General features: G+C 58.6%; 53 protein-coding genes (1 of these 53 running past the window's edge). 5 read left to right on the forward strand and 48 right to left on the reverse strand.

From position 1 onward, the window contains the following. Positions 1–297: 297 nt before the first annotated feature. From CO667_RS29095 to CO667_RS29140, 10 genes are all read right to left on the reverse strand, one after another. The gene (locus CO667_RS29095) at positions 298–2,814 is read right to left on the reverse strand and encodes a HAMP domain-containing methyl-accepting chemotaxis protein (RefSeq protein WP_096771276.1); all 2,517 of its coding nucleotides are present in this window, start codon (positions 2,812–2,814) and stop codon (positions 298–300) included. A 183-nt stretch (positions 2,815–2,997) separates the two neighbouring features. After that, a complete protein-coding gene (locus tag CO667_RS29100) occupies positions 2,998–3,759 on the reverse strand; it encodes an SDR family oxidoreductase (RefSeq protein WP_013984709.1) in 762 nt (253 codons plus the stop codon). Positions 3,760–4,030: 271 nt separating this feature from the next. Further along, on the reverse strand, positions 4,031–4,216 hold the full coding sequence (locus CO667_RS29105) for a hypothetical protein (protein WP_013984708.1): 186 nt from the start codon (positions 4,214–4,216) through the stop codon (positions 4,031–4,033). 95 nt (positions 4,217–4,311) lie between these two features. Further along, the gene (locus CO667_RS29110; protein ID WP_040140070.1) at positions 4,312–5,574 is read right to left on the reverse strand and encodes an NAD(P)/FAD-dependent oxidoreductase; all 1,263 of its coding nucleotides are present in this window, start codon (positions 5,572–5,574) and stop codon (positions 4,312–4,314) included. 77 nt (positions 5,575–5,651) lie between these two features. Next, the gene (locus CO667_RS29115; protein ID WP_013984706.1) at positions 5,652–5,963 is read right to left on the reverse strand and encodes a putative quinol monooxygenase; all 312 of its coding nucleotides are present in this window, start codon (positions 5,961–5,963) and stop codon (positions 5,652–5,654) included. Further along, on the reverse strand, positions 5,923–7,074 hold the full coding sequence (locus tag CO667_RS29120) for an NAD(P)-dependent alcohol dehydrogenase (protein WP_064843743.1): 1,152 nt from the start codon (positions 7,072–7,074) through the stop codon (positions 5,923–5,925). The genes CO667_RS29115 and CO667_RS29120 overlap by 41 nt, the downstream gene beginning before the upstream one ends. Positions 7,075–7,136: 62 nt before the next feature. Beyond that, entirely contained in the window at positions 7,137–8,135 is a 999-nt protein-coding gene (locus CO667_RS29125; RefSeq protein ID WP_013984704.1) for an ABC transporter permease, read from the reverse strand. A gap of 5 nt (positions 8,136–8,140) precedes the next feature. Continuing rightward, positions 8,141–9,082, reverse strand: a complete 942-nt coding sequence (locus CO667_RS29130) for an ABC transporter permease (protein WP_013984703.1) — start codon at positions 9,080–9,082, stop codon at positions 8,141–8,143. A 9-nt stretch (positions 9,083–9,091) separates the two neighbouring features. Then, the gene (locus CO667_RS29135; RefSeq protein WP_170961474.1) at positions 9,092–10,618 is read right to left on the reverse strand and encodes a sugar ABC transporter ATP-binding protein; all 1,527 of its coding nucleotides are present in this window, start codon (positions 10,616–10,618) and stop codon (positions 9,092–9,094) included. A 56-nt stretch (positions 10,619–10,674) separates the two neighbouring features. Next, positions 10,675–11,763 carry a substrate-binding domain-containing protein gene (locus CO667_RS29140; protein WP_013984701.1) on the reverse strand — a complete coding sequence of 363 codons (1,089 nt, stop codon included), beginning with the start codon at positions 11,761–11,763 and terminating at the stop codon, positions 10,675–10,677. A 666-nt stretch (positions 11,764–12,429) separates the two neighbouring features. On the opposite strand from CO667_RS29140, the gene CO667_RS29145 reads away from it, so the two are divergent. Next, positions 12,430–13,536: an NAD(P)-dependent alcohol dehydrogenase gene (locus tag CO667_RS29145; protein ID WP_064843739.1), complete on the forward strand. Its 1,107-nt coding sequence runs from the start codon at positions 12,430–12,432 to the stop codon at positions 13,534–13,536. Between the two features lie 739 nt (positions 13,537–14,275). Here the strand turns inward: CO667_RS29145 and CO667_RS29160 are convergent. From CO667_RS29160 to CO667_RS29265, 22 genes are all read right to left on the reverse strand, one after another. Further along, complete coding sequence (locus CO667_RS29160) at positions 14,276–15,763, reverse strand: NAD-dependent succinate-semialdehyde dehydrogenase (protein WP_013984698.1); 1,488 nt, start codon at positions 15,761–15,763, stop codon at positions 14,276–14,278. A gap of 23 nt (positions 15,764–15,786) precedes the next feature. Beyond that, positions 15,787–16,806 (reverse strand): ABC transporter permease, encoded by a 1,020-nt coding sequence (locus CO667_RS29165; protein WP_013984697.1) that lies wholly within the window; start codon positions 16,804–16,806, stop codon positions 15,787–15,789. A gap of 11 nt (positions 16,807–16,817) precedes the next feature. Beyond that, positions 16,818–17,792, reverse strand: coding sequence for an ABC transporter permease (locus CO667_RS29170; protein ID WP_050577727.1), 975 nt, complete (start codon positions 17,790–17,792; stop codon positions 16,818–16,820). Continuing rightward, positions 17,789–19,342, reverse strand: a complete 1,554-nt coding sequence (locus CO667_RS29175; protein ID WP_064843738.1) for a sugar ABC transporter ATP-binding protein — start codon at positions 19,340–19,342, stop codon at positions 17,789–17,791. Before CO667_RS29175 ends, CO667_RS29170 begins: the two co-directional genes overlap by 4 nt. Positions 19,343–19,431: 89 nt before the next feature. Continuing rightward, positions 19,432–20,574, reverse strand: coding sequence for an ABC transporter substrate-binding protein (locus tag CO667_RS29180; protein WP_237359383.1), 1,143 nt, complete (start codon positions 20,572–20,574; stop codon positions 19,432–19,434). Positions 20,575–20,623: 49 nt separating this feature from the next. Further along, positions 20,624–21,520, reverse strand: coding sequence for an alpha/beta hydrolase (locus CO667_RS29185; protein WP_064843734.1), 897 nt, complete (start codon positions 21,518–21,520; stop codon positions 20,624–20,626). Further along, positions 21,517–21,900 (reverse strand): hypothetical protein, encoded by a 384-nt coding sequence (locus tag CO667_RS29190; RefSeq protein ID WP_064843732.1) that lies wholly within the window; start codon positions 21,898–21,900, stop codon positions 21,517–21,519. Before CO667_RS29190 ends, CO667_RS29185 begins: the two co-directional genes overlap by 4 nt. A gap of 79 nt (positions 21,901–21,979) precedes the next feature. Continuing rightward, positions 21,980–22,408, reverse strand: a complete 429-nt coding sequence (locus CO667_RS29195) for a carboxymuconolactone decarboxylase family protein (protein ID WP_170961475.1) — start codon at positions 22,406–22,408, stop codon at positions 21,980–21,982. A gap of 91 nt (positions 22,409–22,499) precedes the next feature. Next, on the reverse strand, positions 22,500–23,387 hold the full coding sequence (locus CO667_RS29200; protein ID WP_064843728.1) for an NAD(P)-dependent oxidoreductase: 888 nt from the start codon (positions 23,385–23,387) through the stop codon (positions 22,500–22,502). A gap of 88 nt (positions 23,388–23,475) precedes the next feature. Continuing rightward, positions 23,476–24,159 (reverse strand): GntR family transcriptional regulator, encoded by a 684-nt coding sequence (locus CO667_RS29205; RefSeq protein ID WP_040140051.1) that lies wholly within the window; start codon positions 24,157–24,159, stop codon positions 23,476–23,478. A 423-nt stretch (positions 24,160–24,582) separates the two neighbouring features. Next, positions 24,583–25,500 carry a LysR substrate-binding domain-containing protein gene (locus tag CO667_RS29210; RefSeq protein WP_040140048.1) on the reverse strand — a complete coding sequence of 306 codons (918 nt, stop codon included), beginning with the start codon at positions 25,498–25,500 and terminating at the stop codon, positions 24,583–24,585. Positions 25,501–25,543: 43 nt separating this feature from the next. Continuing rightward, positions 25,544–27,160, reverse strand: coding sequence for a ribulokinase (locus CO667_RS29215; protein ID WP_064843727.1), 1,617 nt, complete (start codon positions 27,158–27,160; stop codon positions 25,544–25,546). Positions 27,161–27,167: 7 nt separating this feature from the next. Beyond that, positions 27,168–27,872: an L-ribulose-5-phosphate 4-epimerase AraD gene (gene araD / locus CO667_RS29220; protein ID WP_081284277.1), complete on the reverse strand. Its 705-nt coding sequence runs from the start codon at positions 27,870–27,872 to the stop codon at positions 27,168–27,170. A 10-nt stretch (positions 27,873–27,882) separates the two neighbouring features. Further along, a complete protein-coding gene (gene rbsC, locus CO667_RS29225) occupies positions 27,883–28,857 on the reverse strand; it encodes a hypothetical protein (protein WP_081284272.1) in 975 nt (324 codons plus the stop codon). After that, entirely contained in the window at positions 28,850–30,385 is a 1,536-nt protein-coding gene (locus tag CO667_RS29230) for a sugar ABC transporter ATP-binding protein (protein WP_064843723.1), read from the reverse strand. Before CO667_RS29230 ends, rbsC begins: the two co-directional genes overlap by 8 nt. A 59-nt stretch (positions 30,386–30,444) precedes the next feature. Next, positions 30,445–31,395 (reverse strand): sugar ABC transporter substrate-binding protein, encoded by a 951-nt coding sequence (locus CO667_RS29235; RefSeq protein ID WP_234705230.1) that lies wholly within the window; start codon positions 31,393–31,395, stop codon positions 30,445–30,447. Positions 31,396–31,607: 212 nt separating this feature from the next. Next, positions 31,608–32,012, reverse strand: a complete 405-nt coding sequence (locus CO667_RS29240; RefSeq protein WP_064843721.1) for a cupin domain-containing protein — start codon at positions 32,010–32,012, stop codon at positions 31,608–31,610. Further along, positions 32,012–32,479: a cupin domain-containing protein gene (locus CO667_RS29245; protein WP_004129736.1), complete on the reverse strand. Its 468-nt coding sequence runs from the start codon at positions 32,477–32,479 to the stop codon at positions 32,012–32,014. The genes CO667_RS29240 and CO667_RS29245 overlap by 1 nt, the downstream gene beginning before the upstream one ends. Before the next feature lie 9 nt (positions 32,480–32,488). Continuing rightward, positions 32,489–33,991: an aminoacyl-histidine dipeptidase gene (locus CO667_RS29250; protein WP_064843719.1), complete on the reverse strand. Its 1,503-nt coding sequence runs from the start codon at positions 33,989–33,991 to the stop codon at positions 32,489–32,491. Between the two features lie 315 nt (positions 33,992–34,306). Then, a complete protein-coding gene (locus CO667_RS29255; RefSeq protein ID WP_004129742.1) occupies positions 34,307–35,212 on the reverse strand; it encodes a LysR family transcriptional regulator in 906 nt (301 codons plus the stop codon). A gap of 349 nt (positions 35,213–35,561) precedes the next feature. Next, positions 35,562–36,305, reverse strand: a complete 744-nt coding sequence (locus CO667_RS29260) for an SDR family oxidoreductase (RefSeq protein WP_064843717.1) — start codon at positions 36,303–36,305, stop codon at positions 35,562–35,564. 11 nt (positions 36,306–36,316) lie between these two features. Next, entirely contained in the window at positions 36,317–37,099 is a 783-nt protein-coding gene (locus tag CO667_RS29265; RefSeq protein WP_028753504.1) for an SDR family NAD(P)-dependent oxidoreductase, read from the reverse strand. Positions 37,100–37,547: 448 nt separating this feature from the next. Here CO667_RS29265 and CO667_RS29270 point away from each other — a divergent pair, with 448 nt between their 5' ends. Then, positions 37,548–38,399 (forward strand): SDR family NAD(P)-dependent oxidoreductase, encoded by an 852-nt coding sequence (locus tag CO667_RS29270; protein ID WP_040140034.1) that lies wholly within the window; start codon positions 37,548–37,550, stop codon positions 38,397–38,399. A gap of 29 nt (positions 38,400–38,428) precedes the next feature. Continuing rightward, positions 38,429–39,130: a RibD family protein gene (locus CO667_RS29275; protein ID WP_064843716.1), complete on the forward strand. Its 702-nt coding sequence runs from the start codon at positions 38,429–38,431 to the stop codon at positions 39,128–39,130. 114 nt (positions 39,131–39,244) lie between these two features. Here the strand turns inward: CO667_RS29275 and CO667_RS29280 are convergent, their stop codons facing one another. The 13 genes from CO667_RS29280 to CO667_RS29340 form a co-directional block, all read right to left on the reverse strand. Beyond that, entirely contained in the window at positions 39,245–40,018 is a 774-nt protein-coding gene (locus CO667_RS29280; RefSeq protein WP_040140030.1) for a DeoR/GlpR family DNA-binding transcription regulator, read from the reverse strand. A 503-nt stretch (positions 40,019–40,521) separates the two neighbouring features. Next, positions 40,522–41,388: an N-acyl homoserine lactonase family protein gene (locus CO667_RS29285; RefSeq protein ID WP_040140026.1), complete on the reverse strand. Its 867-nt coding sequence runs from the start codon at positions 41,386–41,388 to the stop codon at positions 40,522–40,524. Further along, on the reverse strand, positions 41,360–41,863 hold the full coding sequence (locus CO667_RS29290; protein ID WP_237359381.1) for a hypothetical protein: 504 nt from the start codon (positions 41,861–41,863) through the stop codon (positions 41,360–41,362). The genes CO667_RS29285 and CO667_RS29290 overlap by 29 nt, the downstream gene beginning before the upstream one ends. Further along, the gene (locus CO667_RS29295; RefSeq protein WP_096771277.1) at positions 41,860–42,903 is read right to left on the reverse strand and encodes an aldo/keto reductase; all 1,044 of its coding nucleotides are present in this window, start codon (positions 42,901–42,903) and stop codon (positions 41,860–41,862) included. Before CO667_RS29295 ends, CO667_RS29290 begins: the two co-directional genes overlap by 4 nt. A gap of 249 nt (positions 42,904–43,152) precedes the next feature. Continuing rightward, positions 43,153–44,109: an L-threonylcarbamoyladenylate synthase gene (locus CO667_RS29300; RefSeq protein WP_064843713.1), complete on the reverse strand. Its 957-nt coding sequence runs from the start codon at positions 44,107–44,109 to the stop codon at positions 43,153–43,155. A 119-nt stretch (positions 44,110–44,228) separates the two neighbouring features. Further along, entirely contained in the window at positions 44,229–45,209 is a 981-nt protein-coding gene (locus tag CO667_RS29305) for an aldo/keto reductase (RefSeq protein ID WP_064843712.1), read from the reverse strand. Between the two features lie 3 nt (positions 45,210–45,212). After that, complete coding sequence (gene oiaX / locus CO667_RS29310; protein WP_096771285.1) at positions 45,213–46,496, reverse strand: 3-oxo-isoapionate-4-phosphate decarboxylase OiaX; 1,284 nt, start codon at positions 46,494–46,496, stop codon at positions 45,213–45,215. Between the two features lie 5 nt (positions 46,497–46,501). Further along, entirely contained in the window at positions 46,502–47,536 is a 1,035-nt protein-coding gene (locus tag CO667_RS29315; RefSeq protein ID WP_064843711.1) for an aldo/keto reductase, read from the reverse strand. A gap of 64 nt (positions 47,537–47,600) precedes the next feature. Further along, positions 47,601–48,599 (reverse strand): substrate-binding domain-containing protein, encoded by a 999-nt coding sequence (locus CO667_RS29320; RefSeq protein WP_004129775.1) that lies wholly within the window; start codon positions 48,597–48,599, stop codon positions 47,601–47,603. Between the two features lie 95 nt (positions 48,600–48,694). Next, positions 48,695–49,657 carry a ribose ABC transporter permease gene (locus CO667_RS29325; RefSeq protein WP_004129777.1) on the reverse strand — a complete coding sequence of 321 codons (963 nt, stop codon included), beginning with the start codon at positions 49,655–49,657 and terminating at the stop codon, positions 48,695–48,697. Positions 49,658–49,695: 38 nt separating this feature from the next. Further along, the gene (locus CO667_RS29330; protein ID WP_040140011.1) at positions 49,696–51,228 is read right to left on the reverse strand and encodes a sugar ABC transporter ATP-binding protein; all 1,533 of its coding nucleotides are present in this window, start codon (positions 51,226–51,228) and stop codon (positions 49,696–49,698) included. A gap of 70 nt (positions 51,229–51,298) precedes the next feature. Then, a complete protein-coding gene (locus tag CO667_RS29335) occupies positions 51,299–52,186 on the reverse strand; it encodes a 3-keto-5-aminohexanoate cleavage protein (RefSeq protein ID WP_028753509.1) in 888 nt (295 codons plus the stop codon). A 10-nt stretch (positions 52,187–52,196) separates the two neighbouring features. After that, positions 52,197–53,549, reverse strand: a complete 1,353-nt coding sequence (locus CO667_RS29340) for a four-carbon acid sugar kinase family protein (protein ID WP_064843710.1) — start codon at positions 53,547–53,549, stop codon at positions 52,197–52,199. A 151-nt stretch (positions 53,550–53,700) separates the two neighbouring features. Between CO667_RS29340 and CO667_RS29345 the strand changes: the two genes are divergently transcribed. Then, entirely contained in the window at positions 53,701–54,495 is a 795-nt protein-coding gene (locus CO667_RS29345) for a 3-oxoacyl-ACP reductase family protein (RefSeq protein WP_004129782.1), read from the forward strand. Between the two features lie 100 nt (positions 54,496–54,595). Then, on the forward strand, positions 54,596–55,297 hold the full coding sequence (locus tag CO667_RS29350) for a GntR family transcriptional regulator (RefSeq protein WP_004129783.1): 702 nt from the start codon (positions 54,596–54,598) through the stop codon (positions 55,295–55,297). Positions 55,298–55,513: 216 nt separating this feature from the next. Here CO667_RS29350 and CO667_RS29355 read toward each other — a convergent pair whose 3' ends face one another. The 3 genes in view from CO667_RS29355 to fba are tightly spaced (at most 42 nt apart) and all read right to left on the reverse strand, a layout consistent with a single transcriptional unit that may run on beyond the window. After that, complete coding sequence (locus CO667_RS29355; RefSeq protein WP_040140203.1) at positions 55,514–55,969, reverse strand: RpiB/LacA/LacB family sugar-phosphate isomerase; 456 nt, start codon at positions 55,967–55,969, stop codon at positions 55,514–55,516. 12 nt (positions 55,970–55,981) lie between these two features. Then, positions 55,982–56,752, reverse strand: a complete 771-nt coding sequence (locus tag CO667_RS29360) for a triose-phosphate isomerase (RefSeq protein ID WP_064843709.1) — start codon at positions 56,750–56,752, stop codon at positions 55,982–55,984. A 42-nt stretch (positions 56,753–56,794) separates the two neighbouring features. Further along, a protein-coding gene (gene fba, locus CO667_RS29365) for a class II fructose-bisphosphate aldolase (RefSeq protein ID WP_064843708.1) crosses the window boundary here: on the reverse strand, positions 56,795–57,671 show its 3' portion. It continues 173 nt past the right edge of the window; 877 of the gene's 1,050 nt are visible here — the last part of the coding sequence; its start codon lies off the right edge, out of view; the stop codon is at positions 56,795–56,797.

The following is a 57,671-nucleotide window of genomic DNA, read 5'->3' on the forward strand; positions in this document are numbered from 1 at the left end:
GGATGAAATCCAAGGGGGGTCAAAATTGGATAAGTATCACCCCGCCAGAGGGGTCAACATTCCATGCTTAAACACACGGATAGGCACCTTTCAAAGTCTGAGCACTGGATGATAGTTTCGTTGTCTTAAGGTTGGCCCGGGCCGTGCTGAATCCTGCGCGACGGAGAGCGACAAAGAGCTACCAGGAGAGAGACCGGCGCATCGAAGCGAAATCGTGCGCTGGGGTATGTGACTTTCATTCGATCGAATGGCGGCATGGCCCGCCATCGGCATGCTTCGAATCTCACTACGCCTGCCTTATGCAGCGAGACTTACCCGATGAGCTGGCCTGTCATCTGTCAACTTGAACCCAGCAAGCCGTTCGCTGAGTTCGACAGTCTGATCAGAAAGCGTCTTCGTTGCAGCGTTTGTCTGCTCAGCCATGGCTGCATTCTGTTGCGTCCCCTGATCAAGAACATTGACGTTGTTATTGATCTCGGCCAGCGAAGTCGCTTGTTCGCGGCTGGAACTCACAATCTGGTCAATGCGATCAGAAATCTGCACGATGGATGCCGCTATACTGTGCAGAGCCTCCCCGGTCTTGCCGACGTAATCCGAACCGACGGCCACCTCTGACGAAGATTCTGAAATCAACTGCCGGATCTCGAGCGCTGCGGCTGACGATCTTTGGGCGAGCTCGCGCACTTCTTGTGCGACTACCGCGAAGCCTTTTCCAGCATCGCCGGCACGAGCTGCTTCAACGCCGGCATTCAGCGCAAGCAAGTTCGTCTGGAATGCAATGGTATCGATCAATCCTATGATCTGACCGATCTTGTAAGATGCATCCTGAATTCGTGCCATGGCGCTTATAGCATCAGTTACAATGATGGCCGCGCCCTCTGCATGTTCCTTGACTGCAGAAACAAACGCTTGTGTCTCGCAGGCATTCTCCGAAGAGTTCCTCACCGTCGCAGTCACCTGCTCAACGGCTGCTGCGGTTTCTTCGAGAGAAGCAGCTTGTCGTTCAGTCCGTCGTGACAAATCATCAGAGGCTTTGAAAAGTTCGTCGGTTCCCCATTTGATTTGTTGGGTGTTTTCGTCGATATGGGACACGGTTTCCCTGAGGACGCACAGTGAGTGGTTGAAGTCACGCCGCAGTTGCTCGAGATTGGGATGGAAGTGGCGGTCGATGGTCTGCGAGATGTCTCCTCGCGCCAATCTAGAGAGTGCCTCCCCGAGTGTTTGTACAGCGCTGGACACTTCTTTCTCAAGCTGAGCACGTTCAAACTCACGATCCGTTCGCTCCTGATCAGCCGTTTTACGGTCGTCTTGCGCGCGGGCTTCAACCTCGAGCTTCGAGACCGCATTTCCGCGAAAAACTTCAAGCGCGCGAGCCATATCGCCAATTTCGTCTTTCCGCTGGCAGCCAACGATGTCTGATTGAAGATCACCGGTCGCTAGCCCCTGCATGCGCCTTGCGATCCGTTCGATTGGAGCGCGCAATGTCACCATCAGGCCGGCTCCGGCCAAGAGGGCGACCAAAACACCGGAGACGGTAGCAGCTGCGGACAATAGTCGGGCGAAATCACTTTCCCGGTGAGCGTCATGTTCCTGAGTCGACGCGAACGACACGAGATTTTTCCATATCGACTGGACGGTTTTATCCGCCTCTGCGTATTGCGCCTGCCGCCCTTCCGCGATCTTGACCAACTTCTCGGTATTCTGTTCGATGGCATCCCCCTGTAAGTAGAGGACCTCCTCCATTTTGGGGAAGTCTGGCAATGAACCGGCTACGCCTCCAACCGCTACGGTGTCACGAGTCAGTTTCGTAAGCTGCTCAATGAGTCGCTCCTGGTTTTCAGTGCTGGCCGCCCGCAACAGGTTGTTTATCTCAATTTCTATCGAATCGGCATCCTGGCCTACCGATGCCACTGCCGCAATGAGCGTCTCCGATTCCGCCAATGGCTTATCCAAGGCTCGAACTGCTTGGGTTCCCTCGATCATATGCTGTATGGCGTCATCTCGCAGTCGCGGGGCAAACGCACTAAGGTCGATCCCTAGGCTGTGAAGGAAAGCGCTATCCAGCCCGGAATTGGCGACGACGCTGGAGATTGCCTGTTCCAAGTTTGCGACTGCTTGTCCACCATCGCCCGTTGCAACGACGCGCTTGACGGTTTTCATCGCCTTTTTGATCATGAGCGCCTGTTGCTGTGCCTCGGGGGTTTGCATCGCGCTGGCCGGCAGATTCACCAAATTTTCCGACAACCGCTGCATAATTGCCGCCGTGTCGATTGAGCGGGTAGCCTCTCTGAGCATCGTTTTGCCAGAGTTTTCCTGGTTGCGGACCTGCGCACGGACTTTAACCGCGGCCAGCTTCAGGTCGGCCGCGACCTGCTTGATCTCGGTCAAGCTTGCGGCAACGTCACGACGAATGGACAGCTCATCGTTGTGCAGGGACCACATGCGGTCCATGCTGTCAGAAATCGCGGACATTGCGGACTCACTGCTTTCAAGAGCACGAGTGTCACTACCAACGTCAGTGGCGACTTCCTGAAGCGACAGCATCGTGGCGCCCTGCCCCCTTAGACTTGCCAGGGCCTCATCACGGTTCTCCGTAGAACTCTGCGCCAAAAACCGGTTCATGCTCTCAGAGACGTCCCGAAATCCGCTCAAAGTCTCGAGAACTTCGCTCGATAGCCGAAGGCGAGATTGCAGCAATCCGGTCGCCTGTAGGCTCACGACACCGACGGCCGCCAGGATCATGACCAGCGGCACCAGTACTAATAAGACTTTCGCTCTGATGCTGAAAGCGGATAGCAAGCGATCGACGAACATAAAACCTCCAGATGACTAAAGCGGGCACTGCCACCCATTTCTGGAGTTTTAGTTATTCGACCTAAACGAAGAGGAAGAAAGTTCGACTGCGGAAATGCAAAGTGCTTTACATCTTGTTAGGATTTCCACGTCGAATTGACGCTCAAACTATCAACCTTAACGACAGGTTAATGTCTTCTCGAATTATCGTCGGAAAGGACTATCGTCAGGTTTCAGGTCGATGTGCAGGACGTTCCCCGTGAGCTTTCCAGACAGTTCTGGATTTGCGAGGAATTGGACAGCTTGAACAAGTGTCCTAAGCGTCTCACTTTGAACGTAAGATGTAGAACGCGCATTTCTGGTATGAACAGCGTTTATACGAAGCCCCGAGTCGAAATACTTCTTCGCCATCGCACTCGTCGTAGTTCGTAAGGCCGCTTGGAGCACAGCTTCGCGGTCGGCCTCTAGCAGCGACTTCTCGTCGAACCAGGCGATATTCACAACAGCGAGTTCCTCTCCCTGGAGGCGGGAGCCGAAAGCACTTGTCACCCTTATCAGGTTGGAGACGGCATCAAGCCCAAGATCCGTAGCGGAAAGCGGTTCGGCGCATTCACGGCGACGGAAGGCTATGTTCACCAGAATATCGACCCGGCTCCAGCGTAGGTAGACCTGATCGACCATTGAATTGACATACACGTCCCTATTCAAATTGACCTTAACCGGAAACAAATTCGTCCCCGAGACTGCGGTTAAAGAACTGAAGTCTGAAGGGTCGAGGTCACCTACGGCGACACGGTAGCCAGTTTCGAGGAAAGACTGCGCAAGACAGAAACCGACCGGGTTTGACGCGCCCACCAACACGCATACTTTGCCTGCATGAGAGCCGGCATCGGTTTGTCCTCCTTCGATAAACCCTTCCGTCGGCGGTGTCCGGCAAGCGTTGTGAGTCTTAGATCCTGGTTTCACGCGGAAAACGGTCCATGTGTGAAACCGTGAGATCTAGCAACTCGTTCGTATCTCAACAGGGAGACCACCACACACTTATCTCCAAATTACGTTGTCTCCCGCCTCTCCGACCCCAAGCCAAGAGGACATGGAAGATGATCGACGGACAATCCATCGATCCGGTTTCACGAGGTCTTTGGCGCGCGCCGGTTTGGTCTCGCCGTGCCACAGTTGGACCTTCCATGGAACAGCCCATGGATGTCTCTGGGGAACGGCATCTTTCCGGAAAGTCCTACGCTTTCACACGCGGCTCTCTGACGCGTATGGCATTCGTTTGGCCCTCAACGCTTGCACGCGCAGCATCGTCGAGCGCGTCAACGTCTATTGCAGACTGGCCTTCAGATAGGCACTCGCCATTCTCGCGTTCCACGGTCGAGGTCGGTGGAATGATAATGCTGTCTTTCAAAAACTCGCTCATGTTTCGTTCCTTCAATAGCTGCAGGTGACAAGGTCGTTCCGCGCAATGCCCACGAAAGCGTGGCGTGCTTCCGCCACGTCACTGATAAATCCCTGCTAGACCTCGTCCTTCAGCGTCTCCTTCTGGGTAATAAGGCGGGCAGAGTGGTGTCCGGAGGTAAATGCCCAAAGCCAGCTCAGCGCGACCGCCATGCGGCTCCGTGTTCCGATCAAAAAGTAGATGTGGGCAAAGCCCCAGATCCACCAGGCGATGGAGCCCTTGAGCCGAAGCCTGCCGAAATCGATCACCGCGGAGCTTGGCCCTATGGTGGCAAGATTACCAAGATGCCTGTACTTGAAGGGAAGCGGCGCTGAGCGCTGCTTAAGGCGGGCCTTGATCACCTGGGCGACGTATTTTCCCTGCTGCTTTGCGGCAGGAGCGATACCAGGAACCGGCATTCCCTCGCCGGTCTTAACGCTCGCGGTATCGCCGACAACGAAGATCTCCGGGTGTTCTGAGATCGTGAGGTCGGGCTGCACGATAGCCCGCCCTGCTCGATCTGTCTCCGCCCCGACCCATACGGCGGCCTTGGATGCCTGCACGCCCGCCGCCCATATGACCGTACGGCTCGGGACGAACTCGTCCCCGATCGATATACCTTCCTCGGTGCAGTCGGTTACCGGCCGTCCCGTGCGAACCTCGACGCCCATCGACGCAAGGGATCGCTCGGCGTATTGCGATAACGCCTCGTGGAAAACAGGCAGAACACGCGGTCCTGCCTCTACAAGAAGAATACGCGCCAAAGTCGTATCGATGTTTCTGAATTCCTCGACAAGCGTCCTTTGAGCCAGTTCGGCGATGATCCCGGCCATCTCGACGCCTGTCGGTCCGGCGCCGATTATCGAGAAGGTCAGCATTGCGGCCCGCGCTTGGGGATCGGTTTCCAGCTCCGCCTTTTCGAACGCCAGGAGAAGACGACGGCGGATGGTGGTGGCGTCTTCCAACGCCTTCAGTCCGGGCGCGAAAGGCTCCCATTCATCCCGGCCGAAATACGCGTGACGGGCCCCTGTTGCGAGAACAAGGGTATCGTAGGGAATGGCATGACCGCCCTTGAGCGAGACAAGCCGCTTCTCGACATCGACGCCCACGACCTCGCCAAGAAGCGTTGTGACATCTTTCCTTCCACGGAAGACCGCGCGAATGGGCCAGGCAATCTCGGAGGTTGCCAGGACGGTCGTTGCGACCTGATAGAGCAGCGGCTGGAACAGGTGATGATTGCGTCTGTCGACGATCGTGATCGAAAGGTTTGGACATTTGAGATCCTTGGCCAATTGGAGGCCGGCGAAACCGCCTCCCACGATGACAACTCGATGCTCCATTTCGTCCTCCCGCGAGCCTTTGGAAAAAAACCCGCCTCGGATCGAAGCGCGTCCTTCGGTGTTGCACGATCGCAAGCTCAGTCGCTGATGCGACTGCTCACAATGATGGAAGGGGGGCTTACCAGCAACGGAAGCAGCGGTTCGAGAACACGCTTGACGTTCGCAGATTCTCCGTGACGCGCGGCTGCCTCCTCGTTTGCCCAACCATCGAGAATGAAGAACGTATTCGGCTCGTCGGAGCGCTGGTAGAGATTGTAGTAAAGGCAGCCCTCTTCCTCGCGGGCAGGGCCGACAAACTCCTGGAGCAGTGTGTTGACACGGTCCCGGTTACGCGTCGATGTTTTAAACTCAACGATGAGATGCTGTTCGTCGGACTTGCTCGATGGCATGTGGGAAGCTCCTATTGAAGACGATGACGGGCTTGATCACGCGGCCAGCTTCGGCATCGGCGATGGCCTCGTTGATTTTCTCGAACGGGTACTTTGTGATCAGCTTCTGGAACGGAAACAGGCCGGCCTGGTTTAGTTCGACCAGTTGGGGGATGAAGAGCTGCGGGATCTGATCCCCGAGGATGGCACCCTGAATTTTCCGGTTGAAGACCATGAGGTCCAGCGGGATTGGAATATCCTTGCCGAGCGCGTCGAGCCCGAGGAGGACGACATGACCCCCTGCCCGCGTGCATTTGATCGTGTTCAGGATGACGGGAACGATACCCACGGCGTCGATCGCAAAATCGGCACCGCCGCCCGTCAAGGCGTGGATCTGCTCCACGACGTCTGGGTCCCTGCCGTTGATAGCGTGGGTCGCGCCCAACGTCTCAGCCATGGCCAAACGCTGCTCGTTCAGGTCGATGATGATGATCTTGCTGCACCGCCGGACCTTGGCGGCCATCACCGCAGCCATGCCGACCGCTCCCGCGCCGAACACGGCAATGGTTTGACCGATCTCCGGCTTCATGGCGTTGATGACGGTACCTGCTCCCGTTGCCATGCCGCAACCGAGCGGGGCCGCATTCGTCAGGTCGAAATCCTTGGGAAGCTGCGCGGCGTTGTTTTCAGTCGCCAGGACATGGGTCGCGAAGGATGACTGGCCGACAAAGTTGCTGCCGATGCCGACTTCATCACACAGCAAGGCCTTCTTGCCGTTCGGACGAAGCCCCGTCAGATTGTACTGGGTGTAGTTCTGGCAGTTCATCGGGTGAGAGCGCCGGCAATCGCCGCAGAAGCCACATGAACTCTGGCTGAGCGCAACGTGGTCGCCCACCCTTAAACCTTGGACGTCCGCCCCGATGGCCTCGACGATACCAACACCTTCATGTCCTGGTATGACCGGGGCGGGAGGCCCAAATATCCCATCACGGAGCAACAGGTCGGTATGGCAGATCCCCGTGGCGACCGTCCGCACGAGAATTTCATTGCCTTCTGGATCCGCCAGCTCAAGTTCACGAAACTCAAGCGGAGCTTTCGGTTTTGCGGCCACGGCCGCCGTTATCTTCACCATTCTTATCTCCTGCATTCTCCCGCGTTGACACCGGGAATGACCTGTTTGGCAGATCCTTGCGGCTAGACGCGACCGACGCGTGCTCCGTAAATGATCGCAGCAAGCGCGATGATCCCGCCCTGGACGATCAGCTTGCCGGGCTCCTGGATGCCGAACACCGTCAACATCGCGAAGAGGAAACTGAAGGCGACGACCGCCACGAAAGGCCCCGCGACGCCACCGCGGTCGACGCCGAACGTCACCCCACCGAGGATCGTCGCGGCGAGAGCGTTCATGAAGGTGTCGAAGCCGGGCTTGATCGTGCCAACGGCCAGAGCCGACACCTGAACCAGGGCGGCGATGCCTGTCAGCGTGCCCGCAAGTGTATGGGAGACAAAAATCGTGCGGGCCAGAGGTATGCCTGTTATCTCCGCCGCCCTCGGATTGTCGCCGACAGCGCGGAAGTAGCGCCCGAGGATCAAGAAGCGGAACGCTAATGCGACGAGAACGGAAATCCCGATCCAGACGATCACGGAGTAAGACAGGCCGTAGATGTTCCCGCTCGTCAGGACGCGAAGCCAGCTTGGTGTCGAACCCGGTGCACGGCCCGAACTCATGAATTGGATGATCCCGATGAGGATCGCCGATACGCTCAGCGTCGCGATGACCGCGGAGGCGCGGACATAGGCCACGAGGGCGCCGTTGATCAGACCGACGGCAAGGCCGATGACGATCGGCATCAGGACCGTGACGAAGGGCGGGTAACTGTTGAGGAGCCCGGAGCTGGCGAGATAGATCGAAAAAGCAAACACGCCACTGACCGAGAGATCAATAGAACGCACCCGCATGACAAGAGATTGCGCCAGCACCGCGATCCCAAGCGGCGCTGACTGTTTCAGGATCACGAACCAATAGTTTGGATTGATCAGCGTCGCGCTTACAGCGGGGGCCACAGCGATCAGGATTGCGAGCACGTAATATGCCGGGGGCAAACCGAGCACCCAGGAAAGTATGCGCCTGGCGGTGAGAGTGCGCGATGGCGTCTCAATTTTCGCATCCGTTGTGGTCATCGAGAGGTCCATCTCTTTCAAAGTCCGATCGTTTTGCGACGCTGTGAGACGACGAGTGCTAGCAGCAGAAGGCCCTTCACGACCGACTGGAGGAATGCCGAGACGTTAGCGAGGTTCATCACGTTGTTGACGATGCCGAGGATAGCCGCGCCGGCTACAGTGCCGAGGATGCTGCCGATACCGCCAGCCAGGTGAACACCCCCGAGCGCTGCTGCGGTAACGGATTCAATTCCGAATGTGGCGCCCCCCTTGGGATCGCCCGAGGCAAGGCGACCTGCGAGGAACATCCCGGCAGCGCAAGCAAATAGCGCCGACAGGATGTAGGCCTTGATGACTGTGCGCTCGACCGGGACGCCATTCATGCGGGCATTGAAGTCGTTACCACCCGAAGCGAACAGGTAAAGGCCAAACGGTCTGCGATAAAGCAACCAGGCAGCAACGAACGTGGCGACGATCAGCCAGAGCAGCGAGTTTGGCACGGGCCCAACGGAACCCGCGACTGACGCCGAAAGCCATTCGGGCACCTTCCCGCCGGGGATAGGAAGAATGATAAGCGCCAATCCCTGGCCGATACCCATGGTTGCCAGGGTCATGATGATCGGATGGACGTTGAGCCTGGCTACGCCGTAGCCATTCGACAATCCGAATGCGATCGCAACCGCAATGCAAAGCATGACACGGACAACCTCGGGCATGTCGAGTGTCATGATCGTAGTCGTCACGCTGATGATCGAACCAACGGAAACGTCTAGGCCGCCCGTCAGGATCACAAAGGTCTGGCCTAGCGCAGAAATAACAAGAACAGTGGATTGGGCCAGCAGGTTCGACAGATTCTCCGGCGCCAGAAATTGTGGAAGCAGGATAACCGAGGCGACCACCAGCACGAATAGCGTCCCGATCGACAGCCGGATCGCACCCGCCCTATAGGGTGCCTTCAGGAACTTTGCGACGGTATTCATGTATCCTCCTCAATGAACAGCGGCGCGCGGATCGTGCGCGGAGTTCGAACCGAGTGCGGTTCCCAGGATGGTTTCCTCTGTGGCATCAAGCGCGGGCATCTGTCCGACGATCTTTTTGTCGTGAACGACCAGGATGTTGTCACAGAGCCCGATCAGTTCGGGGTGCTCGCGTGACGAGACGATCACTGCACCGCCACGATCGGCAAAATCGCGAAGGAGCTTATAGATTTCCGCTTTAGCGCCGACATCGACGCCACGTGTCGGCTCCTCGATGACAAGGATATCAACCCCCGAAAGCAGCCAGCGGCCAAGAAGGACCTTTTGCTGGTTTCCGCCCGAAAGTTTGCCGACGGGCGAGGCTGGGTCGGCAGCCGCAACACGGAGCGACTTTATGACATCGTGAACCCTGGAGATGGAACGCCATGCAACGCTCGCCATGTTCCGGTTCAACTGCTTGCCAAGTGCGATGTTATCGTAGATCGGAAGCCGAAGAAATAAGCCTTCCTGCTTGCGGTCTTCAGGAATGAAACCAATGCCGGCTGAGATCGCACTCGAAAAGCCGGAGGATACGTTCACACCGATCATGCTATCGTCGCGGCGACGCCGGACGGTCACAACTGCGGCGGTTTCGACCCCGACGACCGCACGCATGATTTCGCGCTGCCCCTGGCCTTCCAGCCCGGCCAGTCCGATGATCTCGCCCGTGCGTACGGAAAAACCGACTGGCGGGCCATGGTCATTGAGACGAAGCCCTGCCACGTCGAGCATCGGCGACCCAATGGTCTGCGCCCTCGGCGGAAAGAAATTCTGAAGCTCGCGTCCAACCATGTTTGCCACAAGCGTTTGGAGATTGAAGTCTTCTGCCCTGGCTGTCTTTACCCAAGCCCCATCCTTCATGACGGTGATGGTGTCGCACAGTTCGAACACCTCGTTCATCCGATGCGAGATGTAGACGACAGCCTTCCCTTGCGCCTTCAGATCGCGGATGACCTTGAAGAGATGAGCGACGTCCGTCGAGTTTAGTGCCGCGGTCGGTTCATCGAAAATGAAGACATCGGCATTGGATGTCAGACCTTTGGCGATTTCCACTGCCTGCTGCTGGGCAACCGTCAGCGTTTCCACAATCGCCGTGGCGTCCAGTTGAGGGAAAACGTCGACAAGCAGCTTGCGGGATCGCTCGACGACCTCGGCGGTGTCTATCGACCCGTCGGCACGCCGCGGTTCGTGTCCAAGAAACATGTTTTCGGCGACCGTGAGATTGGGGATGAGGGTGAACTCCTGAAACACTGTCGACACCCCGGCGAGACGCGCTTCCTTGGGGGAACGGAAGGTCACCTCTTCTCCTCGCAGACGGATGCGTCCAGCGGTCTGTTGATAGACGCCGGCCAGAATTCGCATCAGCGTGGATTTTCCCGCCCCGTTCTCGCCCATCAATGCGTGGACGGAGCCGCGTTCAAGCGAAAATTGAACATTCGACAGGACTTTGGCCGCACCAAAGGACTTGTTTATGCCGACCATCTCGACAAGCATACTCATGAACACTTCCATCTGCGAGGGTGAAGAGGGCGCGCTTTGTCCGCGCCCTCCATGCGTCAGGCCTTGAAGTACTCGAGGAGCTTCTCATTCGGCATTTCTGTCGGAGCCCAGTAAGCGTCCGTGAGATCGGAGCGGTAAAACTGTGCAAGATTGTCGTCGACGATCGGCTTGGGCCGGTTGGTCCAGTTGCGCTGGATCGGCTTGCCTTCGAGAAGCGCGAAGGCCGCACGCAGGGCTGCCGTCGAAAGAGCCGGAGGGCAAATGGGCCCAATCGAAGAGAGCTTTTCGTCATTCCAACGACGCATCCAACCGTTGAGCGCTTCTCCCGTGATCGGTGGAATGGTGGAAGCCCCGGCTTCCTGCAGCGCGTCCAAGACCCCGAGCGACATGTTCGCGCCGTCAGTCCAGACCCCGGCGACATCCGGATCAGACAGATAGAGGCTTTCGGCTATCTTCTTTGAGTCCTCGTAGGACCAGCTGCCGTGCTGGGTTGAGGTGATTTGGAGACCGGACTTGCTGAAGACCTCGATCGCCCCGGCGTAACGATCAGCATCGATCGGATGTCCGGCGACGCCACGCAGCACCCACACTTTTCCCTTGTTGCCGAGCTTATCGACCAGGAACTGCGCCATCACCCGGCCAAAGTAGAAGTCGTCGCCTTGGACCTGCACCGTGAATTCGTCGGTGTCGACGCGACCGAGATAGACGACCGTCGGAATGCCGGCAGCCTTCGCCTTCCTGATGCCTTCCACGGCCGAGCCTGTCGTAAGCGGCGCAATGATGATTGCATCTACCTTTTGTGCGATCAGATCCTCGATGTCGGCGACCTGTTTTGAGGCGTTGAGGTCGGCGCTTCGGAATTGATAGTCGCCGACACGGGCCTTGTTCCTGCTGATTTCGTATTCGGCCTCGAATGCGGTTTGATAGGTGTGCGTCGAACCGGCCAGGCCATAGTGGCTGTGACCAATCTTCCAGGGACCTGACTTGGCAAACTTACCAGCGTCGACGACGGGGTTTTCCCCTTCGGACGGCCAAGTGTCGGGCAGCAGGGTGATCGTATCCTCTGCCCGCAGGATGCCCGGTATTCCGAACGCGCCAGCTGCAATCAAGGCACTGCCCGTCTGTAGGAATGTACGTCTTTTCATCGAAATTCTCCTCCTCTTGCCACCCAACGTGGTCATTTTGTCTGCGATCTGGAGCGCCGCTATCCTCCAGACATCGCTGAATTCTCCCCACAAACGGCAGATCGCATCATTATGAATAAGCAGACAATCTGTCAATAAACTATATTGAATTTCAGCTTTTTGACGTGTCTTCTGTGTTATCATACTGATTTTTTTATTCTTTTATTGCTGCTTGGTTCGATATAGCAATAAGACAAAGCAGCCGCCCGTCACCTCACCCACGAGCACGCCAACAGGAACCAGAGGAGACCGCGCCTCGCCGGCGAGGTTCATAAAAAGGAAGTTGGGAGCCATAATCGCTACCATCACCCGGAAAGCGAGGCCGCGAGGCAGGAAATACGGGCACCACCGTCAGCCGGCGCGTTCGATGAATGCCACTTCTGAATCAGTCAATCTGTCAAGCGAATTCCAGTTTTAAGACAGCCAACAATTCGGACCAAGATCTAGATCGGCCGAATACCCTGAGGAAGCAATTGATATTACATCGATTTTTCTCTTTACATGTCCGTGTAGCGGGCTGGGATGGCCTCAGCGACCATTTTGGTTCACTGAAGATAATTGACTGATTGTCTGCGAACGCCTACAAGTGTCACCTACCGGCCGAGCGCGCACTGATGGAGTCATTTTATGAAAGAAGCATACGCTGCAATTTCGCGCGAAAAGGCAAAGCCTCTTGTTCTGGAGTGCATCGGTATCGATCAACCTCGCCCCGACGAAATCCTCGTCCGGATCGTGGCGAGCGGTGTCTGCCACACCGACATGGTTGTTCGCGACCAAGGATATGACGTACCGCAGCCCGTGGTTCTCGGCCATGAAGGCTCCGGCGTCGTGGAAGTGGTCGGGGCCGATGTAAAAGAGCTTTCGCCCGGCGACCACGTGGCTCTAAGCTACGCATATTGCGGGAAATGCGAGAAGTGCCGGGGAGGCACGCCTTATTATTGTGAAGACTTTTTCGGCAGAAATTTCCGTGGCACCCGGCCGGATGGCAGTTGCCCGCTACATGATTCACACGGTACCCAGATCAGCGGGTGCTTCTTCGAGCAGTCTTCTTTCGCCACCTATGCCATCGCCAGCGAGCGCAATGCGGTCAGGGTTTCCAAAGATGTTCCCCTCGAACTCATGGGACCGCTGGGCTGCGGGCTGCAAACTGGCGCCGGAGCGGTTCTCAACTGCCTCAAGCCCCAACCGGGATCTTCCATTGCAGTGTTCGGCGCGGGTGCGGTCGGCATGGCAGCCGTCATGGCGGCGAAGATTGCCGGATGCTCGACCATTATCGTGATCGACCTTAACGATGAACGTCTCGAACTGGCGATTGAACTGGGTGCAACCCACATCATAAACGCCCGCAATAGGGATAGCGTCAAGGCGATCAGGGAAATCATTCCCGAAGGCGCAGACTTCAGTCTCGAATGCACGAGCTCGCCGAAGGTGTTTCGCCAGGCGGTCGATTGCCTCGGCACCCCAGGAACCTGTGGACTGGTCGGATCGTCCGCGCTCGGAACGGAAGGGATCGTCGATATCGGCAACTTTCTGTTCGGCCGTACGCTCGTCGGTGTGGTCGAAGGCCAGAGCATTCCCTCCAAATTCATACCCGAGCTCATCGAATACTGGCAGCAGGGACGGTTCCCGTTCGACAAGCTCGTCCAGTTCTACGATCTCAACCAGATCAACGAGGCAATGGCCGATTCCGAGAGCGGCAAGGTCATCAAGCCAATCCTGCGCATGAAGCACTAAGCTCTCGTCACGAACATTGTCCAGAAGTCAGCCTCCCAAGGCAACGTCCGGCGGGGCCGTGGTCGTCACGGTCTCGCCCGGACACTCTGGAACGCAGGTGTGAGGCGCAACCCCGTTTCATCATTGCAACGCGACCAGGTCGCGGTAACGGTAGTGGGCTCTTCCAGGTCAAAATATTAGTCTGCGACGGCGCAATTTCTCGGCGATCCGTGACCCCCTCATCAAGGCCTTGCGGCAGTTGACGACCGCACGTCATTCAACTGATGCTGCCCTTGGGCCATAAGAGCACTCGGGCCGGCAGGCCGAGCGTCCCCCGACACGTGCGCCTTGCGTCGACGTGCCACCAGCAAAATGCCAGACAATCGGCGATGATCTTGCCAGCGAGTGGCCAGTGGCGCGCTTTCTCCGTCCCGTCGAAAAATACCAACGAAACTTTCGAGATGGGTCATCAGGCGTTGGGCCAACGGAAGCCTTAAGCAGACAGACCCACGACAAAGGCGAGTCTCGCCCCTGCCTCTCTCCGCACGTTCCGACGTTCCATTGCCGTTCTGCCCTCGACGTTCGCCTGGGCAGCGTGATCGGCCGGGTCCTGCTCGCGGTCGGCCGCCTCGTTTTGAAGGCTGTCGGCGCGGTCTTGACCAAGACTCTCCCCGCCTTCTGCAGAATGTGTCATCGGGCTTCCGTGACGAGCTCAAACCTTGCTGGTGGCGAGCCTTAAGACCCACCACCAGCCGTTGGACTATGACTGTATGCCGCCCATGCAGACGTATTTCATGGAAAGGAAGTCATCCATGCCGTATTTCGAGCCCTCGCGGCCGAACCCCGACTGCTTGACGCCGCCGAACGGTGCAACCTCCGTGGAGATCAGGCCCGTGTTGACGCCGACCATCCCGTACTCCAGGGCCTCCGTAACCTTCCAGACGTTTCGAAGGTCGTTGGCGTAGAAGTAGGCGGCGAGACCGAACTCTGTGTCGTTGGCCAGTTCAATGACCTCTTCCGTCGTTTTGAACCTGAAGACAGGAGCGAGCGGCGCAAAGGTCTCCTCTCGTGCGACCTTCATTTCCTTCGTGGCTTCCGAGAGAAGCGTCGGCTGGACGAAGGTGCCACCACGCTCGTCCCTTGCGCCGCCCACAACGATCTTCGCACCCTTACCGACCGCGTCATCGATGTGACTATAGAGCTTCGCCACCGCATCGTCGTTGATCAGCGGACCGATGGTGGCTCCATCCTCGAACCCGTCAAGGACCTTGAGCGCGGAAACCCGCGCCGCGAGTTTCTCTATGAAGCGGTCGTAGACCCCGCTCTGGACGTAGAGACGGTTGGCGCAAACGCAGGTCTGGCCGGCATTGCGGAACTTGGACAGCATCGCTCCTTCCACGGCCTCGTCGAGGTCGGCATCGTCGAAGACGATGAAGGGAGCGTTGCCGCCGAGTTCGAGGCTGAGCTTCATGATCTTTTGTGCGCCCTGCGCCATCAGGATGCGGCCGACCTCGGTAGACCCTGTGAAGGTCAGCTTCTTGACGACGGGGTTCGAGCAGACTTCTTCACCGAACATCCGGGCGTTGTCTGTCGGCAGGACGCTGAACAGGCCGCCGGGTATTCCCGCGCGCTCAGCGAGTATGGCAAGAGCAAGGGCCGACAATGGGGTTTCGGCGGCCGGCTTGAAGATGATGGCGCAGCCGGATGCCAGCGCCGGGGCGATCTTGCGGCAGACCATGGCGGAAGGAAAGTTCCAGGGCGCGATGGCCGCCACCACGCCGACGGGCTGTTTGATGACTATCAGGCGCTTGTCGGCCTGATGCCCCGGAATGGTGTCGCCGTAAACGCGCTTGGCTTCTTCCCCGAACCATTCAATGTAGGAAGCGCCGTAGGCGACCTCTCCGCGTGCCTCGGCTAGAGGCTTGCCCATCTCGGACGTCAGGATGATCGCGAGGTCCTCGGTGTTGGCCGTGACGAGGTCGAAGAACTTCCGCATGACGCCGGCACGTTCCTTGCCCGATCGTGCGGCCCACTTTTTCTGGGCGAGTTTGGCGACGTCGATGGCTTCGCGGACGTCCTGGAGTCCTGCGCTCGGGAGGCTCGCAATCACGTCCCCGGTCGAGGGATTGTGGACCTGGATCGTCTTGCCGCTCGCGCCCTCTTTTCGCCAGTCGCCTCCTACCAGCATTTCCTCGCGTACCAGGGAGGGGTCTTTCAGGCGATCCAGTAGAGCGGTGGAGATAGCCATTGGTATTCCTTTCGATGCAACGTTCAAATCTGATTACGGATGTGTGGTGAGCGGGCGTAGATCGCGACCATGGGGACGATCAGCAGCCCTACGACGGCCTGTTGTGCCGGGAAACTGAGCCCCAGGCCGACGAGAAGCGAGGTCAGGACAGTAAGGACGAGGACGCCGAGGACCGTCGCTCCATACCCGCCGGCACCGCCTAGAAGAGACGTTCCGCCGATAACGACCGCCGCCACGGTGGTGAACAGATAGGGATCACCGACCCCGACAAAACCGCCGCCGGAGAAACCGAGGAGCAGCATTCCGGTGAGTGCCGACATCGCCCCGCTGACGCTGTGAATCACTGTCCAGATCTTGAATTCCGAGATTCCGAGGCGGGCGGCGGCCGTGCGGCTCCCGCCAACAGCATAGAGGCTCCGGCCAAACCAGGTGTTGTGCATTATCCAGCCCAGAGCGACGGCGATGAAAGCCCATATGACGATAACCGGTGGAAACGGCAGACCGAAGAACCTGCCATTGAACGCCGAAAGGTTGCGAAGCCATCCGGGGACGGGCGCAAAGACGGTACCGCCGAACTGCGATCCGAGCGAGGTGTAGATCTGGACCGCCCCGACGGCGGCAAAACCAAGACCGAGCGACATGATCAGCGCCTGACCCTGCAGCCGGAAGCTGAGGGCGCCGTTGCAAGCCCCGACCAAAATGCCAAGGAGAAGCACGACGATCATGGCGACGGGGGCGGGAAGACCCGCCACCATGAGGCTTGGAAGCAGGATATTGGCGCCACCGATGATGTATGGGATGGAAAGATCCAGCGCTCCAACGAGCGCGCAGAGCGTCTGCCCAACAGACGCCAGCCCAAGGAAGGCGGCGAGAAGGAGGATCGATCGCGCGTTCTGCGGCGACACGAAGCCCGGCACGAGCAGGGCTCCAAGAATGAGCAGACACGCAAGGAGACAGAAGCCGATCGAAATACTCTTGTGCTTGCGCAAAGGGCTGGCGCCACGGGTCGCGCCGATTTCTGTGTTCAAGACAGTGGAGATCATTTCCTTACTCCTCACGCGACAGTGCGGCGGCTGATGACGAAGACGTTCACGAGAAGTGACCCAACGAGGATCAGGCCAAAGGCCATTTGCGTGACGAAGCCGGAAACCGTCCCGAAGTTGAAAGTGGACAGAAGATACGAGATGAGGAACATGTTGATCGCGCCGAGCGTCGAGCCGAGCGCACCGCCGCGGCCCCCGGAGAGACTAGCTCCGCCAAGGACCAGCGCCGTCACCGCTTGCAGCGTGTAGGTGCTGCCCTGGGTCGGGTCGCCGGATGAGATCAGCGCGGTGTAGCTCAATGCGGCCAGCCCGGCAAAAACGCCGCCGACCGTATGGGCGATGATGCGCACGACGTCGACCTGCACACCGCTGGTATAGGCCATCCGCTCGTCAGCGCCTGTCATCCGCAGGTTGCGGTAAAACATCGTGCCCCTCAGGACGCCCCAGATTGCGAAAGCGCCGAGCAGAAGCAACAGGACAGGCGAAAATATGCTCGTTCCCGCGCCCCAGCTTAGCATCCAGTCTGGAGCGACACCGCCGGGACGCGACATGACCATCAGGTTGACGCCCGACAGAACGAGGAAACCGGAGAGCGTGACGATGATGGGCGCGACGCGCACATAGATGATCACAAGTGCTTGCACCAGCTGGAACGCTGCTCCCAATCCCACCGCCCAGGCAATGATGGCCAACGGGTGCGTGATGCCGTTGCCGACCAGCCACGTAATGAGCGTGACGTTGACGAAGCCCATGAGCGGGCCCACGGAAAGGTCCACCGCTCCGCGGCCCGCCATGACGATCGGTGTTATCGCGAGCGTGGTCAGGATCAGCGGCGTTGCAACCAGAATGGCTCCGGCCAGACCATTGTTCGTGAACAGACCCTGGCCCCGGAAGGCGACAGCGCAAAGGAGGACGAGGAAAAGCCCGGCCGGAACGAACAACGAGCGGTCCTGCGTGACTTGACGGAAAGCGGTTACGGACATCATGCGGTCCTTTCCAGATCGAAATCAACGGAAGCGTCCCGGGCTTTCCCGAACATAGCGGCGAGGATTGGTGCCTCGGCGATTTCCTCGCCGGTCAGGGATCGAAACAACGTTCCCCCGAAGAACACGTCGACGCGATCGGCAAACCCGATGAACTCCTCGATCTCACTCGAGACGTAGATGACACTGCCGCCTTTTTCAGCGAACAGACGTAACTCCCGGTAGAGGTCACGCTTAGTGCCGAGATCGACACCGCGCGCGGGGTCATTCAGGAGGATGACTTGGGGATCGTTTGCGAAGGCGCGCCCGATAAGCACCTTCTGCTGGTTGCCGCCCGACAGTGAGGTGATCCTGTTCGACGGGCTGCCGATCTTGATGCGCAGACGATCCACTTCGCGCTTAAACATGGATTTCAGCGTGGGCTTGCGGATCACGCCCAGGGGTCCGAGCGTCTTCCTGTAGACACCGATGGCGAGGTTTTCGAAGATGCTTTGTTGCGGGAAGATACCCTCGCGCTTGCGATCCCCGGAGACGTAGGAAACACCGAGCTTCGCCGCATCGTCGAGCGATTGCAGCGCGATCATCTTGTCCGTATCAACCGAGCGGACCTTCACCTCGCCACCGAACGGCTGGATGATGCCGGCCAAGACGCGGATAAAAGCGTCCTGCCCCTGCCCATCAAGCCCGGCTACGCCGACGATGCTCCCCTTGGGAAGGTCGAAATCGAATAGGCGCGCCGACCTGTGCGCGGCGAGACCCGTCGCGGTTAGTATGAGAGGGGCCGATAGCGCCTTCTTTCGGGAGGCGTATTCTGTCGCATCGCTGGCGCGCCGATCTGCCGGCGTCATCATGGACAGCAGGTTTTCCTCGGTAATCTCATCCTTTCCGAGCGTACCGACAGTTATCCCATCACGCAGGATCGTCGCACGGTCGGCGATACGCACGAGTTCCGCGATCCGGTGGGTTACGATGAGGATCGTCGCGCCCTCGGCACGAAGGCGGTCGATTTCCGCGTGGAGCCGGAGGGTCGAGTCGAGGTCGAGCGCGGCCGAAGATTCGTCGAGGATCAGCACCTGCGGCCTGCGAAGAATAGCCCGTGCGATGACGATCCACTGTTTGATGCTGAGCGGCAGGCTGCCTGCCAGTTGATCGAGGTCTACGGATTTTCCAACGAGCCGCGCCAGGATTTCAGCTGCTTCGCTCCGCCGATCGCCGGTCGACTGCGAACGAAAGACACCGTCACGACCGACATAGAGGTTCTCGAATACGCTAGCCTCGTCAGCAACCAGGACTTCTTGGAAGATGGTGGTCAGGCCGGCCCGCTTGGCGTCGACGGGCGAGGCAACCTTTTCACCCAGGATCGTGACCTTGCCTGCGTCCGGGTGCAAAACGCCCGACATGATCTTGGCCATCGTGCTCTTGCCGCTGCCGTTTTCGCCAACGATGGCGTGCACCTCCCCGGCGCGGGCCTCGAAGTCGCACTTCTTGAGTGCCTTCGTCTCCCCGAACGCCTTGGCGACATCTACCATTCTGACTGTTATCTCGCTGCCCATCGCAGACCTCCCACCCGCAACGTCCGCCAAGGCGGCTTTTACGATCTTCCAACGGTCGCCCGGCAGTTAAGCCACCGGGCGGATCCGGCTTACTTGGCTACCGGCTTCCAGGGATCGGCAGGACGCTCGAAGTACTGGTCGGCAATCGCACTTGGGAACCATCCGTCCGCCTTCGGTTCGACGAAATCCGTCGAGTTCACATCGCAATCCTCGGGGATCGAAGCGCGAACGTCATCGATGGTGAACGGCAGGACAGGGCGCAGGAAGGACTGTACCTTCGGCCCCTGCCCTTCGAGCGTGCGAAGCATGATCTCCCACATCTGCTGCATCTCGCGGCGCGGCGGCCAGATATGGAAGCCAGCATCGACCCATTCTGGATTCTGGCGCCAGTAACATGCCGCCGAAGCCTCGCCGCCCAGCGTAATGGGCACCATGTCACGACCCGACTGGAGCATGGCATTCAACACGCCGTTCTCCTGCGCGCCCTGTGTCAGAATACCGTCAATCTGAATGGGGTTCGTCGCCAGAAATTTCTGCACCTCGACCTGTGCTACCTGGTCGGTCCACTTGCCAGCCACTTCGCCGACAATCTTGATGTCGGGATACTTTGCCAGCGCTTCTTTGGCGGCCTTGTCGAAGCTGTCGGATGAGGCGAAGCCAGGGATGCCCGACACGAGAAGCACGTTGCCTTTCTTGCCGATCTTGTCTGCGAGCCAGGTCGCCATCTCGCCGCCGCCCTGCGCGTGATTGGCAGCGCCGTTGATCGCGTAAGGCGACGTCACGTATCCCGAAAACGAGAAAACAGGAACGCCTGCCTTATAGGCGTACTCGATCGTCTGGTTGAGGGCGGTGACGTTCGAGCAGCAGATGATGATGGCATCGACCCCATCATCAACCATCTGGCGCATCTGCTGAATCTGGACGGCGTCCTTGAGGTCGGACTGAGTGACCACGACTTCAGATACAAGCCCCGCTTCCTTGGAGCGCGGCAAGAGGTCATTCATGACGGCATCGAGGGCGGCTGCGCGCCACGTGTTGCCGGCATAGCTACTGGCGTAGCCGATCTTCCACGGCGGTCCTTTCTTTGGCTTGAAGTCCTTATAGGCGCTCGCTCCGAGCGGAACCTGCGGGTCGACGACCTCGTAGATTTTCTTCTCGTTGGGGGGGAGCTGGTCGACGCCGTCAGCCCAAGCAGTGGTCGTCAGGGCGCTGACCGCGATCAGCGCCCCCATGGTTCCGGTTAAACTCCGTCTCATTGGATGCTCCTCCCAAGAGATTGTTTCAGGCGACCTTCGCCCTGGTTGCGGATGCCTGCTGGATTTCCTCGAGGATCGGCAGCAGGTATTTTCTGAACTCGGTGTAGTCTTCAGTGACCGGGAAATGTCCGAGCTTCTCCATCGTCCAGAACTTGCTGCCCTTGACGAGATCGGCGGCGATCTTGGTGTCGGCCGGGGAGGTATTCGGATCGTATTCGCCCGTCAGGAAGTACAGCATGCACTTCGACGTATCGATCTTGCTCGCCTCTTCGGGCGAGACATTGTGGTCATAGTAGTAATAATAGAGGTCACCTGCGAAGACGCCCGGACCGCCGCAGCTATATTCCCATTGGATTTCGCGGACATTGGCTTCTGGTGAGTAGGGCGAGATATTGAGCATCATGGCCGCGCCGATGGAGGTGCGGTTCACGTTTGGGTTGTCGAATTCTTTCCGAATGCCTGCCATGCCGACATCGACATATTCGGCAGCCGAGCGCAGTGCGCCTTCGACGGAGATAGTAGCGCGGAAGTTGTCGGGGTAATTCGATGCGAGATCGATAGCAAGATGTCCGCCCATCGAGCTACCCATATAAACGGGGCGGTCCAGACCAAGGGCCTTAGAGAGTTCCAGTTGGAAATCCATCATGAACTTCTTGGTCATGTTGTACTCTTTCTCCCACCAGCGAACGCCGTGGGGAGGAAGAGACTTCCCGTGATAGGGCAAGTCGAACGCGATGACGCGGAAGTTCTTGGTCACGTCTTCGTCGCAGAGCGTGTGCCGGTACTGGCGGCCGTCGGAGCCCGCCGTGTGACCGACAAGCAAGGGAATGCCCTCTCCGGCTTCCTCGTAATAGACGCGATATTCGATGCCTTCGATCGTCAGGTAGACGTAACGGCCCGTGATTGGATCATGCCTAGTCATGCTGCTACTCCTTCCGGGCGGGCTTCGCGCATCAGGTTCGTCATGCGATTGAGCGCAGGGAGATACGCGAAGGTTTCGTTATTGTTGCTAAGGTACAGACCGTGTTTGATGTTTGACGACTGCAGGCACTGATAAAACGGCCGCGGCTTCTTCTGGAGAAGCGCATCCCACTGTTCACCCGTGCCCCGGATGACGATCTTGCACGTCTCGTCGTCGTAGGCGGCTTCTTCGACCTTCACCATCTTGCCGTCTTCGAAGTGGAGTGCGACGCTGCGGGTCGGAAAATCGCATTTGATAATGCCGTTGAGATAACGGGTTTCGCGCTTGAACTCGAAGTCCTCCAGCGCCAGTTTTTTGAACTTCTCGAGATCGATGGCCAAGTTCGGCTCCTCCCTAGTTAAAACGGCGCGGCCGATCCACGCCCTTCAAAATTTTCCGCCACGCCTAGCGGCGGCGGCTTCAGATGCCCATTTCGTTGAAGACCTCCTGGGCGTTTCGGAAGCTGTCGATGCCCGCCGGTACGCCGGCGTAGATCGCGACCTGCAGGAAAATCTCCTGGATTTCCTCCTTGCTAAGGCCGTTGTTGATCGCGCCGCGCACGTGGCCCTTGAGCTCATGCGGACGATTGAGAACAGAGATCATGCCAAGGTTCAGAATGGACCGCGCGCGCCTGTCGAGGCCTGGTCGATTCCAGATCTCGTTCCAGCAATACTCAGTGACGAGCTGCTGCATAGGCCAGGTGAAGTCGGTCGCCTTACCGAGTGCTGCGTCGACATAGGCATCGCCCATGACTTCACGACGCGTCGCCAGCCCTCGAGCGAACTGTTCCGAAGGGACAGGCCGCTCCTTGCCGTGTGTTTTCACTTTCGTTTCTTTCGTGGCGGTCATTCGACAACGCTCCTAGCTCTACTGTCTACGACAAGATAAACTGATTATCAGACAATCTGTCTGTTTCGCCCGAATTCGCGAGTTTCCGAGGCTAATTGTGATCTTCGACGTATCGGATGATGCGGGTGTGGTCCTCGGATGGGCCTAGCGCCTTCTGTGCAGCATCCCAGGCGTCTGCCGTGCTGGCGAGAGCATCGAGGCGAAGACCAAGCGTCTTGGCGAGATCGGCGGCGATGCGGATATCCTTGGCCATCAGGCCAATGGCAAATCCCGACCCGAACGTCTCAGAGAGGATGAACTGCTTCATCTTCACTTCGGTGGCGTTGTTCTTTCCAGACGACGAGTTGAGAATATCGACGATCGTCGCCGGCTCCAGGCCGAAGGCACGTCCAAGAAGGACACCCTCGATCGCCGCCAGCACACCTGCACCGGATACGAAGTTGTTAATCGCTTTCATCGCGTGACCCGAGCCAACTGGCCCCGTCCGGAACACCTGTTGTCCCACTGCCTTCAGCAGCGGCTCGGCCTCCTCGATATCAGCATCCTCCCCACCGGCCATGATTGTCAAGGTGCCAGAAACGGCGCGCTTGACGCCTCCGGAGACCGGGGCGTCAACCAGCCGAAGGCCACGAGAAGCAAGTTCGAGACCGAGCTCCCTTGTGTCGTTTGGAGCAGACGAACTCATGTCTATGACGACGGCATTCTGCTTCAGGCCGCCACAGGCGTTTTCGCCCAGCAGCGCCTCGCGCACGATCTTGCCGTTCGGAAGCATGGTGATCACGAAACTGGCCCCGACCATGGCGTCAGAAATCGTTTCGGCGGCTCGCCCGCCCGCATCAGCGAGCTTTGTCTTGGCGTCTTTCGAGAGGTCGAAACCGACGACATCGAAGCCCGCCGAAATGAGATGTTGAGCCATAGGTTGGCCCATCGCGCCCAGCCCTATAAAGGCCACGCGCGTTGCGTTGAGTGTCGATGACATTTTTTCCTCCGGACGCGTGCGAGCAATGAAACCCGCCTTCCTTCAGAGAGGATTAAAAAGATTATCAGACAATCTGTCAATCGAAATTTTAAGTTTCTAGCGCTGCGTTCTTCCGGAGGTATTCAAGTGCGACCTTGGCAGCCTGGTCGATATGGAATTTGCAGGCCGCCGCCGCCAACGGCCCGTTGCGATTCTGGATTGCGTTCGCAATATCCTTGATTTCGGCAATGCTGTGCGCAAGGCGTCCCGGTTGCGTCATGGTTGTCATTCGAAGGAGATTGATCCGATTGTGCAGAGCTGTCAGCATTTGCCTTACGAACACGTTTTTGCTGCCGTCCATCAAACAGTTGTAAAATGCGTTTTTCGCATCTATGAGGCGCGCACCGACGCCACTTTCGGCGGCGGCTTCGAATTCGACCACCGCGGCTAGAAGTGTCGCTATGTCGGCGGCAGTGCCATGCTCAGCGAACTGCTGGCCCGCGAATCCTTCAAGAAGAGCCCGAACGGTATAGAGTTGCTGCGCTTCCTCGTAGGTGATCGTACTGACGACCGGTCCCTTATGGGGATAGCTTGTGATAATGCCTTCAGCTTCGAGCTGTCGCATTGCCTCGCGAACCGAGGTCCTGCCGACGCCCAGCATTTCGCAAAGTTCTCGCTCTACCAGTCGCTGGCCGGGCTTAAATCGCCCACTGGCTATCGCCTGACGTAGAGTCTCCTCAACTTTTACGCGCAACGTCGCACTTTGTCTGGATATCTGTAGGTCTGTCTGCATCGCCCGCCAACACCTGTAATCGGCTCACGCCGCGCTAAATCATTCTCTACATATGGAGGCATTCGCTCTTAATATCAATCCAGATTGTCTGAGAGCTGCCAGTCTCAGTTGATCTCTTCGCGACAGCTTTGCCTGCTCGTCGTGTCTGACAGCCATAGACTTGCGGGCTCTTAAGTCGCGGATAGCGCCGCCCGGAGCGCGATCTGACACGGTCCTACAGCTATGGCCTTGAAGTTGTCAGCGCATAGACTGGTGAGAAGGACAGAAGACGGCGCATATCGCGCTCGGTGGCCGCTCCCCTCGCAATCGCAAAAACTTCAAAAAATCTCGAGGCATGGCTAAGAGAAGGTTGGGCATCACGCATATTGCTGTCTCAGCGTTTCAAAGAACGCCGGACGATCTTGCTGCCCGTCAGAGGTTCGATCAGCCTCGCGCCCGCATTTCAGCCGAGGCAGCGTCTTCAAGCCATACGTTTTCCAGCCATTGCTTGAACGCGTTGACCTTTTCTGATCTGAGCCGCGAGCGGACATATGTGAGCGTGTGGCAACGAAGGTTGGGGCCTGTCATCCCGAACGGAAGGACGAGGTTACCTCTTTCCACATCCCGTTCAAGAAGCCGGTAGCTCTCCAGGCACACGCCGCGTCCTTCGACAGCGGTCGCGATCGCCATAAACGCATCGCGAAATCGAGCGCCGCGATTGACGTCAATCGCCAAGCCGTGGTCCTTCGCCCATTGTTGCCAGCTGTAAAGCGTCTGCTCCGACTTGATTAAGGTGTGGCCCACCAGATCCGATGGCTTGCGTATGGGCCGCTCGCCATTCGCCACCTCGGGAGAGCAGGCTACGACGATTGTCTCAAGGGGGAACTCCTCCGCCGCGATAGAGCCCAGTCGAGGAGCGCTGCCGTAGCAGATATCGACATCGACCGAGCCATCGGACAATTTTGCAGGATCCGATGTCGACAGAAGCCTGATTTCGATCGAGGGATACAATTCTTCGAACCGAGGCAATCTTGGCATAAGCCATAGCGAAGCCAGACTTGAAGCACAGCCGACGCTCAGGACGTCGACGCTGTTGCGCCGGCACACCTCATCGGTCGCCTGCTCAATCATCGAAAGCGCTTCTGAAAGATCACGGTGGTATCGCTCGCCAATCTCGGTGAGCGACACGTTCCTTCCAATGCGGTGAAAGAGTTTTTCCCCAAGGTCGTCTTCCATCAGCCTGATTTGGTGGCTGATCGCCGACGGAGTAAGCTGCAGCTGGGCAGCAGCCTCGAGAAATGAACCCTTTCTGCCGGCTGCGACGAACGACTGTATTGCACGAATGGATGGAAGTGACGTCATCACGTTCTCGATCCATAGACATCTGATCTAAGAGCACAGCGGGTCATAGCAATGCTACCTTGCGCGCGGCACGGTGGCCAAACTCGGACCGAATACTCTCACCTGCAGCAATCCGCTTGATGTCTCCGAGAACTTGCGAGAAGTCTGCGAGGCTCGAGGTGCCAAAGCCCATATAGACCTGCTTGAACAGCTGATAGAGGGTCTCATAACGTCCGCGCGTGCTCGGATCAGGCTCAAACTTTCTGTAGCCCACGCACATGGCTGCCTGAGCGCTCTCGATTGATCCATGATCTTTGGCTGCAAGAGCGGCGAATATTCCCGAACCGAGACCGGTCGGAATACCGTCGGGGACCAATATCGGCTTGCCTATAACATTGGCGTAGATCTGGTTGAGGATGTCGTTCCTTTGCGGGATACCTCCCCCATTAATGACGCGGTTCACTGGAACGCCGTGCTGCTCCATCCGCTCCAGGACAACCCGTGTGTGGAAAGCCGTACCTTCAATCGCGGCATACAGTTCGTCCTGCGCTGTATGGCCGAGATGCCAGCCAAGCGTCATTCCACCAAGGTCGGAGCGGACGAGAACCGTCCGGTCCCCGTTGTCCCAGGGGAGACGCATCAGACCGGTCTTTCCGCCTTCGATGCTTTCCAGGCCTTCAGCGAGCCTGGACACCGTCGTGCCGGCACGTCGTGCTATTGCATCGAACAGGTCGCCTGTCGCAGACAGGCCTGCCTCAACTCCCACAAGGTCTGGATGTGCACTCCCTGGGACGACGCCGCAAACACCGGGGATTAGCTTCACACGTTCACTAACGGCAATGATACAGGTCGACGTACCGATCACATTGACGACGTCCCCCAGACGGCAGCCAGCGCCAATTGCATCCCAATGGGCATCAAACGCACCCGTGGGAACTGGTATCCCGGAGGTCAGGCCGAGTCGTTCGCCCCAGTATGTGCTGAGCCCACCTGCGATCGAAGCAGAGGTCTGATATGTTCCGCCAATCTTCTCGCGCACGCCGTCGAAAAGCGGATCGACGCGGGACAAGAAAGCCTGCGAGGGCAAGCCACCCCATTTCGGGTTCCACATCCACTTGTGTCCCATGGCGCAGACGCTGCGCACCATGCGAGCCGTGTCGGTCACTCCGGTGAGGACCGCGGCCGCCATGTCGCAATGTTCCACGGCGGTCCCAAAGCGCTCGCGCTGGTCGGGATTGTGGCGCATCCAGTGGAGAAGCTTGGCAAAGCCCCACTCGTGGGAATAGGTTCCGCCGCACCATTCAATTGCTTCAATGTGCATGTCGTGCGCCATCGCCGTTATCTCTTCGGCTTCCGCTTTGGCGCGGTGATCACACCAGAGGTAGTAGTCCCCCAAAGGCTGCATATTTTTGTCGACAGGCAACACCGAGGACCCCGTCGTGTCGACCGCAATCGCACGGATCTCCTTGGAATCTACGCCGCATTCGTCGATCACTCGATGCATCGCCAGCACAAGCGCTTCCATATGATCTACGTGGGACTGCGTTGCCAGGTCGGGATCGGAACGACGCCGCTCGAGAGGATATTCCGCGACGCAGGTTCCAAGGGAACCCTTCTTGGAATCAGCCAGCGTTACCCGCACGCTCAAAGTTCCGAAATCAACTCCTGCTACAATCGACATGATAATCCTACTTGGAACTGTCTGGCTGGCCGTAGGTCGCCGACTGGCCGTGCTTGCGTTGATAGTGGAGGTCCAGCAAAGCGTCGGAAATTTCTGGATCGTCCTGGTTCAGTTGCCGGGCGTGGAAGGCAATCTTGGCGACAGCCTCGAGCATCTCCGCGTTATGAACGGCGTCGGCTGCGTCCTTGCCCCAGCAGAAGGGACCGTGATCGTTAACCAGGGCTGCGGGGACGGAGAGCGGCGCATTATTTCCGAGTGCCTCGACGATGACCTTGCCCGTGTTGCGGACGTAACCGTCTATGATTTCGTCGTCGCGCAGCTTGCGAGTAACGGGGATCGTTCCGTTGAAATAGTCGGCATGGGTCGTTCCCATGGCAGGGATACCCCGGCCGGATTGGGCCCACACCGTCGCGAAGAACGAGTGCGTGTGGACCACGGCACCGATAGACTTGAAGCTTTTGTAGAGTTCCAGGTGCGTATCGAGATCAGACGATGGTCGCAGCGTGCCCTCTAGGATATTGCCATCGAGGTCGGTTACAACGATATCTGCGACCTGCATTGCCTTATAGGAAACGCCACTCGGTTTGATGGCGACAACACGCTTCTCGCGGTCGATAGCGCTGACGTTACCGAACGTCGAGATGACAAGGCCGCTATCGTAGAGCGCGGCATTTGCATCAAGAACGGACTTGCGGAGCTCGGAATATTTAATCATCGTCTCCTCAGGCCTTTTGGCGGCGACTGAAACGATCGGCTGCCACGGCGATCAGGATGATCGTGCCGATGACGACCTGGTGCCAGAAGGTGTTCACGTTGAGCAGGTTGAGCGCGTTGCGGACGACCGCCATCAAAACGGCACCTACGGCGGTTCCAAAAAGAGTGGCGCGCCCGCCGGACAAACCCGTTCCGCCGATAACCACGGCAGCTATGACATCCAGCTCGTACCCCTGGCCGGCTTCAGGCATGGCGGCTTCAAGGCGCGAGGTGAGCAGAACGCCCGCGAAGGCCGACAGGACCCCGACCAGCACGTAAACGGCGATCTTGACCTTGTCCGTGGGGATGCCGACCAGCCGGGCAGCGTCCGGATTGCTGCCGATCGAGAGAACGAAACGGCCGAAACGCGTGTAATAGAGAAGGTAGAAGGCGATCGCGAAGACGATGGCGGTCAGAATGACCGGAACAGGAACACCGCCGGCATAGCTCTGGCCGATCATTCGGAAGGCGGGGTCGGAGGCTCCGACGATCGGAATACCCTGAGTGTAGACCATCACGATACCGCGGCTGATGACCATGATGGCCATTGTGGCGATAAAGTCCGTGATCCCGACCTTGGTGATCAGGATGCCGTTCACCAGTCCGATCACCGCACCGACCGCAATCCCCCCTGCGCATGCCAGAGGAACGGGATAGCCAAGCACAATCAGGTTTGCGGTCACAAGACCGCTCAGCGCAAGTGTCGAACCGACGGAGAGGTCGATGCCCCGCATCCCGATCACAAAGGTCGCTCCAAACGCGGTCACGGCAATGGGGACCGCCTGACGAAGAACGTCAGTCAAGTTGCCGAAGGTGAAAAACCGCGGAGCGGCAAAGCCGAGCGCCACCAGAAGAACGACGAAGGCCAGATAAACGCCGGCATTGCCGCCGCTGCGTGCGAGCGTAAGGGGCGAGCGCGGGCGTGTAGCTGCAATATCAGCCATGGATACCTCCCTGAAGATGATGGCCTTGCGGCGGCCTCACCGAATGAAGAGCGAGTGTTTCTTCCTTGGAGGTCGCCGCATCGACGACCGCCGAGATCCGTCCTTCGAACATGACCGCGACCCGGTGACACAGTCCAAGAAGTTCCGCGTTGTCGGCGGACACCACGATGACAGCACAGCCGTCCTTCGCAGCAGCCTGGATGAGGGTGTAGACCTCGGCCTTGGCACGCACGTCGACGCCACGCGTTGGCTCCTCAAGCATGAGCACCTTTGGCTGGGTGAGCAGCCAGCGAGCAAGCATGACTTTTTGCTGGTTACCGCCGCTCAGCGATGTGATGTCGGCACCGGGGCCGTCGCATTTCACGCCGAGCTTGGCGATGTAGCCGGAGGCAATCTCGCGCTCCTTTTTCGGCATCAACGTGATTTTGCCGAGCGTTCGAAGGTTGGCGATAGAGAGGTTCCAGGCGACATTGTGTTGTGGAAAAATCCCCTCGGTTTTACGTTCGGCGGGCAAGAAGGCGACGTGTTGACGAATAGCGTCCGTCGGGTCCGAAATCGCCGCTTGCTTTCCGTCGATCAGAATCGAGCCGGTCTCATGCGGGATCTGCCCGAAGATCGCCCGCAGGAGCGCGCTCTTGCCTGATCCTTCGAGACCCGTGACGCCGAGGATTTCACCCTGGGCTACCGAGAAGGTGATGTCTTCGAAGACACCCCTTTTCGTCAAACCGCGAACGTCCAACGAGGGTTCGGACCTTGCCGGGACGCGGGGAGGAAACTGTTTTGCGAGAGAGCCGCCGATCATCGCACTGACGACCTTGTCTACGTCGAGCTCCGATACGGGCAGGTCTGCGACCGCGCTGCCATCGCGCAAGACCATCACGCGGCTGACGATGCCGAGGAGTTCCTGGATCCGGTGAGACACATATATGAGAGCTTTACCGGCCTGCTGAAGCTTCTTGATGATGGCGAACAGCTGTTTGCGTTCGACCTCCTCGAGCGCTTCGGTCGGCTCGTCCATGATGATGATGTCGGCGTTGCTGCTAATGGCTTTGGCGATCTCGATCATCTGCCGATGCGAGAGGCTAAGCTCTCGAACTGGCCTGTCGAGAGGTACGTCGACGCCTAACTCGCCCTTCAGGATACGCGAGGCGGCTGCCCGCATGGCCGAATGGTCAAGCGGTGATGCACTTGCACGCCCGTGCCGCAGCTCCCTGCCCGCGAATATATTTTCGGCGGCGTCAAAGTCCGGAAACAGGCTCAGCTCCTGGTAGATGATCGCGATGCCGGCCCTGGACCCGTCTTTGGGATTGTTCAGATCGACCCCCTTACCTCTGACAGCAATGGTGCCTTCGTCGCGTGCATATGCACCAGAGAGGATTTTCATGAGCGTCGACTTGCCTGCGCCGTTCTCACCGACCAGGCCGAGAACCTCGCCGGGATTGAGTACGAGCTCGATGCCATCAAGCGCCTTCGTGTTGCCGAAGCGTTTGGCAATGCCTTTCATCTCGAGCAGCGGAGCGTTTGTCATTCAGGTCGCCCTTTTTGAGTGGGCGGCCCCGCGCGAGGCGGGGCCGCGTACTGTCACATCTACTTCTGCTGGACGTAGACGTAGTCGTTCTGATCGAAGGTCTTGATGTTCTTCGCATCGTAGGTTTTGGGCGCCACGAAGATCTTCTTCGGCAGGGCGGTGCCCTTCATCACGAACTCATCCACCGCTCGAATGATGTTGCGACCTTCTTCCTTGGCCCCGGTGTCGACCGTTGCTGCAAAGTCGCCGGTGAGGATCGCGTCGTTGGCTTCCTTCATATTTTCGTAGCCGACGATTGCCACCTTGCCGTTCAGCCCCTTAGCCTTGAGGGCCTGCAGACCGCCAAGGGCCATCTCGTCGTAGAGCGCGACGAGGACTTCGATATCGGGGTTGGCGGTGAACATGTTTTCAGTCACCGACAGGCCTTGGGCACGCACCCAGCCAGCCGGCTGCTGAGCGACGATTTTGAAGTTGGGGTGCTTCGAGATGACCTCATTGAAACCCTTCATGCGCTGGCTCGTATGCGGACCGGGCAGGCCCTCCAGGATCCCGAGCTTGACTTCCTTGTCGCCATAGGTGTCAACCAGCCATTGCGCCTGCGCACGACCACCGTCACTCTGGTCGTAGCCGATATCGCTGACATAATATGGGTTGTCGGCGACGGGTGAATTGAAGAGGAAGATCGGAATGCCCGCCTCGGTGGCGCGCCGGATGGAGGGCAGCAACGCGCCTTCGTTGTATAAGGCAACCGCGATCGCATCCACACCGTCGTTGATCCAGGCTTCCATGGTCCTGATCTGGTCGTCCGTGGCAGACTGGCTGCTCGGAGCTTGCACGAGAAGCTGGATAGTGCCGTCGCCACCGCGCTTATCGATTTCTTCTTTCACGCCAGCCAGAACACGCTGATAGTAGGTGTCCATCGCCGTCGGCAGGAAGCCGACCTTGAGCGGGCGGTTATCCTTCTTAGCGGGTTTGACTTCCTGGCCTGTGGGCTTGATGTCCTTGTCCATCAAGATGCCAGGAAACACCTTCGAATAATCCAACTGCTGTGCAAGCGCTGGGCTGAAGGAAAGCGAAGCGGTGAGCCCGAGAGCAGCACCGAAGATTAACGTCCGTCTGAAAATTGTCACATGATCCTCCCTGGTGGTGACAAGACAAAGTTTTCCCAACCGCGGAACGGGTCCGCGGCGAAGCTTGGCAATCTGAGATTCAAATCTTCGGCTTACAGTCCCGGTGCGATCGTGAAGACCATCCGGATCGGGTTGGAGCCGTAGTTTAGGCACTGGTAGCTGATGCCGCCGGGCAGGAAGAAAGACTCGCCGTCACGGATGTGAAAGGTTTCGTCGGTATCCGCCAAATAGAAGGTTGCGGGGCCTTGCAGAACGTAGAAGACTGCGTCCCCTCCATGGCTGTCGGGTTCGCTCGCGCGCGGTCCAACGCCACCCACAGGGATAGTCAGCTCTCCGACGTGCATGTAATCGTTGCTGACGCAGAACTGGACGAGAACGGGATGATCGCGGCCGGAGACGATGTTCAGACGATCGCTTTTTGCGACCTTCACCAGGTCGCCCCTCTTGCGCGCCTGAGCGCCGTCTACTGGATAGGCTCCGAGTTTCTCAAGGCTCATCACGCTCTCCCTTCGTGCTTATAGAGGCGCGTCGGCCCGTCATAGCCGGTCGGAGGGCCATTCTCGTCCCAGATACGCGGTGCGATGCAAAACAGGATAACTGCAGCCTTGTCGCTGAAGTTATAGCCGCGATGCGGAGCGCCCTTGGGGATAAGCACCGCGTCACCGGGTCCGAGTTCCTCTGTCTGCCCGGTTTCGGGGTTTAGGAGATGCACAACACCTTCGAGGACATAGTACACCTCGTCACCCGCGTGAATGTCGGCCGGGTCGAAGTTGCTTCCCGGCGCGAGCTGATAGATGCCAGTGGTCTGCTGGTCCGTGCTGGCGAGCAGGTAGTTGAGGTCGCTCGAGTACGGCTTCGTCCCCGTATAGATGAACATCTTGTAGCTATCGCGCGTCAGATGGACCGGCTTCTTTTCGCTGGGCGGATGTGGGAAATTGCCGAAGTAGCTTGGCAGTTTTGGCATTTTAGTACCTTAGGTCCGGAGTTCGCGGAGCAGCGACTTGAGAAGCCGCCAGGTCGGATCGACTGTCGTGTGGTTGAGGCGCTCGCGCGTGGTGTGGACGTCGAACGCTTCCGGTCCGATCGACAGCATGTCAATGTCAGGAACCTTCTTTCGAAAAAGGCCGAGCTCGAGACTGGAGTGAGAGACTTCCACATGTGGCTGCTCGCCGAACTCGCGCTCGTAAGCGGCTTTGGCGGCGTTGAGCATTCGCGAATGAGGATTGTATGGCCATTCCGGGCAATCCGCGAATGTCTCCACGCTCGCGCCGTTGCCGATGAGTTCTGACAGCTGCCGGATTTTGTCGACGATGTTGTAGCGACGGGAGCTGACGGCGCTTGGGACCGTATTGACGATTTCGATGGCCTCTTTATCGCTTGAAAGCAACGCCACGGTGTTGGAGCTCTCGACGAGGCCCTCGACTTGAAGGCTCTTGCTCTGGACGCCGTTGGGAAGCAGGTTCAGGGCATCGACCAGCGCCCGGGCGGACTGAGCCGAGAAGACTTCAGTAATCTGCCTCCCTGACTCGCTGACTGTGACCTTGAGGTTGGGATCGCTTGCTTTGTACTCAAGCGCAATCGAAGCCGCTTCCGCTTCAATTCTCTGTCTGAGATCGACAATCCGCGAGGCATCGATCGAAATGATCGCCTCCGCCTCACCCGGGATAACGTAACGGTTCACGCCACCCTTGACTTCGGCTACGCTGGCCCCAGCATCCCGGATGGCAATCCGGAGCAGCCGTCCGAGCTGGACGATCGCGTTAGCGCGTTCAAGATGGATGTCGAATTCGGAATGACCGCTGCTCAGGCCGGAGATCCGCAGCGAAAGGGCGGCCTGCCCCGAAACGCGCGGTTCCCACTGAACCGGAATCTTGAAGCGCACTGAAATATCGCCAGCGCAGCCTGCGAAAAGCGACTTGGGATCGTGCCAGTTCATGTCGAGAAGGCGCTTACCGCTAAGCTTTGTGCCGTCGAAGTGTTGTGCGCCGCCCTTGCCGACTTCTTCTTGAACCGTCAGGATGACTTCAAGCGGCGGATGCGAGATATCGTCGGATGCCAGCAACGACATTGCGAAAGCCACACCAACGGTGTTGTCCGCCCCAAGGGTTGTCCCCGTCCCATGGATGAAATCGCCGATAACCTGAAGTTTGATGCCTTCGTTCTCAAAGTCGTGGTCAACACCCTCGTCGCTCTCGCAGACGATGTCGGTATGCCCATGAAGAATGACGGTCGGCGAGTTTTCGTAGCCGGGTGTGCCCGGCTTCTTGATGAGGAGATTGTAGATCTCGTCCTGGTAAACCTCGAAGCCGCGTGCCCGGGCAAAATCGGCGATGTGATCGCTGACCTGCTTTTCGTTGTAAGAACCGCGCGGGATCGCACTCAGCTCTTCGAAAAAGCCAAAGAAGATCGCCGGTTCGAGACCAGCAAGAATAGAATTGTCGCGTTTATCTACAGTTTTTCCAGCGGGGAAACTCATTCGGCCCTCCTCCTAATACGGCATCTGCGCAATACTTCTTCCCTCGCCGAACATAGTCCGGCGACCTCGTAAACCGTATTGCATCTCATCTTACGCGCTAAGGCGATCCAGGTTCAGATGCCCTCCACGCATCGAACCATCTCTGCTTTCAGCTCCTATTTCAAACGCAATATTTCATAAAATAGATGAGCTTTTTTCATCTGAATTCGTTATAGTATAAGCTAACGCATCCATTGAAGCGCAGGCCGAAACCTCTACGAGTTTCGGATACCATGTAGGCATCTGCGTAATTTGGAGCTGGCTCGCGAGGTCGCTTCAATCGTCCGGAAGCGGCGCCTTAAGGTGGTCGAGAAACGTCCGGAGCGCGGACGGCACCTGTCGGTGCGAAACGTAGTATGCATGAAAACCCGGCCCAGTAGACGACCAGTCCGGCAGCACCACTTCGAGCAGACCAGCCGCCAGTTTGTCCTCGACGCGTGCGCGCAGGCAGTAAAAGAGACCGCCCCCCTCCTGCGCCATGCGGATGGACAGTTCTGAATCCCCGAGCGTGAGCAGTCCAGGGACGTCTAGGGTAACCATGCGGTCTCCGTCGCCAAGTTCCCATTTGCAGACGTGGTCTGTACCGGTTCGGATCCGGATGCACTCGTGCGTCAAGAGATCTTCCGGCCGCTCCGGCCGCCCTCGTTCGTTGAGATAGGTTGGAGAGCCGACGACGATCCATTCAAGTTCGGCAGTCAGACGCGACGCGATCATCCCCTCGGGAACTGTTCCTCCATAGCGGATGCCCGCGTCGAAACCCTCGGCGACCATATCGATAAAGCGATCCTCGACGCTGACTTCGATCTCGACATCTGGGTAGTTGCTGCGAAAACTGTGCAGTCGAGGAGCGATCAACAGCTCGGCGGCGTCACGCAGCGTGGTCACTCTCACCCTGCCCGTAGGACCGCTCCTGAAACTGTCCAGGAGATCCATCGCAGCCTGGATGCCGAGGAAACGGGGCTCTAGTTCGGCAAGCAGTACTTCGCCGGCGGCGGTGAGACTGATGCTCCTGCTTGTCCGATGAAACAGACGGACGCCGAGACGGGCCTCCAAACCCCTGATCGAGTGGCTGAGAGCGGAGCCGGAAACGCCGCGAAGCGCGGCCGCCTTTCGGAACCCCCCCGCCCTCGCGATCGCGACGAAAGTTTCAAGGTCGGCCAGATCGGCCCGCGTGGATACCATGAGTTATGGATACTCCCACTTCGACTGAATAAGATCGCCCTGGCCGACGCCGACCTTGCTTCAGACGGCTGGTATCTTCAATCCTTATTCATCTAACCTGGCTTTGGTATGTGATGACCACGGAAGCAGTCAAAAATTTGACATTAGTTGATCCATGTCGGATCCGGGGAGCTACGACGGGAGATGGGCCGGGTCGCTGAATAATAGCACCTCCGGGATTAATCGTCATGCAATGAAGATCATCTTGTCCACAGCCACGAGAGACGGCACCGGTTGGAACGGATACCACCTCCGCGCGGGCGGCCTGACGGTCCCGGAGGTTCAAGTTCTGAGCTTTCGAAAACGCCGGCTACCAGTCCTGCCGGGTTGGATGGACGACAATGTCGTTGATCGTGATCTCCGGGGGCTGATCTAGGGCATAGACCACGGCTTCAGCCACCGACGACGGCGGAATACCTTGCTTGTTGAGCTCTCCGGCGATCTTTCTGCCCGTCTCGTCATGAACCTTGTCGGCCCAGCCGGTATCGATCACGCCAGGGCTGATCATAGACACCTGGATCCCACTTCCCACGCCCACCTCCTTTCTGAGGCTTTCGGTGATACCGCGTATAAAGAACTTCGTGGCTCCATAAACGCCTGCCGCCTCGCCGACATGAACGCCGGCGATAGAGCTCATATTCAGGATGCGGCCGGACCGGCGCTCCAACATCGACGGCAGCACGGCGGCAATCGCATGTAGATAGCCACGCAGGTTGGTATCGATCATCTTGTTCCAATCGCCGACCGCGGCATCCTTCCAATAGGAAAAGAGCATGAGGCCCGCATTGTTGACCAATATATCGACCGGGCCGTACGTCGTCGTGGCGAACGGGACGAGGGCCTTGGTACTCTCAAAATCCGTGGCATCGGCAACCTTGTAGCTGGCAATACCTCCGGAACCGGCGATGTCTTCGACAATCTGACTGAGGCGTTCCTCATTGCGGCCGGCAAGGACGACGCGCGCACCTTTTTCCGCCAATCCTTTGGCGGTCGCTGCTCCAATGCCCGAGGAAGCTCCCGTGACGATTGCGACCTTGTCTTTCAGATGTGCCATGATGTGCTCCTTCACTGCGGTTGGGTCAGTTCGGCTTGCCGGGCGGCTTTAACAGGCTCCGGGGTCGTCCGGTTTTCCAACACCTGCCGCTTGGTTTTCTGGTCTCCGCCGACGACATGGTCGATGTCGTTCATGAGGGCCTCGAAGCCCTGCTTGGCGACGAGCGTCTTGTCGTTTTTCTGCTGGCCACCGAGCTTAGTATCGCCCATCCCAGCGTTCGCGTGGAAGTCGCTGTTGGTGGCGCCCGGAAGGAGTGCCGTCACCGTGACCCCGGTCGAGCGCAACTCCTCGCGCAGAGATTCCGCGAACATGTAACCGAATGCCTTCGACGGGCCGTAGACGGTTTCGTATGGCGTGGGCAGGGTCGCCGAAACCGAGGAGGTGATGAGGATCCTGCCGCGGCCGTTCTTGACCATATGTTGGACGACGCGTTTGGCCATATGGACGGTCCCAGTGACATTGATTGCAAGCAGGCGAAACTCATCCTCGAGATCGTTATCGACGAAGGCGCCGCCGATACCGATACCCACGTTCAGAGCCGCGGCTTCCAGTGGGCGCCCCAGCCCCTGCGTGAAGGTCCAGAACCCCTCAACGCCATCGTATGTCGAGGCATCCGCTTTGAACGGATACGCTTCGGCGTCAAGGCTTCGTAGCGCATCGGCGGCCTCGTTTACCTTGTCGCTTGAGCCTGAAATAGCGACGTCAAATCCATTCTTGGCGAATTGTTTGGCAAGCTCGAAGCCTATTCCAGATGAGCCGCCCGTGACCATTGCGAGTGGTTTATTACCAGTCATGATTTCACTCCTTTGGTTTTATCAGCACCTCGATCGCCTCGAGGCGCTGGTGACCTAATGCCCGTGGAGCCGGTTGGTTACATGAGCAAAATCGATCGGGGCGGTGAGCAAAAATCAACCACCGATCTGGCAGACACCAGAAGTGAGGGACCTTTTGGTCGCGTCCGCAGCCAAATTGACGAGGCATTCCCGACGTCACGAAGGCACCCAAGAGTGAACACGGCTCATCGGTGCGTGCGATCCAGCTCACTTCAAGTGGTCGGCGGAGTGCCCTATGTTGTTAGGGAGGTTGAGCTGTCGTTCGCAGCCAGCAGATATGGTCCGAGCACACAAGCGCCCGCGTAGCGCTGACGCACTTCTTGCGATGGTGCCGTCGGCCGAGAAAATCCACGCGACGGCGTGTCCGGCCCACCTTCCAGCGGTGACGGCCAATGACGGGAAGACAATGATGAGCGAGAGAATGAACAGCATCGTTGCTCCTGGCCGCGTTGCGGTCATCACGGGAGCTGCGAAGGGCATCGGCTTGGCGATCGCGAGGGCTCTCGCGGCCCGCGGCATGAAGCTCGCATTGCTGGATCTCGACGCCGACGCACTTGAGGATGTTGCCTCGGCACTCGATACGGACATCCTGATCGTGAGCGGCGACGTATCAGATCTGTCGGCACTAACTAGGTTGCGGGACAAAACGATTTCGCGGTTTGCTGACGTCGCCGTCCTTGTCAACAACGCGGGCATTACGCAAGGAGCCGGCCCCTGGGATGATCCTGCAAAGTGGCGACGCCAAATCGATGTAAACTTCGGAGGTGTTTTAGCCGCACAACACGTCTTCGTGCCCCACATGATCAAGGCAGCCCGACCATCGGCGGTCGTCAACCTCGGCTCCAAGGAAGGAATTACAACTCCTCCGGGCAATGCCGCCTATTCGGTGGCAAAGGCAGCTGTCAAGGTCCTGACCGAACAGCTGTCGCACGCGCTTTTGAAGGAGACGGGAGGTCGTGTATCGGCTCATCTCCTCGTCCCTGGCTACACGTGGACGCCCATGAACATCGCACTCAAGCCGCATGGCGCTGCCAAGCCCGATGAGGCATGGACCGCTGAGCAGTTGGTGGAATACTTCCTGGCCCGTCTGCTCGAGGAGGACTTTTACATCATTTGTCCCGATAATGCGGTTACGTCGGAGATAGATGCCAGACGGATCCGCTGGGCGGCCGACGACATGATCCTGAACCGGCCGGCGCTTTCACGTTGGCACCCCGACTGGATGGATAAATTCGCAGCCTGGTTGAAGGCAGACCACTGACGGTGGAATGTTTGTAGAGGAGTAATCCAATGCCCAGACCCCATGTAATCTGTCACATGATGTCGCCACTGGACGGTCGATTGATCGTCAATGATTGGGCTGAGGCGACCGGCCATTCGGTGGAGGAACTCGTGAAGGTCTATGACGACCTGCATGAGAAGATTGGTGCCGACGCCTGGCTTTCGGGAAGAGCGACAGGCGAGGAATTCGCAGACGCCGTCGACCGTCCCTATGAAACAACCGGCACAGTACCGCGGCCGATCCATAACGCCAACCCGGATGCCAACGAGTTCGCTGTTATCGTTGATAAGGACGGTCGGCTACGCTGGGACAAGAACGACATTGAGGGTGCTCAACTTATCGTCCTGACAGGATCTGACGTGGATGATGCTTACCTGGCGGGCCTCACCCAGGCTGGCGTTTCCTATATCGTATCCGAGAAAGATGGCGTCGATCTGAAAAACGCGCTCGATGTTCTCGGCACCGAATTCGGTGTGAAGCGCTTGATGCTGGAAGGCGGGGCGCAAACCAATGGCCATTTCTTGAATGAGGGTCTTGTTGACGAGGTCAGCCTAGTCATCTTCCCTGCGATCGGAGGCAAGTCGGATACACCGGCCATATTTGAGGGCGGCGAGGATGGGCTTGCCGGCGGGGCGAGGCTCACGTTTATGAGCGCCGAAGCCGCTGGCCTCGGCTCCGTCCATCTGAGATATCGCGTTGAACGTCCATAGGAGAAGCCCACAGGAGAAGATTGTGGAAGGGCTCCCCCCATCAAGGGCCGAACTTGAGATTCGGGGACGGGTGCCGCCTTGCGCGGCATCTACCCGAAGGATCGTTGGCCATATTCACTTCCTCTCCTGCGATGCCACTCTAAGCTGCACATTGGATCCTTCCAAAGCCGCGCGGACGTCGATTGTCGGTTCCTGGTCGGTGATGATAACTTCGAACTCGTCAATGGTGGCCAGGACATGAAGAGCAGTATGATTGAAGCGCTTATGGTTTAAGAGCAAGCAGCGACGCGCGGCGCTTGCAATCATCGCTCGCTTCGAGCGGACAACGTCATCATCCATATGGTAGACGCGCAATCCAGAAACTGCCGGCGTTGAGATAAAGGCGATGTCGGCGCTGAGACGCGACAATGCCTGTTCGGCGACGACGCCGAAAAAACCATTGAACTTCATCGAATAGCGTCCACCGACCGCAATCAGGTTGATCCCTGATTCCGTCTTGAGCCGATCGATGACCGCCGCATTGTTGGTGATCACCGTCAGCGGTCTCCTCTGTGGCAGCAATTCCCCGAGCACCGACGCCATAGATCCGTCGTTGACCATCACCGTCATGCCGGGCTCGACGAGTTCAAGGGCGGCCTCTGCCATCCGGCGCTTGGCCTCGCCCTCCTGCTGCTGGCGAAACCGGAAATCGCTTTCGAAATGGCCTCCTGCCTCGATCGTTGCCCCGCCGCGGACCTTGCGAAGCATCCCTGCCTGCTCAAGATCATCCAGATCCCGGTGGATGGTCATCTTGGATACAGCGAACCGATCGGATAGGTCGTCCAGATCCACTACCCTCTGCGCGACCAACAGGTCCATAATGGCCTGCCTCCGATCATCTCTCTTCATATTCTAGTCCTCCGGCGCACTAATCCGATCCTTTAACATCAAGATCCGACGCTACAAATCACATGCAAACATCATTTTTCGTTAGTTTGTGTTGCTCTATTCGACAACGCCCCTGACGCTGCTGGCATGATGGGACACGTGAAGACGCATGATGGTGCGATTGCACCACTCCATGCATGGCCGAAGGCGCTCATTTTCTAACGAAACAAGGATGGTTTGGAGGTTCAAGCGCAAATGTCGTCGCCATGGAGAATGGTCCCGCGCGTCAGCCGCGCACGGAAGATGGAGGCCTTGTCCTCCAGGGTGAACATCGCGGACTACCGGGCCGTCATCAAAGCGGGCGCGAATATAGGGCTTCTTCACCGGGCAGATCACCGTAGCGGGCAAGGTGTTTGGAAAAGGCCGGAGTCACTGTGAACTGACACCCGGCCTTTTCTCTGCTTATCGCCTTGGGAGGACGATTGTGAACGATGCAGCTTGGCGTTCGCGCTGCTTCAAATCGATCAAACTCTTGATACGTCTCCGTCGGCCACACAAATCTCGACGAGCATGAGCTGGCGAGCCGTCAGACGCGACGGATAGATTTTTGACAGCTGCTCCTCGTGCATGGGAACAATTCGTCGTTCGTCCATACCAACGATTTTGAGCATCTCCTCGGCGGACTCGATCAGACGTGTCTGGCTGCCATTGGCAAGGCCCGGCGGCACAAAGCAGGGATCGGTGGCGTCCTCACCCGTGAGGTTGCTGTAGGTGTAGATGACGTCGCCGGACAGGATAAACTTGCCGTCTCCACCGCCGGTCTCCACCACCACATATTGCGATCCTGCGGTATGGGTGTCGAATGCCGGATAGACGTGAACGCCTGGCACCAGGTTTTCCCGCTCTCCCTCCACCAGCTCCAGGCGGCCTTCGATATTTGCCTGGGTCAGATAGAGGATATCCGCCGGATTCAGTCCGGCCTGCAATGAACGGAAGCGCCGACCCTTTGCCAGAATCCACATCCAGGATTCCAATTCTTTCTTCTGAATGAAAATCTTAGCATTTGGGAAGAACTTTAGGCCGCCAATGTGATCGAAGTGCGCGTGCGTGAGGATGACATGCGTGACGTCCTGGGGCCTGATCCCGCATTCCCCGAGAACGATTTCCGGAGGCGTCCAACCGGTAACGCCAATCGAATTGGCGATCTGGCCTCCGAAATCGGCGGCGTCGTGACCGGCATCAACCAGAACGACTGCATCTCCTGTCTTGATGAGAATGTATGCGAACGGCAGGTTCATCGTGCCCTGATTATGGGCGCCGTAAAAAACCCCGCTGACCGGGTGCACCGGGCTTCGAGAGTATTCAAGCACCCAGATCGAATGCGTTCCCATGGTCTTCCTCCCCATGTCCAAGGGACCCTCCACAGCATGCTGTCGTGTCGAAGGTCGACGTGCCTAAGATGGCGGCCGATCGTTTCAGCTGGATCGCCGCATTTGAAAGCAGCCCCAGCAGGGATGCATCTGAAACCAGGACACCGCGCTGCAGGTGCTCCTCCGCCTCGACAAGCAGGCCATCTGCCCGTCCAAGATGGTAGACTGCGTGGCCCTGTCCTGCGAGAAAGCGCGAGCCCGCAAGCGAGGAACGGACGGATCGCTTTATCTCTGTGGCGCGATCGGCGAGTTCTCCAATCAAGAGGCGCATGCTCTTCTCCCTCAATGCCATATGCATGAAGGAGTAGATCGCGAGAAGCTCGCCATAAGTCCTGACGAGCGCCTCGAGGCATGCGCGCGCCTCCGGCGATGGAACCGAACCCACGAGCGCTTCGCAGCGGAAGCCGCCGAAAACGGTGCCTCCGCGGGCCATCATCGTACAGCCGTCGGCAGCGGAGCGTTTGACGGAAGAAGGCTCGCTTCAGTCAAAGCGTCCCAAAATGCAGGGGGTATTGTCTCGTTGATCGCCTTGACGTTCTGCTCGACTTCCAATGCGCTCTTTGCACCCATGACCAGCGTGGCCACTGCCGGATGCGCATAAACGAATTGCATCGCCGCTGCAGGCAAGCTCACCGCAAATCTCGAGCAAATGCTCTCGATGGCCTTGACCTTTTCGACGACGGCCGCAGGAACCTTGCCGTAATCGTAAGTGGCCGCGGGACCGCCGACGCCTGTCGCCAGAATTCCGGAATTGAAGATCCCGCCGGCGATCACGGAGACGTTCCGCTGGAGCAACTCGTCGAACGCGGCCTCAAGCGGGGCATGATTCAAAAGGGTGTAGCGGCCGGCGATCAACGAGCAGTCGATCGGAAATTCACGAGCGACACCGACCACGGAGTCGGTTTCGTTGACCCCCAAGCCGATGGCTGAGACGGCTCCGCTGGAGCGAAGCTCGTCCAGTGCCTTATAACCGGAGGCCCGCAGCTGATTCCAATAGAACTCGCTTTGGTCGCCGTGCCATGCCCGACCAACGTCATGCACGAGAAGAACGTCGATATAGTCCAATCCGAGGCGCTGCTGGCTGTCTTCGAATGCGCGCATCACGCCATCATAGGTGTAATCGTAGGTATCGAGAAACGGAAGCGGGTCGATCCACTCGATGCCGTAGACGGTTTCAAGCTTCTTTGTCCTGCTGGCGGGCTTCAATACACGACCAACCTTGGTGCTCACCACCACGTTTTCGCGCAGCTTGTTCGCCCTGAGGGCATGGCCAAGATAATGCTCCGATTTCCCAAAGCCATACATTGGCGCGCAATCGAAGTAGCGGATTCCGACCGCGTAGCCAGCGAGGATCGTCGCTTCGAATTCGCCGTAGGAGACATCGGCGTTGAAGCCAGAGAGCGGCACCGTGCCTAGCCCCAGCGAAGTTACCCGCACTTTGCTTTTTCCGAGCGGTCTAGTTTCAAGTTCGGTCATGTGATCATCCCTAGATGTCGGTAGGAGGCGTCGAAGCGATGTAGCTTCCGCCATGCCGTCATTGTTTGATTAAAGCCCGTGCCCCAATGCGTGCCAGGTCGCGCCGGCGTCTGCCGCCAACCTCACCAGAAGGACCTCCGTGGCCTGACTCCTCAATCAGCAAGGTGTAAGGTATAAGGTCATACCTATAGAGGCAAGCGTTTTTTGCATGCCGCCATCCGCATTTGGCGAATCGCTTAAAAATGCCGCCTACGCGCAACGGGGCGCGGCAGCTCGTCTCAGCCGATCGTTGATTGCCCTGCCAAGGCCAATCAGAGGCACAGGGGCGAATGCAATCACGTCACCCGCGCCGGCCAAGGCGTCGGCTTCACTCATGGCGGTGTAGAGGTTGCGGGCAGCTTCCTGAAGGTCACCGGAAGAAGACAGCGTCATTTGACAGCCCTCGCACCCCGGTCCGAAACCGACCCAGACCATATTGGCGGCAGGACGGTCGACATTCATCTGAACGGCGGCTTCCGGAGCATAATGGCTCTTTAGCTGGCCTGGTGCCGAGACCTTTTGGGGGCCAGTGTCCTCGTCAATCGGGCCGAGTAACGCTTCCAGTGCCTCCCGCGGAACTGACCCGTGGCGTAGAATGATCGGAGATCCGACCAAAGACAGAATAGTCGATTCCAGGCCGTGATCACATATGTCTTCTTCCACGATTCCCGAAATCCGTCCGTCCAACTGGCGGACAACTTCCACGAAGCGGGTCGAGGTGACCTTCCCGGAACGATTGGCTGAAGGCGCTGCCACCGGAAATCCGACGGCCCGGATCAGCCGTTGGGCGACACTCGACGAGGGAAATCGGATTGCGACATTTTTCATGCCCGCGGTAACTGCGGTTGCGAGCCCCGCGTCTTCCCGCTTTGGCAGGAGCAATGTCAGAGGTCCCGGCCAAAAGCTGGCAGCAGCCAACTCTGCCTCCGGATTGAAATGTGCCATCCTGCGCGCCATTTCCACGTCCGAAACGTGGATAATCAGGGGATTATGCCGCGGGCGTCCTTTGGCTTCATAGATGCGCTCGATCCCGGCGGGGCTGCTGGCGTCCGCGCCGAGCCCGTAAACCGTCTCCGTCGGAAACGCGACAACTTCGCCATTTCGCATGAGCCGGGCGGCAGCTTCAATCGCGCTGTCGCTGACGTCAAAATGACGGGTGGTGGTCATCTTTTTCCTCGCGCTGGTTCTGGAAGGGAGCAGAGATCGATAGACCAAAGCCATTGGCTCAGGAGGCCCGGTTCGGCGTGCCTCCTGACAGCCTCAACGTCGTCCCCGCTGAGCCAAACTCAGTTCAAGCCGACTACGCTATGCGGCACGTATGGCTCCTCGAGTTCGCGGACCTCGTCGTCGCTTAGCTTGACGGCCAAGGAAGCGACGGCATCCTTCAGATGCTGTAGCTTCGTTGCGCCGATTATAGGAGCCGTCACGCCCGCCTTTGTGTTAAGCCACGCCATCGCAACGAGGGATCGCGGGACGTTCTTGTCGTCTGCAATCTTTGCGACGACGTCTACGACGCGGCGATCCGCCTCGTCCGCGTGACCGTAGAACCGAGCGGTGACATTGTCGGTCTCGGACCTCAAACTGCTTTCCTCCCAAGGCCGGCTGAGGCGCCCGCGAGCCAGCGGACTGAACGCGATGATCCCCACCCCTTCAGCTTTACAGAGCGGCAACATCTCCCGCTCTTCCTCGCGATAAAGGAGGTTCATCTGAGCTTGCATCGAAACGAAACGCGACCATCCGGCAGCGTCCGACTTGTAGAGCGCGCGCGCAAATTGCCATGCGTAACAATTGCTGGCTCCGATGTAGCGAACCTTGCCGCTTCGAACGAGATCGGTCAGCGCTTCCAGCGTCTCTTCGATCGGGGTCGAATTGTCCCAGAAATGAATTTGGTAGAGGTCGATGTAGTCGGTCGCCAGCCGCTTGAGGCTGGCCTCAGCCTCCGCGATGATTGCCTTGCGGGAAAGTCCGACCGCATTCGCTCCGTTGCGCATCTTGCCGTAGACCTTGGTGGCAATGACAACCTCATCACGCTGCACCATCTCCCTGAGCAGCTTGCCGATGATCTCCTCGCTGGTGCCGTCCGAGTAGGCATTGGCCGTGTCGAAGCAGTTTATGCCCTGTTCGAGTGCCTCTTTGATAAATGGCCTACTGTCGTCTTCGGACAATGTCCAAGCATGGTTGCCGCGATCGGCGACGCCGAAACTCATGCAACCGAGAACCAGTTGCGAAATTTTGAGACCTGACCGGCCAAGCTGACGATATTCCATCTGTCATCTTCCTTCTGATACGGTTTTAGAGCCGAACTTGGCGAGCGACTGCGCCAGCTCTGGATGAGATTTGGCATATTCATGGAGATCGATCCCGGCGACCGCGGCATCCCAGGCCGCACGAACCGCTCTGACACCCGCCGACGGCCCGCCGGGATGGCTGACGACGCCACCACCACAAAGGTAAAGGTGGTCAAGCGTCTGCTCCGTCCTTCGATAGGTCTCAGGCGCCTGTCCACCCCATTGACCCGAACAAACGACCGGTAACGGGCGGTCGGCATCACTGAAGATCGGTTTCTGGAGATCATGGAACGACTGAACGAAAGACGCGTCCGGCTCCCAGTATTTGGCGGCAATGCCGTTGATCTGGAATTGGTCGACGCCGAGAAGTCGCCAAAGCTGTTGGTAGACCGAGAAATCGAACCCAAGACCAGGATGTCGGGTGAGAAGATCCCAGCCGTTGCGATGGGCGTGCAAGACAAGGGACGACCGCCGACGCAGGAACAGAAAAGCGCCCTTGCCGATCGAATTGATGTTGATGACGGCGGCGTTTCCACCCTCGCGCACGACCAGGTCGTGCTTGCGAACCATCTCGTCGGGATCGACGTCGGAAATGCCGAAGGCATACATCACCTTCTTGCCGGTGCGCTGCTCCTGATCCCGGACGATCGGCATGATCGCTTTCACCCGCGCCTCCAACGAGGAGTACGGTGGCGACATCAGTTTCTCGTCGTCCTTGATGAAGTCGACACCGGACGCGACGAGTTCAGCAACCACCTGCGCCGTTTCGTCCGGGGTGAGGCCGAGCGCGGGCTTGATGATCGTGCCGATGATTGGCCTATTGTAGACGCCGGTCAGACGCCGGGAGCCTTCGATCCCAAATTGAGGCCCCGGGTAGACGCCTTCAAACTCTGGAGGCAGCTGCAGGCCGACGACCCTCAGCCCGGTGAATTCCTTGATCGACCAGACCCCGCCCAATGCAACCGTGGTGACTGCCGCGAGGTCAGTTCCGACGGCCTCCAGGGGATAGGCGATTGTTGTCTCCGCTCGGTTGAAGACTTCGCCCGCTGCAGGGAGCGAGGGAACCTCGACAGAGTCCAGTTTCTCGAAAGCGACCACGCGCGCGGCCGCGCGCGCCTTCAGTTGCGGCGTCTCTCCGGGCAGGTCAACAAATGTACCCGTCGACTGGTCGCTTCCGATCTTGACCGCCAAGGCCTCAGCGCTCCCGGCGGTCTCAATCCGATAGGTGACCAGAATGTCCGAGGGCCTGCGCTGAGCCAGATCCATCGCGATCATGCCTCCGGAACTGGCGCGGCTTCAGGGATGAGGCCGGACGACTTCAGGTCGGCCCAGAACGCAGCCGGAACCGGCGTCGAGATCGCGGCGACGTTTGCGACGACGTGTTCGGGCGCCAGCGCTCCCTGTACCACCGCGGTCACTGCAGGATGTGCGTAGACAAATTGTGTCGCTGCAGTCGCAAGCGAGACGCCATGGCGCTCGCAGACGGCTTCGAGCGCCTCGACCTTGCGGACGATCGCTTCAGGCGCGGGCTGGCAATCGTAGGTGCGGGTGGTTGTCATCGACTTGCTACCCTCGGCGAGGATGCCGGAGTTGTAGATGCCAGCCGCAATGATACCGATGCCGCGACGCTGCATTTCTGGATAGAAATGGTCGAGAGCGCCGTGGTTGAGCAGGGTGTAGCGCCCGGCGACCATGGAGCAGTCGAGATCAAATTCCTCTGCCACCTGCAGGACCGACGCGGTTTCATTGACGCCGAGGCCGATGGCCTTCACGGAGCCTGTGCTGCGCAGCTCGTCACACGCCTTGTAACCGCTCGATCTCAGCGCCGAAAGGTGGGTGCTATACGCCTCGCGGTGCCATTCGCCGCTCACGTCGTGGAGATAGAGGATGTCAATGTGGTCCATACCCAGGCGCTGCTGGCTATCTTCGAAAGCGCGCATGATGCCGTCATAGGAATAGTCGTAGTCATCGACGAATGGCAGCGCCTTCACCCAGTCGATGCCGTAAAGGCTCTCGGCGCGCTTTGCGCGGCTTTCCGGCTTGAGTATCCGCCCCGCCTTGGTGCTGACCACGACCTTGCCGATGAGATCGTTGTTGCGAAGGACATGGCCGAGGGAATGCTCGGACTTTCCAAGGCCGTAAAGGGGCGCGGTGTCGAAATAGCGGACACCCAAGTCGTATGCCTTGAGGACGACCGCTTCGAAAGTCTGGAAGCTCACATCGACATTGCACCCACCGAGCGGCGAGGTACCCAGCCCTAGCGAGGTCAGCGTCACATCGGTCTTTCCAACTTTTCTCTTCAACATGATGGTCGATCCTATTTCCCTGGTGTAAGGCGGACGGCCGTACGGGCCGTCCGCCGTTGTCCGATTACATGTACTTCTCGACATTGGTGGAATCGAGCACGAGCCACGGCACGACGTAGTCCTTCTCGGTGCCGCCCTTCCATTCCATCAGCGAGCCCCAGATTTCGGACTGCGGCTTGTAGCTCTCGCCCTTGATCGCCCGCAGTGCGAGGTCGACCGCGCCCTGGCCTTCGGCGCGGGCGTACTTGTAGAGGCTGACCGCCATCTCGCCCTTCTTCACGGCGCGCTTTGCGTCCGGAATGCCGTCGATCGCAAGAACGGGAACGGTCTTGAGATCGATGCCGGCGCTCTTCATGGCTTCGATCGCGCCAAGCGCCATCTCGTCGTTTTCCGCAAGGACGCCGTTGATCTCACCCGGGTGTGCGAGCAACCAGTTCTCCATGAGCGCCTGACCCTCGGCGCGGCTCCAGTTGCCTGTCTTGTCTTCGATGAGCTTGAGGTTCGGGAACTTGGCGAGACCAGCGTCTATGCCTGCGCGGCGCTCGATCTGGGCCGACTGGCCGATCGGACCCTCCATGAGGACGACGTTGCCGCCGTTCGGAAGGCGCTTGGCGAGTTCCTCAGCGATGATCCGGCCGCCTTCGGTATCGTTAACGATGATGGACGCGGTGTATTTCGTCGACTTGGTCTTGAGCGCCGACACGATAAGCGGGATTTTCGCTTCGGCGGCCTTTTCGATCGGCGGCGCCGAGGCCTCGAGGTCGAAGGGTGACATGATGATCGCGTTGAATTGTTGGGTGATCGCTGTGTCGATCTGGTTCGCCTGTGTCAGTGGATCATACTTGCCGTCGAAAACGGTGATCTCGACCTCGCCCGATTTGACGGCGGGATGGTTCTGGATTTCCGTCGACCAAGCCTTCATGTACTCGCCGGACTCACCGAACGAGAGAGCCGCGATCCGAATTTTGTCCTGCGCGAAGGCGAAGTTCCCGCCAGCCAACGTCGCTACGGCGATTGCCATACCCACACCCGCATTGAGCAGGTTCCTCCTAGACATCTGCATTTCATATTCTCCTCTGGTTTAAGATACGTCCGGACGCGACACGCTGGGCCGGACATTGTCGCCGGCCTTCCCCGGCGGCAATTTCGGGATTGGTCTTATTTGCGGATTTGGTCGGCGATGACCGCGACCACGATGATCGTGCCCTTGAGGACCTGCTGGTAGTATGAAGACACGCCCATGAGGTCCATGCCGTTGTTGATCGTGCCGATGATGAGCGCGCCGATCAGTGTGCCGAGCAGCGATCCGCGGCCGCCCGCAAGGCTCGTCCCGCCGATCACGACGGCGGCGATCGCGTCAAGCTCATAACCGATGCCCGCTTGCGGCAGCGCAGCGGTGGTGCGAGCCGTCAGGACAAGCCCCGCAAGACCAGCCAGGAGGCCCGAGATCACATAGGTCGCACCGACGATCACCTTGGTGGAAATGCCGCTCGTGCGAGCCGCCTTCTCGTTGCCGCCAACTGCGTACACATAACGGCCGAAAGTCGTATAGTTTAAAACGGTCCATCCAATCAGGAAGACGACGAACAGGATGACGATCGGTACCGGGATATACATGATCTGCCCGGAGCCGATCCACTTGAAGGGATCCGACAGATTCGGGATGGGGCGTCCTTCCGAAAAGATCAAGGTGAGACCGCGGGCCACGCTCAACATGCCAAGCGTCACTACGAACGGCGGGACCTTGACCGCGGCAACAAGCACGCCGTTCACCAAGCCGAGGCCGGCTCCCGCCGCGAGGCCCGCAAAGATACCGAAAAGCACGAACTGCTCGTTGGTCTCCGTTACGAGGCTGGCGGCGATCATGCCCGCGAGCGCCATTACGGAGCCGACCGATAGGTCGATGCCCTTAGTAAGGATGACGAAGGTCACTCCGATCGCCAGAATGCCGTTGATCGACGACTGGCGAACGAGATTCAGCCAATTCAACCATGTCATGAAGTACTGGTTCGCGAACGCGAAGAACGCGACGATCAGGAAAAACACGAGAACGATGCTGAACTGCCTGATCATTTCCCCGGCGCGGAAGTTTCCGGGCTTCGCCGCAGCGATGGTATTCATTACTCAAGTCCTCCCGTGAATGGGGCTATGACCGCTCATCAGCTCGCCATGTCCATAAGCGTCTGTTGCGTTGCTTCGGCACCGTCGATGATGCTGAGGAGCTGCCCCTGTTTGAAAATCGCGATCCTGTCGCTGAGCTGCATGATCTCCGGTGCCTCCGAGGAGACCACGAGGACGCCGTTGCCCTTTGCCGCGAAGTCTCGCAGGAACGCGTAGATCTCCTGCTTGGAACCTTCGTCGATGCCACGCGTCGGTTCGTCGCAAATGAGAAGCTTTGGATTTGTCAGAAGGCACCGGGCCAGCACGACTTTTTGTTGGTTGCCCCCTGACAGAGTTTCGACGGCAACATCTGGCGACGCCGACTTGATCCTCTGTGAGACGATCATGTCTTGAACTGCGCTGCGCTCTTTGTCCCCGCGGATGAAACCGCTGATGGCCATCAAGGCCAGCGATGAAAGCGTGATGTTGTGGGCGATCGATGCCGAGAGCACGAGACCACTGTCCTTGCGATCCTCGGTCACCATCGCCATTCCACGTTGAATTGCGTCCTTAGGACTGCCTGGCTTGACCTTACCGCCGTTGAAGACAACTTCGCCTCCCGTTGGTGAGTGCAGCCCGAATATTGTCTCGAGGAACTCGGTTCGTCCGGACCCAAGCAGCCCGTAGATTCCGACCACTTCGCCGGACGCCACGTCTAGCGAGATGTCTCGGAAATGAGGCCCGCGCGCCAAGTTCGAGACCGAAAGCAGGATTGGCGCGTCTTCGAGAGGCTTGCCCTTCTCGACCAGCTTGACTTCACGGCCGACGATCTGTGTCACAAGATGACGGCGGTCGATGTCTTTGATGTTTCCAGTCTCGATGAAACGGCCGTCGCGGAAGACTGTGTACTCATCCGCGATCTCGAAGATTTCGGTGAGTTTGTGAGACACGTAGATAATTGCGGAACCGCGCGCGGTGATCTTGCGGAGCGCGTTGAACAAGACATGGACTTCGTGTTCGCCGATAGCAGATGTCGGCTCGTCCATGATGACGATATGTGCCCGATAGCTGAGAGCCTTCGCAATTTCGACGAGCTGAATCTGGGCGAGGCTCAGCTCCCCCATCTTCTTGGCAGCGTCGACTTCAAAGCCGAGTTCATCGAGGAATGCCTGGGCGTCCCTGCGCATCTGGCTAAAATCGACGAGCACGCCAAGTCGCTTCGGCTCGCGGCCAAGGTAAAGGTTCTCGGCGACGGTCATCTCGGGGACGGGGGAAAGCTCCTGCGTGATGATCGCGATGCCGTGACGCAAGGCGTCAGCGGCGCTTTTGAAGTCGACCTGCTCGCCATCGATCTCCACTATCCCTCCATCGCGGCGGAGCAGTCCCATCGTGATGTTGAGGAATGTCGACTTGCCGGCGCCGTTACCGCCGCACAAGGCATGGACGGTCCCGGCCTTTAGAGTTAGTCGGCCATCAACGAGCGCTGGGACGCCGTTGAACGACTTTTCCACGCCCTCGGCCCGCAGAAGCACGCGTGCCGAAGACGACTGCGCGGTTCCCTGAACTGTTATCTTCTCAGTTGCGTTGACCATGATATGACGTCATACCTCGTAAAAATCCAAATCTATGCCTCGTGTGTGCGGATCGCATGCCTTATTGGATCTACGCGGCGTCCAGTTCGAGGATCGCGCGTGCCTCCTGGGGTGTAGCGGGCTCACGTCCGACCTTTTGGGCAATCTCAACAGCGCGCGATATGACTTCCGCGTTCGTGGGTGTGCCGAACTCGCGATAGGGATAGTCGCCTATTCCAATAGCCATGTGGCCGCCCAGACGGCAGATCGCAGGAGCAATGTTCAACAGATTGCCCCCAAGGCAATTGACCGTCCATTCGATCGGCCGGTCGTCGGGCAGAAATGCAAGATGCGCCATGAGACCCGCCTCGGTCGGCGGATGCCCGGTAATGTATCGCCCTCCCGTTAGGTGCAGGAGAAAGTAGGCGGGCCCCCTCACAAGGCCCGCGTCCATCAGAGCGATCGCGCGGCGCGTGAACCCGACAGACCAGGAAACCAGCTTCGGCTTTACGCCCTTTTCGGCCAAGGTACGCGCGTAGTGCGCGAGACTTTCGGTCGTGTTGAGATACAAACGTTCTGGATTTTCGAACCTGCGCGTCTCGGCATCCCAAAGCTCGAGATTGGCCGAACCGGTATCGATGGGCGCAATATCGGGCTTCGTAGCAGGGTCCAATGCCAGGGTTGCGACCGTGTCGATGCGCTTCATGGCGTCGGCATCATTCGAGATAAAGCCGAGCGTGGGAAGGATGAGTAGATCGGTCGCCTGCCTGACTTCGCGGATGATTTCGGCGTTTGCCTCAACGGTGTTTGTCGCACCGCCGTCGGCTGTCCTGGCATGATAGTGGAGAATCGCCGCTCCCGCCTTGCGGGCTGCAACGGCGGCCTCAACGATCTCGTCGGCGGTGTATGGGATATTAGGGTTGGATGTGCGCGGCGCGTACTCGTTGACCCTGGCTTCGAGGATGATTTTCTTTTGCATCTTTCGCTCCTTACGCCGCCAGATAACCCGAGGTGCCCGCCTTTGCCCGCAGGAAGAAGTCATCGGCACCAATCTGCCCGCCCTTCAGCATGACTTCGAGGCCATCGACTTCGGCGTCGCCCGGCGCATCCAGGCGGCAGACATGGCAATTTTGAACTTCGTCAAAAACGGCGATCTCGAGCGCTTCGGCGCCGATTGTCCGCACCGCATAGCTCGAACTGTCACCGCCCGAAAACACGATCCGCGGCAAGGAAACCGCGCGGCGCACGGCACGCGCAACGTCACAGTAGATGGCGCCCAAGCGTTCCGCGGGAACATCGCCGCCGGCCAGACGGCCGGTTTCCCCGCGAGCCGTGTAGATGATTGTAGATCGACCGCGCACAAGGCTCTCGATCGCCTTCAAAGCAGCCTCCCGCGCAACTGCCTCAGCATCATCATCGGACCGGACTGTCGAGACATCCAAGTGGACAAGGTTCCACCCGGAAGCTTCGGCCACCGCAATCTGGCGCCCGGTTTGCAGGGCGCAACTACCTGATAAGACGAGTAGATTTTCGACGCCGGCAATCTCCGTCTTGACGGGCTCCGCCGACGATAGCAGGCCCAAGCGGGCCCAAAGAGCGCCGAGTTGTTGCGCCAAGCCTTGAGCTGCTAGCGCGAACATCGGACGTGTCGGATACCGCGCCCAGAGCAGATCGGCGACAGCCGCAAGATCCGCATTTTCGAGCCCATCGAAAATGACCCCTGCCCCCTCTTGGAAGGCCTTGAAGACACGCTCCTCCATTGCCGAGCGGTTCCGGATTGCGGGAAGCGTGACGTTGACGAATTCCTTATCTGTCTGCCCAGCCAGATGCATGCGCAGATCCGCCTCGTGCATCGGCGTCCTGGGGTGGCGCGACATGCTCGGGTGCCGGTCGAGCCGCTCAATCCTGTCGGCAAAGCGCGCGAAATGATTTCCGAAACAGGTGTAGCGCCCGAAGTCCGGGGTCGCGGCGAGGACTGGAACGTCCCTCTTGCCGAAGTGAGCCGCAGCGCGCGCCAGAACAGCACCATAGCTTCCAACGGTGGGCGACGAGTCGAACGTCGAACAGATCTTGTATTGGATAAGCGGACTGTTGAGGGTGCGCATGATCGAAAACGCGCTGTCAAGCTCCTCGTCGAGCTCGACGCCGGACAACGCCCTTGCGGTACCGGCGAAGCCAAGCACATCATAAGACAGAGCATCTGTTGACGCCGTCTGTGCTGAAGGGCGTGCGAGATAGAGTTTTCCCTTCACACCACTGCGATGGAACTGCGCCAGGTTTTCGGAAGAACCCGTGAAGTCGTCGCCGTAAAACACGGCCTTGAGCTTGCCAGCTGATGTCATCGGATCCTCCCAATATCCCGGCCGAGGATATCTTCCTCCATACATCAGCCGGGCTTCACTCTTGACAATACTCATAGAAGCAGCTCATAACTCTGTCAAGGTCATACCTTATACCTTATACCTCATATCGAGAAAATTGGAGGACGACGAGATGAGACTTTCTGGACGCACTGCCGTGGTGACGGGCGCTGGCCGGGGCATCGGACTGGCAATCGCTGAAGCCTATGTTCGCGAAGGCGCGAATGTCGTTATCGTCGACCGCGATCTGGAAGTGGCGAACGAAGCCGCCGAGCGGCTTGGGGAGCGGGCTTTGGCCGTCCGCGCCGATATTTCCGTCAACGAAGACGTTGAGACGATCGTTAAGGAAACGATTGGCCGATTCGGCACGGTCGACATACTCGTGAACAACGCGGGCGTGGGCGCAACCACTCTGTTTCTCGAAAGCTCACGGGAGGAATTCGAACGCGTCGTCCGGATCAATCTGACCGGAACATTCCTCGTGGCGCAAGCCTTTGCTCGGATCATGGCCGCCAAAGGCTATGGGCGGATCATCAATATCGCTTCGCTGTCCGGTCAGAAGGGAGGTGTCGGGCGTTCGGCCTATGGAGCCTCAAAGGCCGGCGTCGAACTCCTCACGAAGGTTATGGCGGTCGAACTCGCGGAATCGGGAATCAATGTGAATAACATCGCACCGGGCCCGATATTGACCGAGGTCTCGAAAGTCATGCACACGGTCGAAACGCGTGACGCCTATCATCGGCTCGTTCCGCAACGCCGTTATGGCGAACCATCGGAAATCGCTGATGCCGCGGTGTTCCTGGCGAGCGACGATGCTGCCTATATTACGGGGCACACCCTGAACGTCGACGGCGGCTTCCTGGCCGCTGGCCTCATGTTCCCATTCGATCCAAAAGCCTCGAAGCGGCTGGGACAAATCAGCGAATAACCTGGAGAGGTGGCCAGTTCGACGTTCGGCATTTGTCGCAAGCGGGAAAACGCGGTATGACCTCGTACCTTTTCGATTTCTGATTGGAGCGTGACCAGGAATGCTGTCTGTTGACCCAAAGAAAATCCCAAGCCGGCTGGACATAGCGCTCGACTACATTACGGGCGAAATTGCCAAAGGCAACCTCGGGCCTGGTGACAAACTTCCCAATGAAAAAGAGCTGGCCCAGCTTCTCGGGATCAGTCGCACTCCAATCAGAGAGGCGATCAAAACGCTCGCGGTCTCGGGTCTTGTCGAGACGCGTCATGGCTTTGGAAATTACATCCGTAAGGACGAAGGCCTTCCGGCGATGCCGCTCGCGATGTTTCAGCTCTATCTTCAGAGCTCGACGCCTGAGATGCTGATGGAACTGCGATACATTTTCGACCGCAACTGTTCAGAACTCGCGTCGCTGCGGCGTACGGACGAAGACCTCGCCACGATGAGAGAGTGCATCGACCGACTAAAAAGGCTGTCGGAGGATGCGAACTCCGCGATCGAAGATCTCCTCAAGGCCGATCTCGATTTCCACCGAGCAATATACAAAGCCGCCGGAAACCCGTTGATCGTCGTGATCGCCGACTTCGTGCTGACGATGGTCGCGCCTTGGGTGCAAAAATCGCTAGAGGTCAGTGGCAAATGGCGCGCAGTCGATCTCCACGAACACATGTTTCAGATGATCCGGGACAGAAAGACCGGTGACCTCAGCCGCGAGAGCGTCGAGGAAAACATGGAACACTTCCGCACATCCCTGCTGAAATGACAGCCAGGGCATCACGTCAAGGCGTGGCGCATCTTACATTTCCCGCAGGTCGCACTGCGATCATCACCGGCGGCATCTGAAGGCGGACGCGAAGCCCGGATACCGTATGCCGCCCGGCCTATTCGCCGGGTTCTGAAAATTGCCAGAAAACGATAATGCGCCAGGCTGATTGCGCCTGGCGCATCGACCGCGAGCAATGCATGCCCAGCCTTCCAACTAGCGGGCGTGGTATTTCGTATCGACCTCGTCGATGGCGGCAACATTGCTGGCCGAGCGACCGTTCTCGTCGAACCTCTGGGCGAGGAATGAGTCGACGATCGTCTTCGCAAGTTCCGATCCAATGACGCGGGCGCCCATGGTAATGATCTGGGCGTTGTTCGACAACGCCGCCCGCTCGGCGGAATAAGTATCGTGTGTGAGGGCTGCCCTAATACCCGGCACCTTGTTTGCCGAAATGCAGACGCCGATCCCGGTGCCGCACACCAGGATGGCCTTGTCATAGGTGCCGTCGAGCACGCCGTTGGCGACCCTGTCGGAGAGGTTCGCATAGAAATCGTCGAGACCGGCGTCCGTCCGGGAGACCTCGAACACCTCAAAACGGTCCTTGAGATAATCGGCGAGGACCTTGGCGAGGCCCTCGCCCGCGCTGTCGCCTGCTACTGCAATTTTCATCTTCATCACTCCTCAGATTTTGGCCGCGCACTTTTCGAGGATGTCGAGGTAGCCCTCGATCTTCCAGGCCGAGCGGCCGATGAACAGCCCATCGACATGAGGGCAGGATATGAGCTCTTCGCAGTTGTCTGCGTTGACCGAACCGCCGTAGAGGCAGGGAATGCGCCGGCCGAGCACGGCTTCCGCGAACGCGATGATCTCGGCCTGGCGGGCGTCGGCGTAGTCCGCTGTCGCGGGGATCCCATCGACGCCAATGGCCCAAACAGGCTCGTAGGCAAGCAGTATCGGTTTGTGCTTCTGGTCGGTAGAAAGGCTTCCCAACGCGCCACGAACCTGGCGCTCGAGGACGTCGCGGGCTCGCCCGGCCTCGCGTTCGGAAAGTGTCTCCCCTATGCAGATGAGCGGGATCAAGCCGTGGCGAACCGCCGCCTCGACTTTCAGTCCTACCGTCACGTCCGTCTCACCGAAATGTTCACGCCTCTCGGAGTGACCAAGCTCGACGATGTCGAGGTTGCAGTCTGTAAGCATCAAGGCCGAAATCTCGCCCGTCCAGGCGCCCTCCTCGTCCCAGTGCATGTTCTGCGCGCCGACCTTTACCGACGTGCCCGCCAATGTGGTCTTCACTTCCCGGACAACAGTGAAAGGAGGGATGACAAAGCGCTGGATGCGCGGATGGGACGTGATGTCTGCGGCCCTGAGACCGTGCGCAAATTGCGCGGCATCGGCAAGCGTCTTGTTCATCTTCCAGCTGGTGCCAATCCAGAGGGTTTTCTTCTCGGTCATGTCCCGCTTCACCACGTTTGCGTTCGAACTGCTGTGACCTACCTAGAGCGAGCCGGCTCGATACCGCTTCGCCATTTCCGCGAGTGGCACGACGTTGATAGAGCTTGCGCGCCCTGCCGTTCCGAAAGCTTCGAATCTTTCGCGACAAAGCTTCGAAAGCGCCGTCATTGCGGGCTTCAAATATTTGCGAGGGTCGAATTCTGTCGGATCTTCGGACAGCACTCGGCGCACCTGCCCGGTCATTGCCATGCGGCAATCCGTGTCGATGTTGACCTTTCGCACACCATGCCGAATGCCGCGCAGGATTTCCTCGAGCGGCACGCCCCAGGTGGGCTTCATCCGCCCGCCGAAGCGATTGAAGATTTCCTGCAACTCCTCCGGCACGCTTGACGAACCGTGCATGACGAGATGGGTATTCGGAAGTTTCCGGTGGATCGCCTCGATAACATCCATTGCCAGCACGTCACCGTCCGGCCGGCGTGAGAACTTGTAGGCGCCATGGCTGGTGCCCATTGCGACGGCAAGCGCATCCACCTTGGTCTCCGCGACAAATTTCGCCGCCTCCTCCGGATCGGTCAGAAGCTGATGCGGATCGAGCTTGCCTTCGACGCCGTGACCGTCTTCCGCCTCGCCCGCACCGGTCTCAAGCGAGCCCAGAACGCCAAGCTCCCCTTCCACCGAAACCCCTGCCCAATGGGCCGTGTCGCTGACGCTTCTCGTGACCTTGACGTTGTAGTCCCAATCCGCCGCGGTTTTCCCGTCAGCAAGGATCGATCCGTCCATCATTACGGACGTAAAACCATGCTGGATCGCGGTGACGCAGGTGCTCGGTTCGTTTCCGTGGTCAAGATGGACGCAAACGGGGATATGCGGATAGATTTCCGTCACCGCCTCCATCATGTGCTTGAGCATGATGTCG

Origin of the sequence: Rhizobium sp. L43 (assembly GCF_002531725.1) — a bacterium.
GTDB lineage: Bacteria > Pseudomonadota > Alphaproteobacteria > Rhizobiales > Rhizobiaceae > Rhizobium.

Coding starts and splice junctions, on each gene's coding strand:
- oiaX (WP_096771285.1), bottom strand. CDS start 46,496: ATGGATCTGGCTCAGCGCAGGCCCTCGGACATTCTGGTCACCTATCGG.
- CO667_RS29270 (WP_040140034.1), top strand. CDS start 37,548: ATGAGCGAGAGAATGAACAGCATCGTTGCTCCTGGCCGCGTTGCGGTC.
- CO667_RS29355 (WP_040140203.1), bottom strand. CDS start 55,969: ATGAAAATTGCAGTAGCAGGCGACAGCGCGGGCGAGGGCCTCGCCAAG.
- CO667_RS29335 (WP_028753509.1), bottom strand. CDS start 52,186: ATGCAAAAGAAAATCATCCTCGAAGCCAGGGTCAACGAGTACGCGCCG.
- CO667_RS29300 (WP_064843713.1), bottom strand. CDS start 44,109: ATGACCACCACCCGTCATTTTGACGTCAGCGACAGCGCGATTGAAGCT.
- CO667_RS29350 (WP_004129783.1), top strand. CDS start 54,596: ATGCTGTCTGTTGACCCAAAGAAAATCCCAAGCCGGCTGGACATAGCG.
- CO667_RS29185 (WP_064843734.1), bottom strand. CDS start 21,520: ATGACTAGGCATGATCCAATCACGGGCCGTTACGTCTACCTGACGATC.
- CO667_RS29145 (WP_064843739.1), top strand. CDS start 12,430: ATGAAAGAAGCATACGCTGCAATTTCGCGCGAAAAGGCAAAGCCTCTT.
- CO667_RS29125 (WP_013984704.1), bottom strand. CDS start 8,135: ATGGACCTCTCGATGACCACAACGGATGCGAAAATTGAGACGCCATCG.
- CO667_RS29115 (WP_013984706.1), bottom strand. CDS start 5,963: ATGCCATCGAGCAAGTCCGACGAACAGCATCTCATCGTTGAGTTTAAA.
- CO667_RS29345 (WP_004129782.1), top strand. CDS start 53,701: ATGAGACTTTCTGGACGCACTGCCGTGGTGACGGGCGCTGGCCGGGGC.
- CO667_RS29260 (WP_064843717.1), bottom strand. CDS start 36,305: ATGGCACATCTGAAAGACAAGGTCGCAATCGTCACGGGAGCTTCCTCG.
- CO667_RS29195 (WP_170961475.1), bottom strand. CDS start 22,408: ATGACCGCCACGAAAGAAACGAAAGTGAAAACACACGGCAAGGAGCGG.
- CO667_RS29180 (WP_237359383.1), bottom strand. CDS start 20,574: ATGGGGGCGCTGATCGCGGTCAGCGCCCTGACGACCACTGCTTGGGCT.
- CO667_RS29285 (WP_040140026.1), bottom strand. CDS start 41,388: ATGGGAACGCATTCGATCTGGGTGCTTGAATACTCTCGAAGCCCGGTG.
- CO667_RS29205 (WP_040140051.1), bottom strand. CDS start 24,159: ATGCAGACAGACCTACAGATATCCAGACAAAGTGCGACGTTGCGCGTA.
- CO667_RS29290 (WP_237359381.1), bottom strand. CDS start 41,863: ATGATGGCCCGCGGAGGCACCGTTTTCGGCGGCTTCCGCTGCGAAGCG.
- rbsC (WP_081284272.1), bottom strand. CDS start 28,857: ATGGCTGATATTGCAGCTACACGCCCGCGCTCGCCCCTTACGCTCGCA.
- CO667_RS29275 (WP_064843716.1), top strand. CDS start 38,429: ATGCCCAGACCCCATGTAATCTGTCACATGATGTCGCCACTGGACGGT.
- CO667_RS29320 (WP_004129775.1), bottom strand. CDS start 48,599: ATGCAGATGTCTAGGAGGAACCTGCTCAATGCGGGTGTGGGTATGGCA.
- CO667_RS29295 (WP_096771277.1), bottom strand. CDS start 42,903: ATGACCGAACTTGAAACTAGACCGCTCGGAAAAAGCAAAGTGCGGGTA.
- CO667_RS29140 (WP_013984701.1), bottom strand. CDS start 11,763: ATGAAAAGACGTACATTCCTACAGACGGGCAGTGCCTTGATTGCAGCT.
- CO667_RS29230 (WP_064843723.1), bottom strand. CDS start 30,385: ATGACAAACGCTCCGCTGCTCGAGATGAAAGGCATTGCCAAACGCTTC.
- CO667_RS29110 (WP_040140070.1), bottom strand. CDS start 5,574: ATGGAGCATCGAGTTGTCATCGTGGGAGGCGGTTTCGCCGGCCTCCAA.
- CO667_RS29265 (WP_028753504.1), bottom strand. CDS start 37,099: ATGACTGGTAATAAACCACTCGCAATGGTCACGGGCGGCTCATCTGGA.
- CO667_RS29210 (WP_040140048.1), bottom strand. CDS start 25,500: ATGACGTCACTTCCATCCATTCGTGCAATACAGTCGTTCGTCGCAGCC.
- CO667_RS29235 (WP_234705230.1), bottom strand. CDS start 31,395: ATGGACAAGGACATCAAGCCCACAGGCCAGGAAGTCAAACCCGCTAAG.
- CO667_RS29175 (WP_064843738.1), bottom strand. CDS start 19,342: ATGGGCAGCGAGATAACAGTCAGAATGGTAGATGTCGCCAAGGCGTTC.
- CO667_RS29280 (WP_040140030.1), bottom strand. CDS start 40,018: ATGAAGAGAGATGATCGGAGGCAGGCCATTATGGACCTGTTGGTCGCG.
- CO667_RS29160 (WP_013984698.1), bottom strand. CDS start 15,763: ATGGCTATCTCCACCGCTCTACTGGATCGCCTGAAAGACCCCTCCCTG.
- CO667_RS29130 (WP_013984703.1), bottom strand. CDS start 9,082: ATGAATACCGTCGCAAAGTTCCTGAAGGCACCCTATAGGGCGGGTGCG.
- CO667_RS29170 (WP_050577727.1), bottom strand. CDS start 17,792: ATGATGTCCGTAACCGCTTTCCGTCAAGTCACGCAGGACCGCTCGTTG.
- CO667_RS29315 (WP_064843711.1), bottom strand. CDS start 47,536: ATGTTGAAGAGAAAAGTTGGAAAGACCGATGTGACGCTGACCTCGCTA.
- CO667_RS29245 (WP_004129736.1), bottom strand. CDS start 32,479: ATGCCAAAACTGCCAAGCTACTTCGGCAATTTCCCACATCCGCCCAGC.
- CO667_RS29325 (WP_004129777.1), bottom strand. CDS start 49,657: ATGAATACCATCGCTGCGGCGAAGCCCGGAAACTTCCGCGCCGGGGAA.
- CO667_RS29095 (WP_096771276.1), bottom strand. CDS start 2,814: ATGTTCGTCGATCGCTTGCTATCCGCTTTCAGCATCAGAGCGAAAGTC.
- CO667_RS29250 (WP_064843719.1), bottom strand. CDS start 33,991: ATGAGTTTCCCCGCTGGAAAAACTGTAGATAAACGCGACAATTCTATT.
- CO667_RS29255 (WP_004129742.1), bottom strand. CDS start 35,212: ATGGTATCCACGCGGGCCGATCTGGCCGACCTTGAAACTTTCGTCGCG.
- CO667_RS29360 (WP_064843709.1), bottom strand. CDS start 56,752: ATGACCGAGAAGAAAACCCTCTGGATTGGCACCAGCTGGAAGATGAAC.
- CO667_RS29305 (WP_064843712.1), bottom strand. CDS start 45,209: ATGGAATATCGTCAGCTTGGCCGGTCAGGTCTCAAAATTTCGCAACTG.
- CO667_RS29200 (WP_064843728.1), bottom strand. CDS start 23,387: ATGTCATCGACACTCAACGCAACGCGCGTGGCCTTTATAGGGCTGGGC.
- CO667_RS29340 (WP_064843710.1), bottom strand. CDS start 53,549: ATGACATCAGCTGGCAAGCTCAAGGCCGTGTTTTACGGCGACGACTTC.
- CO667_RS29105 (WP_013984708.1), bottom strand. CDS start 4,216: ATGAGCGAGTTTTTGAAAGACAGCATTATCATTCCACCGACCTCGACC.
- CO667_RS29240 (WP_064843721.1), bottom strand. CDS start 32,012: ATGAGCCTTGAGAAACTCGGAGCCTATCCAGTAGACGGCGCTCAGGCG.
- CO667_RS29120 (WP_064843743.1), bottom strand. CDS start 7,074: ATGGTGAAGATAACGGCGGCCGTGGCCGCAAAACCGAAAGCTCCGCTT.
- CO667_RS29165 (WP_013984697.1), bottom strand. CDS start 16,806: ATGATCTCCACTGTCTTGAACACAGAAATCGGCGCGACCCGTGGCGCC.
- CO667_RS29135 (WP_170961474.1), bottom strand. CDS start 10,618: ATGAGTATGCTTGTCGAGATGGTCGGCATAAACAAGTCCTTTGGTGCG.
- CO667_RS29330 (WP_040140011.1), bottom strand. CDS start 51,228: ATGGTCAACGCAACTGAGAAGATAACAGTTCAGGGAACCGCGCAGTCG.
- CO667_RS29215 (WP_064843727.1), bottom strand. CDS start 27,160: ATGTCGATTGTAGCAGGAGTTGATTTCGGAACTTTGAGCGTGCGGGTA.